At 72.1% G+C, this 57,671-nt stretch carries 46 protein-coding genes (1 of these 46 only partly in view); 23 read left to right on the top strand and 23 right to left on the bottom strand.

Annotation, left to right across the window (positions count from 1 at the left end):
• The first annotated feature begins 6 nt into the window (after positions 1-6).
• Together AMYTH_RS50925 and AMYTH_RS48970 are read left to right on the top strand one after the other, a co-directional pair.
• Positions 7-10,137: a LamG-like jellyroll fold domain-containing protein gene (locus tag AMYTH_RS50925; RefSeq protein WP_267283897.1), complete on the top strand. Its 10,131-nt coding sequence runs from the start codon at positions 7-9 to the stop codon at positions 10,135-10,137.
• Positions 10,127-10,636 carry a hypothetical protein gene (locus tag AMYTH_RS48970; protein ID WP_157360638.1) on the top strand — a complete coding sequence of 170 codons (510 nt, stop codon included), beginning with the start codon at positions 10,127-10,129 and terminating at the stop codon, positions 10,634-10,636. Before AMYTH_RS50925 ends, AMYTH_RS48970 begins: the two co-directional genes overlap by 11 nt.
• 924 nt (positions 10,637-11,560) lie before the next feature.
• Here AMYTH_RS48970 and AMYTH_RS0122180 read toward each other — a convergent pair.
• Positions 11,561-12,151, bottom strand: a complete 591-nt coding sequence (locus tag AMYTH_RS0122180) for a TetR family transcriptional regulator (protein WP_027932169.1) — start codon at positions 12,149-12,151, stop codon at positions 11,561-11,563.
• 48 nt (positions 12,152-12,199) lie between these two features.
• Here AMYTH_RS0122180 and AMYTH_RS45420 point away from each other — a divergent pair, with 48 nt between their 5' ends.
• Together AMYTH_RS45420 and AMYTH_RS0122170 are read left to right on the top strand one after the other, a co-directional pair.
• Positions 12,200-13,240, top strand: coding sequence for an SDR family oxidoreductase (locus tag AMYTH_RS45420; RefSeq protein ID WP_410468319.1), 1,041 nt, complete (start codon positions 12,200-12,202; stop codon positions 13,238-13,240).
• 53 nt (positions 13,241-13,293) lie between these two features.
• Positions 13,294-14,370, top strand: coding sequence for a winged helix DNA-binding domain-containing protein (locus tag AMYTH_RS0122170; RefSeq protein WP_027932168.1), 1,077 nt, complete (start codon positions 13,294-13,296; stop codon positions 14,368-14,370).
• A gap of 140 nt (positions 14,371-14,510) precedes the next feature.
• Here the strand turns inward: AMYTH_RS0122170 and AMYTH_RS0122165 are convergent, their stop codons facing one another.
• Positions 14,511-16,097 carry a LuxR C-terminal-related transcriptional regulator gene (locus AMYTH_RS0122165; protein WP_051362775.1) on the bottom strand — a complete coding sequence of 529 codons (1,587 nt, stop codon included), beginning with the start codon at positions 16,095-16,097 and terminating at the stop codon, positions 14,511-14,513.
• A gap of 143 nt (positions 16,098-16,240) precedes the next feature.
• On the opposite strand from AMYTH_RS0122165, the gene AMYTH_RS0122160 reads away from it, so the two are divergent.
• Genes AMYTH_RS0122160 through AMYTH_RS45410 form a run of 3 tightly spaced genes read left to right on the top strand, consistent with a single transcriptional unit; the run spans position 16,241 to position 18,564 of the window.
• Positions 16,241-16,819 carry a response regulator transcription factor gene (locus AMYTH_RS0122160; RefSeq protein WP_027932166.1) on the top strand — a complete coding sequence of 193 codons (579 nt, stop codon included), beginning with the start codon at positions 16,241-16,243 and terminating at the stop codon, positions 16,817-16,819.
• A 56-nt stretch (positions 16,820-16,875) separates the two neighbouring features.
• Positions 16,876-17,826 carry a C40 family peptidase gene (locus AMYTH_RS47120; RefSeq protein ID WP_051362774.1) on the top strand — a complete coding sequence of 317 codons (951 nt, stop codon included), beginning with the start codon at positions 16,876-16,878 and terminating at the stop codon, positions 17,824-17,826.
• 27 nt (positions 17,827-17,853) lie between these two features.
• Complete coding sequence (locus AMYTH_RS45410; protein ID WP_051362773.1) at positions 17,854-18,564, top strand: response regulator transcription factor; 711 nt, start codon at positions 17,854-17,856, stop codon at positions 18,562-18,564.
• 5 nt (positions 18,565-18,569) lie between these two features.
• On the opposite strand, the gene AMYTH_RS0122145 is transcribed toward AMYTH_RS45410, so the two are convergent.
• The 3 genes from AMYTH_RS0122145 to AMYTH_RS0122135 form a co-directional block, all read right to left on the bottom strand.
• Positions 18,570-19,220: an NADPH-dependent F420 reductase gene (locus AMYTH_RS0122145; RefSeq protein WP_027932165.1), complete on the bottom strand. Its 651-nt coding sequence runs from the start codon at positions 19,218-19,220 to the stop codon at positions 18,570-18,572.
• Between the two features lie 114 nt (positions 19,221-19,334).
• Positions 19,335-19,907: an RNA polymerase sigma factor gene (locus tag AMYTH_RS45405; protein ID WP_051362772.1), complete on the bottom strand. Its 573-nt coding sequence runs from the start codon at positions 19,905-19,907 to the stop codon at positions 19,335-19,337.
• 239 nt (positions 19,908-20,146) lie between these two features.
• A complete protein-coding gene (locus AMYTH_RS0122135; RefSeq protein WP_027932164.1) occupies positions 20,147-20,872 on the bottom strand; it encodes a hypothetical protein in 726 nt (241 codons plus the stop codon).
• Between the two features lie 373 nt (positions 20,873-21,245).
• Here AMYTH_RS0122135 and AMYTH_RS48965 point away from each other — a divergent pair, with 373 nt between their 5' ends.
• Both AMYTH_RS48965 and AMYTH_RS0122115 read left to right on the top strand, forming a co-directional pair.
• Positions 21,246-21,422: a hypothetical protein gene (locus tag AMYTH_RS48965; RefSeq protein ID WP_157360637.1), complete on the top strand. Its 177-nt coding sequence runs from the start codon at positions 21,246-21,248 to the stop codon at positions 21,420-21,422.
• Between the two features lie 454 nt (positions 21,423-21,876).
• On the top strand, positions 21,877-22,266 hold the full coding sequence (locus AMYTH_RS0122115) for a hypothetical protein (RefSeq protein WP_027932162.1): 390 nt from the start codon (positions 21,877-21,879) through the stop codon (positions 22,264-22,266).
• Here AMYTH_RS0122115 and AMYTH_RS0122110 read toward each other — a convergent pair.
• On the bottom strand, positions 22,263-23,099 hold the full coding sequence (locus tag AMYTH_RS0122110; RefSeq protein ID WP_027932161.1) for a helix-turn-helix transcriptional regulator: 837 nt from the start codon (positions 23,097-23,099) through the stop codon (positions 22,263-22,265). The two genes, AMYTH_RS0122115 and AMYTH_RS0122110, sit on opposite strands and share 4 nt — an antisense overlap.
• An 86-nt stretch (positions 23,100-23,185) precedes the next feature.
• On the opposite strand from AMYTH_RS0122110, the gene AMYTH_RS0122105 reads away from it, so the two are divergent.
• Both AMYTH_RS0122105 and AMYTH_RS0122100 read left to right on the top strand, forming a co-directional pair.
• Positions 23,186-24,067, top strand: a complete 882-nt coding sequence (locus AMYTH_RS0122105; RefSeq protein WP_027932160.1) for an SDR family NAD(P)-dependent oxidoreductase — start codon at positions 23,186-23,188, stop codon at positions 24,065-24,067.
• 48 nt (positions 24,068-24,115) lie between these two features.
• A complete protein-coding gene (locus tag AMYTH_RS0122100; protein WP_027932159.1) occupies positions 24,116-24,628 on the top strand; it encodes a hypothetical protein in 513 nt (170 codons plus the stop codon).
• On the opposite strand, the gene AMYTH_RS0122095 is transcribed toward AMYTH_RS0122100, so the two are convergent.
• A complete protein-coding gene (locus tag AMYTH_RS0122095) occupies positions 24,621-25,379 on the bottom strand; it encodes a class I SAM-dependent methyltransferase (RefSeq protein WP_027932158.1) in 759 nt (252 codons plus the stop codon). The genes AMYTH_RS0122100 and AMYTH_RS0122095 overlap by 8 nt on opposite strands.
• Before the next feature lie 65 nt (positions 25,380-25,444).
• Here AMYTH_RS0122095 and AMYTH_RS0122090 point away from each other — a divergent pair, with 65 nt between their 5' ends.
• Positions 25,445-25,801 carry a peptidase inhibitor family I36 protein gene (locus AMYTH_RS0122090; protein WP_027932157.1) on the top strand — a complete coding sequence of 119 codons (357 nt, stop codon included), beginning with the start codon at positions 25,445-25,447 and terminating at the stop codon, positions 25,799-25,801.
• A 104-nt stretch (positions 25,802-25,905) separates the two neighbouring features.
• Positions 25,906-27,450, top strand: a complete 1,545-nt coding sequence (locus AMYTH_RS0122085) for a substrate-binding domain-containing protein (protein ID WP_027932156.1) — start codon at positions 25,906-25,908, stop codon at positions 27,448-27,450.
• 33 nt (positions 27,451-27,483) lie between these two features.
• Here AMYTH_RS0122085 and AMYTH_RS0122080 read toward each other — a convergent pair whose 3' ends face one another.
• Together AMYTH_RS0122080 and AMYTH_RS0122075 are read right to left on the bottom strand one after the other, a co-directional pair.
• On the bottom strand, positions 27,484-27,831 hold the full coding sequence (locus AMYTH_RS0122080) for a DUF1801 domain-containing protein (RefSeq protein WP_027932155.1): 348 nt from the start codon (positions 27,829-27,831) through the stop codon (positions 27,484-27,486).
• An 11-nt stretch (positions 27,832-27,842) separates the two neighbouring features.
• Positions 27,843-28,397, bottom strand: a complete 555-nt coding sequence (locus tag AMYTH_RS0122075) for a DUF998 domain-containing protein (RefSeq protein WP_027932154.1) — start codon at positions 28,395-28,397, stop codon at positions 27,843-27,845.
• A gap of 77 nt (positions 28,398-28,474) precedes the next feature.
• On the opposite strand from AMYTH_RS0122075, the gene AMYTH_RS0122070 reads away from it, so the two are divergent.
• Positions 28,475-28,795: a YciI family protein gene (locus AMYTH_RS0122070; RefSeq protein WP_027932153.1), complete on the top strand. Its 321-nt coding sequence runs from the start codon at positions 28,475-28,477 to the stop codon at positions 28,793-28,795.
• Positions 28,792-30,738 (top strand): sigma-70 family RNA polymerase sigma factor, encoded by a 1,947-nt coding sequence (locus AMYTH_RS0122065; protein WP_027932152.1) that lies wholly within the window; start codon positions 28,792-28,794, stop codon positions 30,736-30,738. Before AMYTH_RS0122070 ends, AMYTH_RS0122065 begins: the two co-directional genes overlap by 4 nt.
• Before the next feature lie 115 nt (positions 30,739-30,853).
• On the opposite strand, the gene AMYTH_RS50920 is transcribed toward AMYTH_RS0122065, so the two are convergent.
• The 6 genes from AMYTH_RS50920 to AMYTH_RS0122035 all read right to left on the bottom strand — a co-directional run bounded on the left by AMYTH_RS50920 (position 30,854) and on the right by AMYTH_RS0122035 (position 38,361).
• Positions 30,854-31,864 (bottom strand): lanthionine synthetase LanC family protein, encoded by a 1,011-nt coding sequence (locus AMYTH_RS50920; protein WP_027932151.1) that lies wholly within the window; start codon positions 31,862-31,864, stop codon positions 30,854-30,856.
• 10 nt (positions 31,865-31,874) lie between these two features.
• Positions 31,875-32,033: a hypothetical protein gene (locus AMYTH_RS49580; protein WP_167344602.1), complete on the bottom strand. Its 159-nt coding sequence runs from the start codon at positions 32,031-32,033 to the stop codon at positions 31,875-31,877.
• A 26-nt stretch (positions 32,034-32,059) separates the two neighbouring features.
• A complete protein-coding gene (locus AMYTH_RS0122050; protein ID WP_027932150.1) occupies positions 32,060-34,390 on the bottom strand; it encodes a hypothetical protein in 2,331 nt (776 codons plus the stop codon).
• 22 nt (positions 34,391-34,412) lie between these two features.
• Positions 34,413-35,336 carry a thiopeptide-type bacteriocin biosynthesis protein gene (locus AMYTH_RS0122045; protein ID WP_027932149.1) on the bottom strand — a complete coding sequence of 308 codons (924 nt, stop codon included), beginning with the start codon at positions 35,334-35,336 and terminating at the stop codon, positions 34,413-34,415.
• A gap of 220 nt (positions 35,337-35,556) precedes the next feature.
• Positions 35,557-37,905: an acetyl-CoA acetyltransferase gene (locus AMYTH_RS0122040; RefSeq protein WP_027932148.1), complete on the bottom strand. Its 2,349-nt coding sequence runs from the start codon at positions 37,903-37,905 to the stop codon at positions 35,557-35,559.
• A gap of 45 nt (positions 37,906-37,950) precedes the next feature.
• On the bottom strand, positions 37,951-38,361 hold the full coding sequence (locus tag AMYTH_RS0122035) for a VOC family protein (RefSeq protein ID WP_027932147.1): 411 nt from the start codon (positions 38,359-38,361) through the stop codon (positions 37,951-37,953).
• Between the two features lie 100 nt (positions 38,362-38,461).
• Between AMYTH_RS0122035 and AMYTH_RS0122030 the strand changes: the two genes are divergently transcribed.
• A complete protein-coding gene (locus AMYTH_RS0122030) occupies positions 38,462-39,079 on the top strand; it encodes a hypothetical protein (RefSeq protein WP_027932146.1) in 618 nt (205 codons plus the stop codon).
• Here AMYTH_RS0122030 and AMYTH_RS0122025 read toward each other — a convergent pair.
• Both AMYTH_RS0122025 and AMYTH_RS0122020 read right to left on the bottom strand, forming a co-directional pair.
• On the bottom strand, positions 39,073-39,945 hold the full coding sequence (locus AMYTH_RS0122025; protein WP_027932145.1) for a sigma-70 family RNA polymerase sigma factor: 873 nt from the start codon (positions 39,943-39,945) through the stop codon (positions 39,073-39,075). The two genes, AMYTH_RS0122030 and AMYTH_RS0122025, sit on opposite strands and share 7 nt — an antisense overlap.
• Before the next feature lie 19 nt (positions 39,946-39,964).
• Positions 39,965-42,232, bottom strand: coding sequence for a SpoIIE family protein phosphatase (locus AMYTH_RS0122020; RefSeq protein WP_027932144.1), 2,268 nt, complete (start codon positions 42,230-42,232; stop codon positions 39,965-39,967).
• A gap of 144 nt (positions 42,233-42,376) precedes the next feature.
• On the opposite strand from AMYTH_RS0122020, the gene AMYTH_RS0122015 reads away from it, so the two are divergent.
• Positions 42,377-46,897 carry a HAMP domain-containing protein gene (locus AMYTH_RS0122015; protein WP_027932143.1) on the top strand — a complete coding sequence of 1,507 codons (4,521 nt, stop codon included), beginning with the start codon at positions 42,377-42,379 and terminating at the stop codon, positions 46,895-46,897.
• A gap of 64 nt (positions 46,898-46,961) precedes the next feature.
• On the top strand, positions 46,962-47,345 hold the full coding sequence (locus AMYTH_RS0122010; protein ID WP_027932142.1) for an STAS domain-containing protein: 384 nt from the start codon (positions 46,962-46,964) through the stop codon (positions 47,343-47,345).
• A 61-nt stretch (positions 47,346-47,406) separates the two neighbouring features.
• On the opposite strand, the gene AMYTH_RS0122005 is transcribed toward AMYTH_RS0122010, so the two are convergent.
• Entirely contained in the window at positions 47,407-48,327 is a 921-nt protein-coding gene (locus tag AMYTH_RS0122005) for a LysR family transcriptional regulator (RefSeq protein ID WP_027932141.1), read from the bottom strand.
• A 223-nt stretch (positions 48,328-48,550) separates the two neighbouring features.
• On the opposite strand from AMYTH_RS0122005, the gene AMYTH_RS0122000 reads away from it, so the two are divergent.
• Positions 48,551-49,768 carry a Glu/Leu/Phe/Val dehydrogenase dimerization domain-containing protein gene (locus AMYTH_RS0122000; RefSeq protein WP_051362771.1) on the top strand — a complete coding sequence of 406 codons (1,218 nt, stop codon included), beginning with the start codon at positions 48,551-48,553 and terminating at the stop codon, positions 49,766-49,768.
• Positions 49,769-50,096: 328 nt separating this feature from the next.
• On the top strand, positions 50,097-50,600 hold the full coding sequence (locus AMYTH_RS0121995; protein WP_037323984.1) for a nitroreductase family protein: 504 nt from the start codon (positions 50,097-50,099) through the stop codon (positions 50,598-50,600).
• Between the two features lie 5 nt (positions 50,601-50,605).
• Here the strand turns inward: AMYTH_RS0121995 and AMYTH_RS0121990 are convergent, their stop codons facing one another.
• Positions 50,606-51,394, bottom strand: coding sequence for an ABC transporter ATP-binding protein (locus AMYTH_RS0121990; RefSeq protein ID WP_027932138.1), 789 nt, complete (start codon positions 51,392-51,394; stop codon positions 50,606-50,608).
• A gap of 61 nt (positions 51,395-51,455) precedes the next feature.
• On the opposite strand from AMYTH_RS0121990, the gene AMYTH_RS0121985 reads away from it, so the two are divergent.
• Positions 51,456-52,349: a LysR family transcriptional regulator gene (locus AMYTH_RS0121985; protein ID WP_027932137.1), complete on the top strand. Its 894-nt coding sequence runs from the start codon at positions 51,456-51,458 to the stop codon at positions 52,347-52,349.
• A 629-nt stretch (positions 52,350-52,978) separates the two neighbouring features.
• Here AMYTH_RS0121985 and AMYTH_RS45400 read toward each other — a convergent pair.
• Positions 52,979-53,773: an SAM-dependent methyltransferase gene (locus tag AMYTH_RS45400; protein ID WP_051362770.1), complete on the bottom strand. Its 795-nt coding sequence runs from the start codon at positions 53,771-53,773 to the stop codon at positions 52,979-52,981.
• A 54-nt stretch (positions 53,774-53,827) separates the two neighbouring features.
• Complete coding sequence (locus AMYTH_RS0121975) at positions 53,828-54,955, bottom strand: FAD-dependent monooxygenase (RefSeq protein WP_027932136.1); 1,128 nt, start codon at positions 54,953-54,955, stop codon at positions 53,828-53,830.
• A gap of 32 nt (positions 54,956-54,987) precedes the next feature.
• Here AMYTH_RS0121975 and AMYTH_RS0121970 point away from each other — a divergent pair, with 32 nt between their 5' ends.
• Positions 54,988-55,551, top strand: a complete 564-nt coding sequence (locus AMYTH_RS0121970; RefSeq protein WP_027932135.1) for a TetR/AcrR family transcriptional regulator — start codon at positions 54,988-54,990, stop codon at positions 55,549-55,551.
• 405 nt (positions 55,552-55,956) lie between these two features.
• On the opposite strand, the gene AMYTH_RS0121965 is transcribed toward AMYTH_RS0121970, so the two are convergent.
• Together AMYTH_RS0121965 and trxA are read right to left on the bottom strand one after the other, a co-directional pair.
• The gene (locus AMYTH_RS0121965) at positions 55,957-56,811 is read right to left on the bottom strand and encodes a hypothetical protein (protein WP_027932134.1); all 855 of its coding nucleotides are present in this window, start codon (positions 56,809-56,811) and stop codon (positions 55,957-55,959) included.
• A gap of 39 nt (positions 56,812-56,850) precedes the next feature.
• Entirely contained in the window at positions 56,851-57,219 is a 369-nt protein-coding gene (trxA, locus tag AMYTH_RS0121960) for a thioredoxin (protein ID WP_017987207.1), read from the bottom strand.
• 123 nt (positions 57,220-57,342) lie between these two features.
• Between trxA and AMYTH_RS0121955 the strand changes: the two genes are divergently transcribed.
• Positions 57,343-57,671: the 5' end (the start) of a 3-hydroxybutyrate dehydrogenase gene (locus AMYTH_RS0121955; RefSeq protein WP_027932133.1), read on the top strand. It continues 421 nt past the right edge of the window; only the first 329 of its 750 coding nucleotides appear in the window; its start codon is at positions 57,343-57,345; its stop codon lies off the right edge, out of view.

The following is a 57,671-nucleotide window of genomic DNA, read 5'->3' as shown; positions in this document are numbered from 1 at the left end:
TGGGAAATGATGCTCGGTTCGGTGACTCGGGTGTCCCGTTGGCTGGCCATTGTGGTGGCGCTGGTGGTCGCCGCCGGCTTGCTGGTGGTGTTGCCTTCCTCCTCGATCGCGGTGGCGGCCGCCAGTGGAGATATTCCCGCGCAGGAGTGGGGGTCGGCCGCGGGGCGTTCGCATGAGGCGCCGGCTGATGCGACGCGGGAGCCGGGTTCGGGCGGTCACAACGCCGAACCCGCCCCGGGGTTGCCGGCGGATGAGCGGTTTCGGTCACCGGGGTTGATCGAGGGATCGGTGGGGCGCACGACGGCGCAGGTCGGCGTGGCGCCGGCCGAGCCGCCGGTGCGTGGCTTCGATCCCGCGACGAGCCAGGAAGACGTGAGCAAGCGGTCGGGCGACCGGCAGGTGTTCCGCAACGCGGACGGCACGATGACGATGCGGAAGTACCAGAACCGCACGTTTTTCCAGAAGCCGGATGGTTCGTGGGACAAGATCGACACGACGCTGGTGCCGGACGGCGCGGACCTGCGTACCCGGGCGGATTCGAACGCGAAGCGGTTCGCGACCAGGGCGAACGATCCCGAGTTGGTGTCGGTCGATCTGGGTGCCGGGCGGAGCGTTGCCTACGGGCTGGCGCTGGCGACCTCGGCGGGTGCGCAGGTTGAGGGTGAGTCGGCGACCTATCCCAATGTCCGGCCGAACTCCGACCTGCTGCTGGAGGCGATCCCTTCCGGTGCGAAGGAGACGATCGTCCTCAAGTCCAAGGACGCCCCCACCACCTGGGACTTCCCGCTGCAGCTGTCCGGTCTGACCGCCAGCTTGGACGCCAACGGCGCGGTGCTGCTCACCGACGCGGCCGGTGTGGTGGAGGCGATCATCCCGCCCGGGTTCATGGAGGACTCGGCGATCAACCCGTTGTCCGGGGAAGGGGCCCGCTCCACCGGTGTCACCTACGCCCTGATCGGTGACCCGGCGCAGCCGGTGCTGCGGGTGAGCGTGGATGCGGCGTGGCTGAACGATCCGGCCCGGGTGTTCCCGGTGAAGGTCGACCCGACGGTGGTGAAGAACAGCAACGGCACGACCTACGTGCAGTCGCCCTACAACGCCGACTATTCGGGTGACCCGAACCTCAGCGTGGGCACCTACAACGGTGGGGCGAACAAGGCCGCGGCGTACCTGAAGTTCGATTCGGTGTCCTCGGAGTTGGCGGGCAACTACGTTCTGGGCGCGAAGCTGTGGATGTTTGAGACCTACGCCTACTCCTGCCAGGCCCGGCCGGTCACGATCCATCCGGTCACCGCGGGCTGGTCGGTCGGCGGCGCCAAGACCTACCCGGGGCCGGCGTTCGGCGCGGAGATCGCCAACGCCTCCTTCGCGCACGGCTACGACCCGGGCACTTGCGGCTCGTCGTGGGTCGGTATCGATTTGGGTAACGCCGGGCGGGATCTGGTGCACGGCTGGACGCACGGCGCGCCGAACAACGGTCTGACCGTGCGTGCGTCGGAGACCGACACCTTCGGCTGGAAGAAGTTCGCCTCCGCGGCCACGGTGAACGCGCCCTATCTCGAGGTCACGTTTACCGCCTACTGGGCTACCTACAACGTCGGTGCGATGGACCCGGTGGTCACGTCCTCGACCGACGGTGCGATGTCGGTGACGGTGACAAACGGGGGCCGGGATGTGTGGAGCCCGAACAACAACTACGCGCTCGGGTACCGGTTGTGGGACGCCAATGGCAACGAGTTGCCCGCGGAGCAGACCGCGTGGACGAAGATGCCGCACGATGTGGCGCCGGGGCAGTCGGTCACGCTGAACGCGAAGATCAAGTCGCTGCCGCCGGGCGCGTACACGTTGCGGTGGGACATGGACAACGTCGGTTTCGGGCGGTTCTCGTGGGAGAACGTGCCGATGTCGGCGCCGGTGAACTTCCAGATCGTGAACCAGACGCCGGTGATCGACTCGATGTCGCCGCCGAGTAACTACAACTCCACCACCCTCAACCCGACGCTGGCGATGACCGGGCACGACCGGGACGTCTACCCGGGCCAGGGCATCAACTACCACTTCAAGATCTGCGAGGTCGGCAACGACACCAACTGCAAGGACAGCGGGTGGATCGACTCCCCGGTGTGGTCGGTGCCGGCGAACTGGATGACGTGGTCGAAGAACTACGTCTGGCAGGGCCAGATCGGTGACCACCAGACGGAAAGCCCGTGGAGCGCCGGATCCTATCTGTCGACGCGGGTGCCGCAGCCGGCGATCACCAGCCACCTGTCCTCGGTCAACGGTGGGGGAGTGGACCCCGGGGTCGCGAACTTCACCACCCCGGTCACCGACGCCGCCGTGGCCGCGGTGGGGCCGGAGTTGTCGGTGGTGCGCACCTACAACAGCCTCGACCCGCGCAAGTCCGGCGCGTTCGGCGAGGGCTGGGCGACCCGCTGGGACACCCGCCTGGTGCCCGACACCGACGGCAGCGGCAACGTCGTGCTCACCTGGACCGACGGCCGCCAGTCCCGGTTCGGCAAGAACCCCGACGGCAGCTACGCCGCACCGTCCGGGCAGTTCGCCACCCTGCTCGCCGTGACCGGTGGCGGTTGGACGCTGCGCACCAAGGACGGCACGCGCTACGCCTTCGACGCCGGCGGGAAGCTGACCACGATCACCGACGCCGCCGGCCGCACCCAGGCCCTGGCCTACGACGGCGCGGGGAAGCTCGCGTCGGCGACCGACACCACGTCGGGCCGGTCACTGTCGTTCACCTGGACCGGCAACCACGTCACCACGGTCACCACACACCCGGACCCGCAGCTGAGCTGGACCTACAGCTACGACGGCGACCGGCTCACCCGGGTCTGTGACCCGACGCAGGCGTGCACCAGCTACGCCTCCACCACCGGCTCGCACTACCGCACGGTCACCATGGACGCCAACCCCCGCGGCTACTGGCGCCTGGCCGAAACCACCGGCACCACCGCGGTCAGCGACCAGCCCGGGTTCTCCGGCACCGCCGACGCCACCGCCACCAACGTGACCTGGGGCCAGGCCGGGCCGCTGGCCGGCAGCCCCACCACCGCCGCCGGGTTCAACGGCACGTCGAGTGTCGTGCGGCTGCCGGACAATCTGGTGCGCAACTCGCACTACATCGGCATCGAGCTGTGGTTCAAGACCACCAGCCCCGGGGTGCTGTTCTCCACCAGCAACGACCAGCCCGGCACCGCCAACCCCGGCGGGGCCATGCCGGTGCTGTACGTGGGCACCGACGGCAAGCTCTACGGGCATCTGTGGAACGGCAGCGTCAACGGCATCGTCACCCCGGCCGCGGTGAACAACGGCGCGTGGCACCACGTGGTGCTCTCCGGCGCCTACAACACCCAGACCCTCTACCTCGACGGTGCCGCGGTCGGCACGATGGCCGGGCAGCTGGCCAACATCGACCCCTACAACTTCGTCGGCGTGGGCGCGGTGTCCACCCGCGCGTGGCCGGCGAAACCGGCCGGGACGTGGAACTACTTCACCGGCACCATCGCCGAGGTCGCGCTCTACCACCAGCCCCTCGGTGCCACGACGGTGGCCGAGCACTACGCGGCGCGCGCGGCGAGCAACCAGCTGACCACGATCACCCGCCCCGGCGGCAGCGTCGCGGCCAACCTGGTCTACAACGCCGCCGCCGACCGGGTCGCCCAGTACACCGACACCAACGGCGGCACCACCAGCTACACCCTGCCCGCGGTGGAGGGTGACGGGTTCCGCTACGCCACCAGCGTCGTGGACTCGGACCCGCACGCCAACTGGCGGCTGGGTGAGACCAGCGGCACCACCGTGGGCGGTGACCCGACGCTGTCGCAGGCGACCTATGTCCGCGGTAGCGGGGGCGGCACCACCCCGGGGCCGTTCACCGGCAGCCAGAGCCAGTGGCTGGACGGCACCAGCAGCTACATCCGGCTGCCGGACCAGTCGGTGACCGGGACCAACCAGATCTCGGTCGAGCTGCTGTTCCGCACCACCACCACGGCCGGCGGCGTGCTGTTCTCCACCGGCAACGACGCACCGGGGGCGGCGAACCCGGGCGGAGCCATGCCCGTGCTCTACGTCGGCACCGACGGCAAGCTCTACGGCCACTTCTGGAACAGCTCCACCACCGGCATCGTCACCCCCGGCAAGGTCAACACCGGGGCCTGGCAGCACGTGGTGCTCACCGGCGACCACAACACCCAGACCCTCTACCTCAACGGCAACCCGGTCGGCACCCTGTCCGGCGAGATCAAGAACATCGACCCCTACGCCTTCGTCGGCGCCGGCGCGGTCAACACCATGACCTGGCCCGCCCGCCCCACGAACAACTGGGGCTACCTGCCCGGCGCGGTCAGCAACGTCGCCCTGTACTCGCGCAGCCTGCCCGCTAGCGAGGTCAGCGCCCACTACAGCGCCACGACCTCCAAGACCAGCTACCTCAACGCCGTGCGCGCCACCGGCCCCACCACCCTGTGGGGCCTGGAGGACGCCAACAACAGCCCGATCGCGGTCAACGACCCCGCCACCGTCACCGGCTCGGCCACCGCCACCACCCCGACCTCAAGCCCCGTGATGCGCGGCTCGACCGGGTTCGCGTTCAACGGCACCAGCTCCTACGTCCGCCTGCCCGACCGGCAGGCCCGCGGCCGCACCCGCCTCGCGATCGAGATGTGGTTCCAGACCACCAGCCCGGGCGTGCTGTACTCCACCAGCGCTAACGCTCTACCGGGTGTGGCGAACCCCTCGGGCACCATGCCGGTGCTCTACGTCGGGACCGACGGCAAGCTCTACGGGCACTTCTGGAACGGCAACGTCAACGGCATCACCACTTCGGCCGCGGTGAATGACGGTAAGTGGCACCACGTCGTGCTCTCCGGCGACGTCGACACCCAGCGCCTGTATCTGGACGGCAACCTCGCCGGCACCACCACCGGCGCGATCGACAACCTCGACCGCTACGAGCTGATCGGCGCCGGCGCGGTCAACGGCCAGAACTGGCCCGCCAAGCCCGCCGGCACGTGGAGCTACTTCACCGGCTCCATCGGCGAGGTCGCCTTCTACCACCGGCCGCTGGACTCGGCCAGCGTCAGCACCCACTACTCGGCGAAGGTCGCGGCCTACCAGATCCAGGCCACCGACCCCGCGGCCAAGGTCACCACCTACACCTACGACCCCACCCGCGGCGGCCGCCTGGTCACCACCACGACCCCCACCGGCGGCACCAAGGTGTGGGGCTACGACACCGGCGGATTCGTCAACCGCACCATCGACGAGAACGGGCACACCACCCGCTTCGCCAACGACGCCCGCGGCAACACGCTCTCCCGCACCGTCTGCCGGGCTGCGGGGCCGAGCGACTGCTACAGCTCCTACCGCTCCTACTACCTCAACACCGCCGATCCGCTGGATCCGCGCAACGACAGGGTCACCGAGGATCGGGACGCCCGCTCCGACTCCGCGACCGACAACCGCTACCTGACCAGCTACACCTACACGCCGACCGGGGCGGTCGCGACGGTCACCCAGCCGCCCACCAACGACGGCGCCACCCGCATCACCAGCACCGTCTACACCGACGGCACCGAAGCCGCCGTCGGCGGCGGCACCCAGCCACCCGGACTGGTCGAGAAGGTGACCAACCCCAAGGGCGGCACCAGCACCTACAGCTACCGCGCCAACGGTGACCTCGCCCAGGTCGCCGACTCGACCGGCCTGGTCACCAGCTACGGCTACGACGGCATCGGCCGCAAAACACTGCAGCAGATCGGCGCGACCGGCCAGACCGGCACCGACGACACCACCTACACCTACGACGGCAACTCCCGCCTCACCGTCCAAACCGAACCGGTCACCACCAACGCCGTCACCGGCGTCACGCACCAGCGGCGCACCACCTCGGTCTACAACCCCAACGGCACCCTCGCCTCGGTCACCGTGGACGACGTCACCGGCCACGACCCGGCCCGCACCACCAGCTACACCTACGACAACCACGCCCGCGTCGAAACCGTCACCGACCCCGCCGGCGGGGTCACCACCACCAACTACGACGCCTTCGGCGCCGTGATCCGAGCGGTAGACCCGGTGGGGGTGGAGTTCACCGCGACCTACACCGACGCCCGCCACCAGCTCGCCACCCGCACGGTGAAGGGCTTCACCGGCGACGGCGGCGCCGCCCGCGACGTGGTGCTCGAGTCCCGCGCCTACGACCCCGCCGGCCGCCTCGCCAGTACCACGGACGCGATGGGCCGCACCCGCGCCTACACCTACTACGACGACGACCTGCAGGCCACCGAGACCTTGCTCGGTTACACCGACCCCGCCACCAACCAAACCCGCGACGTCCAGCTCGCCCGCTACACCTACACCGGAGCCGGACAGGTCGCGGTGGCCACGAAGGCCGAGGGCCGCTACTCCACCACCACCGATTACGACCGCGCCGGTCTGGTGGTGGGCACCACCGACCGCGACGGCACCACCGTGCTGCGCTCCAGTGCGCTCGCACTGGACGCGCTGGGCAACCCGACGCGGGAGATCCACCGCAACGCCGACGGCAGCACCGTCGCCGACATCACCCACGGCTACGACACCTTCGGCCGCGAAACCGGCCGCGCCGTGGCCACCAGCCCCACCCAGGCGCTGACCACGTGGATCACCCTCGACCCGCGTGGCAACATCACCTCCACCGTCGACCCCCGCGGCACCGTCTCCGGCGGCAACCCGGCCGCCTACACCACCAGCACCACCTACGACGCCTACAACCGGCCCGTCACCACCACCACTCCGGCCGTGCCGGTCGAAACCAACGGGCAGCCGGCCTCCACCGTCGCCCCGGTTTCCACCACCGGCTACAACGCCTTCGGCGAAGTCGTCGACGTCCGTGATCCCAACGGCAACGTCACGCACACCGATTACGACTTGGCGGGGCGGGCCACGGCCACGACCCTGCCGCCGTACACGCCGCCGGGGGCGACCGAGCCGATCATCGCGACTCAGTCGATCGGTTACGACCTGGCCGGCCGGGTCACCTCGACCACCGATGGTCGCGGCAATACCACCACCTACGGCTACGACGAGCTGGGCAACCAGCGCCGCAAAACCGACCCGCCCGCTCTGTATGGGCAGGCCGGTGGCACCTGGATCGCTACGTTCGACCCGCTCGGCGAACAACTCATGGTCAGCGACCCCACCGGGGCGCAAACCTTCGCCACCTACGACAAGCTGGGCAACCAAATCACCAGCACCGTGGTCGAGCGCCAGCCGTCTCCCACGCGGAACCTGACTACGCGCTTCACCTACGACACCCTCGGCAGCCCGACATCGGTCACCACGCCCAGTGGTGTGACCACCAAGGCCACCTGGGACGACCTGGGTAACCAGCTCACCGCCGTGTCCGGTGCCGGGAAGACCACCACCAGCACCTACAACGGCGCCGGGCGCATCACCTCGGTCACCAACCCGCTGGGGGAGAAGACCACCACCAGCTACGACTGGGCCGGCCGCCTCACCAGCACCGCCGACCTCGACAGCGCGGGGACGGTGCTGCGCACCCACGGCTTCGGCTACGACAACGCCGGTAACCAGACCAGCTCCACCGACGCCCTGGGCAAAACCACCACCCAGACCTTCGACGCGGGCAACCGGCTCACCTCGGTCACCCGCCCGGTCTCGGCCACCGAGTCGATCACCGCCAGCTACGGCTACGACGCCGCCGGCAACATCACCCGCGCCACCGACGGCAACAACCACACCACGGTCTTCACCGTCACGCCGTGGAATCTGGCCGAATCCACCATCGAACCCGCCACCGCCCAGCAACCCAACGTCGCTGACCGCACCTACACCGCCAGCTACGACCGCAACGGGCAGATCGCCAGCCTGGCCAAGCCCGGCGGCGTGGTGATCACCAACAGCTACGACGCGCTCGGCAACATCACCAAGCAGACCGGCACCGGCGCCACCGTCGCGACCCCGGACCGCACCTTCACCTACACCGCCCGCGGTGACCTGCGCACGGTCTCCGCGCCGGGCGGCACCAACACCTACACCTACGACGACCGCGGCAACCTCATCTCCGCCACCGGCCCCTCCGGCGACTCCAGCGCCACCTACAACGACGACAACCGGCTCGCCACCGCCACCAGCACCGCCGGCCTCACCAGCTACGGCTACGACACCGCCGGACGCCTGGCCACCGCCGCCGACCCGCTCACCGGCGCGATCGCCAGCTACGGCTACGACAACGACGACCAGCTCACCAGCATCGGCTACGGCACCGGCAACGCCACCCGCGGCTTCACCTACGACCCGCTCGGTCGGCTCACCAGCGACACGGTGAAGGCACCTGGTGGCGCCGTGACCGCGTCGGTGAGCTACGGCTACGACCTCGAAGATCACCTCACCTCCAAGACCACCACCGGCACCGCCGGCGCGGCCGCAAACACCTACGGCTACGACGACGCCGGCCGCCTCACCTCCTGGACCACCGGTGGCACCACCACCGACTACGGCTGGGACGGCGCCGGCAACCTCACCCGCGACGGCCCCGACACCGCCACCTACAACGAACGCAACCAACTCCAAACCAAGGGCAACACCAGCTACACCTACACCGCCCGCGGCACCCTCAACACCCGCACCAACGGCGGCGTCACCACCGAGCTGACCTTCAACGCCTACGACGAACTCACCACCGACGGCACCACCACCAACACCTACGACGCCCTCAACCGACTCACCACCACCGGCACCACCACCCTCAGCTACGCCGGCACCGGCCAGAGCATCACCAACGACGGCACCACCAGCTACACCTACACCCCCAGCGGCGACCTCCTCGGCACCAAGCAAGGCGCCGCAGCGTCCCTGGCGCTGACCGACCTGCACACCGACCTGACCGCACTGATCAACCCAGCCACAGGCGCGGTCAGCGGATCACGCGCCTACAGCCCCTTCGGGAAGGTCACCAACACCGGCGGCACCCAAACCGCCCTCGGGTACCAGCACCAATACACCGACCCCACCAGCGGCAACACCAACATGGGCGCCCGTTGGTACGACCCCACCACGGGCGGCTTCACTTCCCGAGACACCGCAGGCCTCGACCCGCGCGACCAAAACAACGCCAACCGCTACACCTACGCCGCCAACAACCCCCTCACCAACACCGACCCCACCGGCCACGGTGTCTGCGATCTTCCGTGGGGTTGGACAGGCTGGGCCGAAGCGGGCCAATTCATCATTTGCAACATGATCCTCGCCCCGCGCGACATCATCGCTGGGGAATGCGAGTCCACGCTCAAGCGGTCGGACGGCTCGTGGTGCCCGGGCCGCGGGCCCAGGAACGGGGCGTACTTCTCCTATACCTCGACTTCGAGGCCGCAGCCCATCTACTCACCGAGCAATCGAGGCAAGAAGAACACCCCGTACAGCAAGACGACGTCCAAGGGTGGGAAGAAGAAACCAATCGGCGGAACCCCCGGTAAGCCCGGGCTCAGCCGGGACCAGGTCCGCCAGAAGCGAGTCGACGACGACGCCCGCCGACCGCACCCCCGCCCCCCGACGTCGCCCACCATCTCCGACTACATCCAAGACCTCATCGACGACGCCCTCAACGACCCCGGCATCGACCTCGGCCCACTCGACCCCAACTCCGTCAACGGCGGCGACGATCCCTATCAGCCAGATGCCATCGCGCCGGAGATCAACGCACCCCAGGGCGGGATGCGCATCGTCAACGGCGACGAAGACGACCTGACGACGGTGTATCGAGTCGAGGGGCCAGGCAACGCTAGACTCGACATCGGTCCCGACGGGAGCGTGGAAATCAAGGGGAATCAGATGTTGTTCCTCAATTTCGGAGATGAACGCCGAGCGCGAGAGTTCTTGAGGAAGCGGCAGCGGCAAGGGTTTATGGACACTGAAATCAAGACCTTCAAGGTCCCAACGAGTTATGTCGACCGGCTTCGATCTGAGGCTGTCCCTGAAGGCATGAGGCGCCAATTTCCGCTTAATCCTCTTGTGGTGGACATAAACCAGGGGTTCGACCAGTTCGGGCTCCGCCCACGTCATTTTGATGACCTGCGTGCGAATATTGTCCCGGGTAGTGGCGGTTACTACGATGTTAATTGACGACGAGATTCGACACCTTGAGGGCAAGCTCAGAGAGGGTGAACAACCTGGTCCTGGCGGGCTCGAAGAAGTTACCGCGGTGGGTTCCGGTGATGCCAGGGCTGTACTGAGCCGCGCCCGAGATGTCCTGAAAGTTGTCCTGGAGGTGATACGGACCGACCGTGTTGTCGAACTCGAGGAATGGCGCGAATTGCTCCCAAATTGGTTCGTCGAAAAATGTGCGAATGAACGGACGCTTGAAGAGGAGCAACAATGGCTTGTTTGGTGGCGGGGACTGCCCAGGGAGCAGCAAGCTCGCGCTGTGAATGAGCGCGAGTGGACGCTCGCTGATTGGCTGGAATGGTTCGAACCTGCCGAACGCCAATGGTTTTGGTGGGATGCCACGCTCACGTCTGAGGACGAGGTGAGCATTCACGTGGAGGTTGAAGGAGCCCCTGCGCCGCTGGGAGCTTTGGAGTGGTTGCTTCGATGTTCCGGAGCGAAAGTCATTCGCCGCTAAGCCTGTAATTCGTCTCTGATCGATGGTTGTTTGAAGGTTGAGTTCGGCCGCCTCCCTTCCCGTCGCCGGCAGCTTGCGAGTCGTGGCTGGTCGTGGTACACGATGAGTAAGGAGGAAGCCGGGAACGCGTCCTGTGCGCTTTACTGTGCCGGAACGGGGCCTAGCGGATCTGAACGGTCCGCGCTGACATGCAGGAGTTATGTTTTCGCAGGTCAGCGCGGTAGTGCAGAGTGATCAGTTGCCGGAGACGCTAAACGGCCCTCGAGCTCCCTGACCGCGTGGTCAAGGTGGCTGGCTTGGACTGCTCGCACCTCAGGTGGTGACTCAGCAGCATGCTGCCAGGGGCGCATTTCAGGTCCATGTAACCCGCCCAGGCGCTTTCCCCGCGCTGAGCGGAAATGGTCCCGATGGTCATGCTGGTAAGACGAGACTCGCGTGCGCCTTCCCGCGCGAGTGAGGACCGGCCCGGACGATGTGGTCCGAGCGCGACCGAAATCAGTCCGTACGGTCGGCCCAGCTTCACCAGGTTTCCCTGGGGCAAAACTGGGGCACTGGGACAGTCGTAAGGACGATCAACAGCATCGAACGGCTCTGAACTGGCCCAAACTGCCTCAGCTGACCAGCGGATTCTCTAAAGATGCAGGTCAGAAGGGGTAGCGCACCACACTGGCAGTGTGGGGGTCAGGGGTTCGAGTCCCCTTAGCTCCACTCGATCGAAGGCGCATTCCGTTCGACGGAATGCGCCTTCGCTGTGTTCAATCCTCGTAATTCCTTCTGGGGCGCAGCCCTCAGACCCCGCTCGGGGCGGTTCCCGGACCCCCATCGGTGTTTTTCCGTGTTCGAGCAAGGTTCCTTGAGATCGCCCGATCTGCTCACGGTGGCAGGCCGGGCGATTGTTGTTTGGTGACCCGTTGTGGATCAGGGTCAGCTCTCGGTCCGAGCCAGTCCCGATGGGACGGCCGTGATGAGAGCGCGCAGATCTTCGAACGCGCGCTGCAGGCACACGGCCAGACGCTGGGCGGGGTCGTCGATCCAGGCTTGGACCGCGTGCTGGTAGGCGGCCCAGCCGGTGCGGGCGGTCAGGTCGGCCAGCCCGTTGCCGAGACCGCGCTGCCGCAACGCCTCCGCCACTGCGTCCGTCAGCCACGCGTGCTTGGCCAGCTCACGTTCGCGCAGGGCCGGCGTCACCGCGATGATCTTCCACCGCGGCTCGGCGAACGCGCGGTTGTTCTCCAGGTTCCGCGCGGATTCGCGGAAGGCGTGCAGCAGTACCTCGAACGGCTCCAGCCCCTCAGGCGCCTCGGCCACTGCTCGCTGCAGCGTGGCTCGCAGGTCTGCTTCGCCGTCGAAGAGCACCTCGCGCTTGTCCGGGAAGTGCCGGAAGAAGGTGCGCTCGTTGACCCCGGCCCGGGCGGCGATCTGTGCCGCCGTGGTCTGGTCGAACCCGCGTTCCCGGTACAGCTCCAAGGCGGCCTGTCGCAGGCGGCGACGGGCTTCTGCTCCACTCCGTGGCACCTTGCGAGGCTACCCCATTACGTCAGTGACTGGCGTCACGTTGCGTCAGTGACTGGCGCTACGCGTAACGTAGTGCCAGTCACTGACGTTACCTGGGGAGTTTTGATGCATGTCTTCGTCACCGGTGGCACCGGGCAGACCGGTCCCGCCGTCGTCGCCGAGCTCGTCGCGGCCGGCCACACCGTCACCGGCTTGGCGCGCTCGGCCGCCGCCGCTGCCCGGTTGGAGTCGCTGGGCGCCGCACCATATCGCGGCAGCCTGGACGACTTGGACAGCCTGCGAAGCGGCGCGGAAGCTGCCGACGGCGTCCTGCACATGGCCTATGGCGGGGACTACGCCGATCCGGACGGCCTGATCCGCCGCGACTGCGCGGCGATCGAAGCGCTCGGTCAGGCACTGGCCGGGTCCGGCAAACCGTTCGTCAGCACGTCGGGCACGTTGGTGACCAAGGCCGGCCGGGTCAGCACCGAGCAGGACGCGCCGGATCCCGATTCCGTTGCCGCCTTTCGCATTCCGGGTGAGCAGGCCTGTCTGCGTTTCGCCGATCGCGGGGTCCGAGCCAGCGTCGTGCGACTCGCGCCGACCGTCCACGGACCAGGTGACTACGGGTTCATCCCGGCGCTCATCGCGGCCGCCCGCAGGTCTGGCGCCTCCGCCTACATCGGCGACGGCGCCAACCGCTGGCCGGCCATCCACCGCGCCGACGCCGCCCGCCTCTTCCGGTTGGCGCTGGAGAAGGCTCCCGCCGGCAGCGTGCTGCACGGCGCCGGCGAAGGCGCCGTCACGATCAAGAGCATCGCGGAGGAGATCGCGCAGGTCCTCGGCATCCCCACCGCCTCACTGACCCTCGACCAGGCCGCCGAGCATCTCGGGAACCCGTTCCTGGCCACGTTCTTTTCCCTCGACGTGCCGGTCTCCAGCCGGCACACCCAGGCGATGCTGGGCTGGGCGCCGACGCACGCGACCTTGCTGGAGGACCTCAAGACCGGCGACTACTTCGATCCCGAAGCCAGCAAGCGCGCGGAGGAGATCTGGTTGCCCCACTCGCGACACGCCCGCGAGGTGCGGCCGGTCGACTGGCCGAGGTGAGTGGTCGCTGAAAAAGGACACAACCTGACCGCTTCCCCTGGGATCATGCCGCGGTGACCACTTTGGACAGCAGAGCCCTCAACCGGGCGACGTTGGCTCGTCAGTTGCTCCTCGAGCGGGCCGACCTGCCCGTCGTGGACGCGGTGTCGCACTTGTGCGGCTTGCAGGCCCAGGAGCCGCAGGAACCGTTCGTCGGGTTGTGGTCGCGGCTTCGCGGCTTCCGGCCGGTCGCCCTCGACGAGCTGCTGACCGGCAGGCGCGTCGTGCGCACGCACCTCATGCGCCGCACCATTCACCTCGTCACGGCGGCCGACGTCCGGGCCTGGCGGAGCCGCCACGACGCGATGCTGCGCCAGCGGGTGTTCGGCGTCTACCGCCGCGAGTTGGACGGCGTGGACCCCGGCGAAGTGGCCGCGGCCGCACAGGCGGAGCTGGCCCGTGACGAGCCGCGCACGATGGCCGAGATCGGGCGGGCGCTCGCCGGGCGCTGGCCGTCCGCGGGGCCACGGCCGCTGGGTGAACTCGCGATCGCCGCCCTCGTGCCGACGGTGCAGATACCACCCCGGGGGTTGTGGCGCGTCAAGGCCGGCGTCCGCAACGTCCGGCTGTCCTCCTGGCTGGGACGCGACGTCGACCCGCTTCCCGAGGACGGCGCGGACCCCGTCGGACAGGCGCTCGCGCGCCGCTACCTGGCCGCCTTCGGCCCGGCCACCGTGGCCGACCTGCGGGCGTGGAGCGGCCTCGCCGGCCTGCCCACCGCGGTGGCCGCCATCCGCGACGAACTGGTCGCCTTCCGCGACGAACACGGCCGCGAACTCCTCGACCTGCCCGGCGCGCCGCGCCCCGACCCCGGCACGCCCGCCCCGGTCCGGTTCCTGCCCGCGTTCGACAACGCGATCCTCGGCTACCAGGACCGCAGCCGGATCATCGACGACGTCCACCGCAACCTGTCGGTGGCCGGCGAGCGCGTCGTACTGGTCGACGGCCGGGTCGCCGCCACCTGGACCGTCGAAGCGGACACCGTGACCGTCACGCCGCTGCGCCGTTTCACCCGCGCCGAGCGGACCGGGGTCGACGAGGAGGCCCGGCACCTCACCGCGTTCCTCACCGACGCAGTCCGAACTCGCTGACCGGCCCGCGTCATGTCGGCGACCCTTGCCCGGTCTGAGTGGTGCGGGGGGCCGCGAAGCTCGCCGGCGGACGCCGTCCGGCTCTGGGGTCGAAGGGGGTGGGACGGGTGGTGTTCCCGGCGAGCGTGCGCGGTTCCGGCTCAGAGCAGGCCGAGCTCGTAGGTGCGCATGATCGCCTCGTCGCGGTTGGAGGCCCCCAGCTTCCGGTAGACGCTCTGCAACTGGGAGCGGACCGTCGCCACGGAGACGACGAGGCTGCGGGCGATCTCCTGCGGCGAGTGGCCCTGCGTCAGCTCGGTCAGGACCTTGTGCTCGCGGTTGGTCAGCGCCACCAGGTCGATCCGCTCCGGGAAGAGCGGCCGCGCACGGGCCAGGCGGGCGGCCGCGGACTCCGTCAATTCGACCTCGCCGAGGAGTTCCGCGCGTTCGGCCGCGGGCAGCGTCGCCAGGGACGCCACCTCGTCCGGCTCGCGGACCGCGGACAGGATCCGGACGGCGCCGCGGGCGGCTTCCCGGTCACCCATCCGGAGCGCGGCCACTGCGTGCACGAGCAGCAGCTGGGCCTTGTCGCGGCGCGGTGTGCCCGCGTCCCACACGCTGTGCGCGGCGATCGCCCTGGCCTGCCGGTGGTCGCCCGCCAGCAGGTGCAGCCGGGCCGACGGGATCGCCAGCCAGGCAGGCACCGCGGCCGTTTCGCGGCGGAGCATCCGCAGCGCGCGGTTGCCCTGTCCGGCGGCGATCAACAGGTCGGCCCTGGCGCGGTCCAGCACCTGCTGCGCGATGCCCGGCCCGGCGGTGGCGTGCCTGCTGATCCGGATCCGGTCGAGCTGGTCCAGCCCGTCCGCCGCATCACCGAAGTGCAGCGCCGCGGCGCCGGCCAAGGCCGCCACGAACGGCCACACCTCGATCGGCTTGGTGCCGTCGCCGGTCACCGCCAGTGCGGCCGCCACGCCGTCCCGGTCGTGCCGGTCGAGTGCGAGCCAGCCTTCGGCGATCGTCGCCCCGACGGTGCCGAGGAAGGCGACCGACGGCATCGGCGGCGGGTACGACCGCATCGTCCTGATCCACCGGGCGGCCGCCTCCTGCTGGCCCCGGTGCACGAACACCATGGCCAGGTTCGCCGCGGCGTTGATCCCGGCGAAGTGCGTGAGCGGCTCGGCCCGCGCCTGCTCGTGCGCCAGCTGGTAGAGGGCGGTGGCGCCGTCGAGGTCGCCGGCCAGCGATCGGGTCAGACCCCGTTGCAGCGCAAACCATCCCGGCCGCAGGGTGGACCGTTCCCGCGGCAGCGGGCGGAGTTCGTCCACCCGCCGCGCGAGCTCGTCGCCGAGCTCGTCCGCCTGGTCCAGGCTGCCCTGCGCCCGCAACTGGATGAGCTTCGCGGTGCCCAGCGCAATCAGCGTGGCAGGCGGGACGTCCGCGGTCAGGTTGAACTCGGCGGCCATCCGCGCACCCACTTCCATGTAGCGCCGGAGGAACGCGCGCAGTTCCGGGTCCGCGGGGCCGGCCAGCGCGTCGCCGTTGGTGAGCCAAGCGATGACCAGCCGTGGCCTGCCGTGCAGGACTTCGGGCGGGACCGACCCGAGCGCGGCGACGAGCATCGCGGCCAGATCAGCAGGCAACGCCAGCCAGTGCCGGTCACAGAGGTCCTCCAGCTCGTCCCAGTCCTGCGCGCCGACGATCCGGCGCAGTTCGGCGGGGAACTCGTCGAGCGAGCTGCGGTCGTGCACTTTCTGGATAGTAATCACCGCGGGAATCGACATTGCTGGAAGCGCTTACTGCTACTGACAGTGTCCCAGTGGTTCACCCGCCCGGAACACTCAAGATCAACTAATCTGGTGTCACCCGTCGGAATACACACAGGAGTTGGTGGATGCCCACGGCCGCCCTCGTCGCGATGTACGTCGGGGAGGATCCGGCTCGCGTGCGCGCGCTGCGGTCGGCCCAGCCGGGAGGTCCGGCGCCCCGGTGGGAGATCGCGGGCCCGGGCGTCGCGGGTCTCCGCGCGGTGCGTCAGTCCGATCCGGACATCGTGATCGTCGACGGCGACGTGGCCGACCACCCCTTGTTGTGCCGCGACGTCCGCGCGGCGGCGCCGTCCGCGGTCGTGCTGCTGCTGGCCGAGGACACCCCGCCGCCGCCCGGCGTGGACGGTGTCATCAGCTGGACGTTGCTCCGCAACGGCCTGCCGGGCAACGTCTTCGGCGCGCTCGCCGAGGTTGCTGCGGTAACCAGGGCGCCCGGAGACCGGGTGACCGGCCTGACGGCGCAGGAGATCGCGGTCCTGGAATGCGCGGCGCACGGGATGACGGCGGACGAGACCGCGCCCGAACTCGGTCTCACTCCGGGCGCCGTCCGCTCCGCCCTGCGCACGGCGAAGACGAAGTTGCGCGCGTCGTCGCGGGCGCACGCGGTGGCGGTCGCGATCCGGGCCGGTCTCTTCCCGGCCTGATCCGCAGCCCCGCGTCAGGTTCGGCCGGGCCGGCCGGTCTGTTCGGTGTGGTCAGGATGACGCTGCTGGTCGTGGTGTGGCTGACGGCCGCCCTCGGGGCCGCGCCGGCACTGGCCGCACCGCACCGCGACACGGACGACGCGTACCAGGAACTCCGGCGGGCCCAGGACGAACTCGCCGCCGTGCAGGTCGAAGTGAGCGGCAAGGAAGCCGAACTCGCGGCGGCTGAGCGGAACCTGTCGGCCGCGTGGGCCGGCAGCGGGTCCACCGGCGAGGCCTTGCGCGCGGCGCGGTCCGCTGCGGCGGAGGCCCGGTCGCGCGTGTCCGGTTTCTACTCCGGGGTCTCCGCGGAGTTCCGCCGTGGCCGGGAGTTCGCGGTGCTGGACAACCGCGCCCCGCTGGACTACCGGGCCGCCCTGCCCCTGCTGGATTTCGTCGCCGCCGACCAGTTCGCCGCGGTGCGGGCGGCCGACGAATCCCTTCGCCAGGCCGAATCCGCGGTCATCGCGTCCGCGGATGCCCTGGCACAGGCCGAGGTCGCCCGCACCGCGGCGGCCGATGCGCTCGCCGCCGCCGGAGCACGGCGGGATGCCGCCCTTCGTGGCGTCCAGGACGCACAGCGCCGGATGGACGCGCTGCCGCCGGTCGCCGAGGGCGATGCCGGGAACGTGGTGCGGTTCGCGTTGGCACAGCTCGGCAAACCGTACGTGTGGGGCGCCCAGGGACCCGGCAGTTACGACTGTTCGGGTCTCGTGGTGGCCGCGTTCCGGTCCGCCGGCCTGACCGTGCCGCGCACGAGCGCGGCGCAGGCGGGGGTGGGTGTTCCCGTGCCTCGGGACCAGGTGCGCCCCGGCGATCTCGTCTTCTACTACCAGCCCGTCAGCCACGTCGCCGTCGCGATCGACGGATCGCGTGCGGTGCACGCGTCCCGTCCCGGTGAGCCGGTCCGGATCGCGGAGATCGACGCGATCGGCCCGGTCACCGGGATCCACCGGCTGCTGCGCTGACAACCGCAACCAAGAGGAGGAACAACCTTGTCCACGACTTCCGCCGTCCACGGCAGAGCCGGCATCCGCGTCGCGGTGGCCGACTCGCTCCCGCTGTTCCGCGAGGGGCTCTTCGCGCTGGTCCGGCGCAGCACCACGATGCGGTGGGCCGGGCACGCGGGCACCGCGCCGGACCTGCTCCGCCTGGTCGAGCACGCGCACCCCGACGTCGTCCTCCTCGGGGCGGGCGTGAACCGCCAGCCGCAGCTCATCCCGTTGCTGACCAGGGTGCGGAACGCGGTCGCGGTGGTGGTGCTGCTGGAGCCCGGCCAGCTGAACCGCGCCCACCTCGGCGAGTTGCTGCGCGCCGGGGCGCGCGGGGTGGTCGCGCGCGCCGCCGACCCGTTGCGCATCACCGAGGCGATCACCGCCGCGACCCGGCAGATCCACGTCGACGGGCAACTGCGGGGACTGTTACTGCCGCGGGAGGTCGCGGGCGAGGAACCCCTCCCGGTCACGCCGCGGCCCGCCCTGAGCGGGCGCGAGTACCAGGTGCTGCAGCTCATCGCCGAAGGGCTCAGCACCACCCAGATCGCGGCGAGCCTGCTGCTTTCGGTGGAGACGATCCGGACCCACGTCCGCGGCGTGCTGCGCAAGCTCGCCGCGCGGGACCGCACCCACGCCGTCGCCCTCGCGTTCCGGGCGGGGTTGCTGGTCGTGCCCGGGCAGCCCGACGCCGAGCGGCGGCAGGCGTCCTGACGCCCTCAGGCGTGCAGGACCCCGAGGTTGAAGTTGGTGTGCCCGAGGGACCTGCTCAGCCGCTGCCGCAGCGGGAACAGCATCTCCATCGACCGCGCCCCGGTGATGTCGCCGAGGTCGACGATCGCGTCCGCGGGCCAGCCGAACTCGCGCAGCAAGCCGGTCACCATCGTCTTGGCCTGCCTGCTGTCGCCGGCGAGGAACGCGACGTGCCCGCCGGGCACGCGCTTGGGGTTCACCATCACCGACGGGCTCACCGTGTTCAGCGCCTTGACCACCCTGGTGTGCGGGAACAACGCCTGGATCTCCTCGCCGAGGCTGCGCTCGCCGGTGCGCAGCAATGGCGGGTCCGCCGCCGGGTCGCTGACCGGGTTCGCGACGTCGACCAGCACCTTGCCGGCGAGTTCGGCCTCGCCGGCCGCGCGCAGGGCGTCCACAGTGGCCGTTCCGGCGGTGGCGTTGACCACGATCGACGCTGACCGTGCCGCTGCCGCGTAGGTGCCGGCGCGTGCCAGCTCGCCGGCCGCGCGGACCCACCGGCTGATGTGCGGCTGCCCGGGGTCGCGGCTCCCGATCATGACGCGGTGCCGGAGTTCCACCAGCCGCGCGGCCAGGGTGCGACCGACGATCCCGCTGCCCAGCACCGAAATCCGCACCGGGTTGGTCCTCCGTGGCCGTCGACGGGAATGCGCTTTCTCTTCCGGTATACCCCCGGCCCAGGAGTCCGGACAATGCGGAGGGTTGATGAAACGCGTGATGAAATCCGGCGGTCACGAATCGCGGGACGCGAGGAGTTCGTATTGCCGCCGCAGCGCCGTCCGCGCCCGCCACAGTAGCGAGCACGCGGCGGCGGGCGCGATGCCGAGGTCGGCGGCCACGTCCTGCGGGCGGTGTCCGAGCACCTCCACCATCCGGAGGACCCGGCGCCAGCGGGCGGGCAGGGCCGCGAACGCCTCCGCCAGGTTCCGGTCGCCCTCCAGTTGCTCGTCCAGGGACGGAGTCCTCGGCTCGACGATGACCGGGGAGAGGCCGGCCGCGACGGCGCGCCCGTTCCGCGCGCCGAGGTCGATGGCCAGGCGGCGGACCGTGGTCCGCAGGTAGGCGGGGAAGTTGGTGGCCGGGCCGCCGCCGCCCTCCAGCGCCAGCATCGTCCGCACCAGCGCGTCGGCGGTCAGGTCCTGCGCGTCCGCCGGGCAGCGGGCTACCGAGGACGCGTATCTCAGCGCCGCGGCCTGGTGTCTGCGAACCAGGACCGCGAACGCTTCGCGATCACCCCCACGAGCCTCCCCGAGCAGATCGTCGTCCGACATGCCGGCCAGCTCCCGCGTCGCGGTGTCACCCATCAGCCCCTCCTCCATGCACTTCCAGGTGAAGAATGCAACTACAGGTTTGGCGAACCGATTGGGTGAACTCGGACTACTGAGAGCGGATCATTTCGCGTTCTGTGCGCTCAACGGGTGATTGACGGGTTTTACGGATAACAGCTGTGCTGGGCGGGCCGATACGGCACGACCGCATCCGGAGCCTTATCACGAAACGGTAACGCTACTCCATTTTTGCGCGCGGAACCGCGGTTCGTTGCTCAGATGAGCGGTTCGTCCACGAAGGACGGGAAGAGGTCGAGCAGCCATTCGGCCTGTCGAGCGGGATCAGCGCCCCGCGGCCACCCGGCGATCGACACCGTGAGGCTCGGCGCCCCCGGCAGGTCGCGCAGGAGTTCGCCGAGCTGCTCGGCCCGCTCCGGGCTCGTCACCAGCACCGCGATCTCGCACGGGCCGACCGATCCGGCGGATTCGCGCGGGCCCAGGTGCGGCCGGAGGTGGTCGGCGATCGTCGTCCGCGCCGACATCGTGGACCAGGGCGCCGCCGCCGGTTCCCACCGCGCCACCACGACGTGCGGGTCCACGTCGGCGTAGCCGGGGGAGGTCAGGTCGTGCACGAAGGCGGAGCGGGTTCGCAGCCCCGTCACGGGATCGGTGGCGTGCGCGAGGAGGGCGTCGCGGGCGACGATCTCCCGTAACGCGCGGGCGGCGGCGGCCACCAGGTCCGCGGGGGCGGGCCCCAGGGCGGCCCCGGGCAGGCACGAGGCGAGTGCGTCCACGTCGCGTTCGAAGTCGCCGTCCGTGGCGGCCGAGCCGAGGCGCTGGTCGGCCAGGTCGCGGAGCGCGGGGAGCAGGCCGCTGCCGGTCAGGCACGCCTCGACGACGGCGGGCGCCGCGTCGGTTTCCCAGGTGAGGTCTGCGGGCCAGCCGAGTTCGTATGAGCGCGCCCGCCAAGTGGTCAGCAGCGTCGTCACCGCCGCGGACACCGCGTCTCCCGCTGGTCGTGAGGTCCGTTCACGTTCGTTGTCGTCGTGACGGTGCGCCGGCGGGCTCTCCACTACCGAACCACCCCTCGCGCGATCCACCTCGAATCGCCCGTGATGCTACTCACGGTGTGCGTGGACTGTCGAGGTCAGGCCGGGACCGTGGTCAACGCTGGTTCCACGGGGAGCAGGCCGAGCGCGAGCGCCTCCTCCCGGCTGCCCGCCTGGAGCTTGCGGTACAGATCGGGCACCTCGGGCAGGCGGCAAGGTCACTGACCGAGTAGGTGACCGTCGTCGTGCCGGCGTGATTTCTGGCTTTCCCGACACGATCAGTTGATCAAGGTTTCGGGACGGCGCTGCGGACGATCATCATCGGGTGGGTGGGAACGACGCGTTGCGCGCCTTCTTCGCGCGGTGTCGTGAGTACGGCATCGACGTGCAGGAAGCCCGGCGTGCACTGGCCCGTGCCCGGACCGACGTGCGAGCCGGGCGGGTTCTCGAGGTCGACCCCTACAAGCTGGCGTGGCGGCGGCTGCGGCGCCGCAACACCTGACGGCCTCCGGTTGTGACCCGGGTCGCATCCGAACGTGTCGGTCCGTTCCGCGACATGGCGGCCGGGGCTGCGCCGTCTCCACACCGGAGGAACGAACCCGAGGGGGCACGGATGATCTGGCGCGGCAGGGTGCGGGTGACGAACGGGTCCGCTGTGCTGCGGTGCTACCGCCGCACCGTATGCGGGTGCGGGCGCAAGCAGCGCAGGCTGCAGGTGTTCGGCACGTCCCTGCACGACGAGACCGGTGCTGTCCGTTCGCCGCGCAGCCTTCGGCGCGCCCTGCGTGCCGCGGCACGGGCGTGGCAACCGGACCGGACCTGCGACGCGTGCGCCCGCCGGTCACGAGCCGGCGTTCCGGACCGGAGCAACGTGACCGTGCGCTGACTCGCCCGGCGGAACCGGGCGCGATGCCGGCGCGTCCAGGTGAGGACAGCCCACCCGCGGAAGGATTTCCATGGCTCAGCCGTATCCCGCCCCACCGCAGCGTCGCCGATGGCCGCTCGTCGTGACCGCCCTCGTGGTGGGGCTCGTGGTCGGCGCGGGAATCGTCGGGCTGGTCTGGATCGGGTCCGGGCCGGGCGCCGCCGCGGCCGACGCCGACGCTGCCTGCGCGGCAGTGGCGCGCACCACGTCGCTCGAGCCCGACACCCAGTACGCCGGCTTCCAGCGCTGGGGCGCGGCGTCGCAGCTCGCGGCCGCGGCGGCCGAGCAGGAGCCGCGCTACCAGGCCCTCGCCGACGCGTTGAAGGCGCCGCTCGAGATCGTCATGCGGACCTTCGAGGCGTCCGGACCGCAGTTCGACGCGGCGATGAACCGCGCCAGGTCGGCCTGCGACGACCTCTAGGACGTGGTCAGCGGGCGCCCGCCGGTGACCCGCAGCAGGTCCAGCTTGCCGTCGTCCGCGCTGCCCGCCGCCGTCGTGTAGGTGACCACCCGCAGGTCCGCGCCCGGCACCAGCAGCACGTCGCAGTCGAACAGGATGTCGCCGACCTCGGGGTGCGTGACCGTCTTGCGTTCGGACTCGTGCACGGCCGCCGTGGTCTGCCTGTCCCAGTACCGGGCGAAGAGGCGTGAGGTCCGGCGCAGCTCCCGCACCAGGCGGTCGAGCTGGGCGTCGGCCGGGTAGCGGGACACGGCGTCCTTCAGGTCGGCCACGAGCGACATCGCGAACGCCTCCGCGCCGCGCTCCGGCCGCACCGGCGGGGCGGCGCCGGTGAAGACCGCCCGCACCAGGTTACGGTCGGGCCCCGGATCGCCGAACAGGGCGGACCACGTCGCGTTCCACCAGACCAGCGTCCAGTCCGCGGCGAACACTCCGATCGGCACGTCGCCCAGGCGCGCGACGAGCCGCTGGACGCCCGGGGGCACGTGCGTGTTCACCGTCCCGTCCTGCGGCGGCAGGAGGCCGGCCGCGCGGTAGAGCTGGTCCCGTTCGGGCCGGGACAACTGCAGTGCCCGCGCCAGCGCGCCGACCACCTGCGCCGACGGGTTCTTCGCGCGGCCCTGCTCCAGGCGCAGCACGTAGTCCACCGACAGCCCGGCCAGCTGGGCGAGCTCCTCGCGGCGCAGGCCGGGAGCGCGGCGGCCGGTCGTGACGGGCAGGCCGGCGTCGGCCGGGGACAGGCGGTCGCGCCAGGCGCGCACCAGCCTGCCGAAACCGGAGTGGGGGACAGCCACGGGTCCATTCTGTCCGCTCCCAGCCGGATCAGCCTGGGTACTGCTGGTCCCTGGCTGATGTCCGCGCCGGGCGGGACGGTGGTCGCGTGAGCCACACGATCGTCATGACCGGCGCCAGCCGCGGCATCGGGCGCGTCGCCCTGGACGAGATCCGCCGGCGGGACCCCGATGCGCACGTGGTCGTCGTCGCGCGGACGGACCTCGGCGACGGCACGGTGACCGCGGACCTGAGTTCGCTGCGCAGCGTCCGGGACGCCGCCACCGCGATCCGCGACCGGCTGGACCGCGGCGACCTGCCGCCGCTGCGCGTGTTCGTGGGGAACGCGGGCATGCAGCACACGAACGCGCTCACGACGGGGCCGGACGGGTTCGAGTCGACCTTCACGGTCAACGTGCTCGCCAACCACGTGTTCGTCCGCGTGCTGCAGGACCGCTTCGCCACGTCGGGGCGGGTCGTGATCACCACGAGCGACACCCACTTCGGCGACTTCCGGCACAACCTGGGTCTCGTGCCCGGCCCGGTGTGGCGGTCCCCGGACGTGCTCGCGCGGCCCGGCGCCTTCCCGGATCCGTCGAGCGCGGCCGCCGGGCGCACCGCGTACTCGACGAGCAAACTGGCCACCATCCACCTGGTGCACGAGTACGCGCGCCGGCTGCCGCCCGGGGTCGCCGCCGTGGCGTACAACCCCGCGTTCGTGCCCGGCACCGGACTCACCCGCGACGCCGGTCCGGTCGTCCGGTTCGCGGTGCGCCGGATCCTGCCCGCGATGACCTGGACGCCGTGGGCGACCAGTCCCGCCGCCGCCGGCCGCTACCTCGCCGACGTCGTCCTCGGGACGATCGACGCACCGAGCGGGTCCTATGTGGACCGTGGTGCGGTGGTCCCGTCGTCCCCGGAGTCCTACGACCCGCGGCGCGAGCGGGAGCTCTGGGATGCGGCCGAGCGGCTCACCGCGGTCGGGGTGTAACCTATTTGACTGCTCGGAAAGCCTTGCGCCGCAAGCTAAACTGCGCGCATGGGAGTGAAGGCGAAGATCGGGACCGCCGGGGCGGCGCTGGTGGTCGCGGCGGGTGTGGCGTGGTCGCTGGGCCCCGGGCTGGACGGGCTGAGCGACGACGCGCCGGCGATCGCGCTCGGGATCGGCGCCCGGCCGCCCGCGGTCGCGCCGCCTGCCGAGACGCCCGCGGTCCCGTCCGCGCCGGAGGTCCCCCGGCCCGTGCCGGACCAGGTCGGTGGAGTCCTGCCGGTGAACCGGCCGGGCACGGCGGCTCCGCTGGTTCCGCTGCCGCCGATGCCGGGGCCCGCGGTGCCGGGCACGCCGGTGCCCGGGATGCCAGCGCCCGAAGTGCCGCCGGGTGCGCCGCAGCAGCCGGGGGAGCCGTCCGCGCCCGCGGAACCCACCTCCCCGACGCCCACCCCGTCCCCGGCGCCCCCACCCGACGCGACGCCGGCCCAGCCGGCGGGCGGCTGCGTGTCGGATACTCGGCTGGGTTCGCTGATCTGCGGGATCGCGGGCGCGCTCAGCTGATCGCTGTCCCGATCACCAGGCGGTAGCCGACGTCCAGCGAATCCCGGTCCAGGAGGTCGCGGTGCCGGCGCTGCCACGCGCCGGAGCCGAGGTCCTCGGCCAGTCTGCCCACCGCGGGGCGAACCACGTCCGCCGGCAGCGCCGCGACGCCGGACATGCCCGCCCGCACGTCGTCGTCCAGGTAACTGTGCGGGCGGCGCCAGTAGGCGGCCAGGAAACCGTCGGTGCAGTCCCACGGGACGGGGACCGGCTGGACCACCACCCGCCGGTCGGGGCCGCTCAGCCCGCGGACCACCGCGTCCAGGTTCGCCAGGCCCCGTTCCCGCTCGGCGATCTCCGGCAGGTACTCGCGGACGAGCCAGTACCGCGCCATCACCTCGACGTCCCACGTGAACACCACCTGCCGCCGGGACACGCGGCGCAGTTCGGCCAGCCCGGCCGCCGGGTCGCGCCAGTGGTGCACGGTCAGCACGGCGAGCGCGGCGTCGAACCGGTCGTCGACGCAGGGCAGATGCTCGGCGACCGCGCACACGGCCGGGGCCGAGCCGGGCGGTCGCTGGCGCAGCATCGTCGCCGACGGCTCGACCGCCAGCACGCCCCGGCCGTCCGGTTCGTACGATCCGGCGCCCGCGCCGACGTTCAGCACCGTCGCGGCCGCGCCGAGCGCGGCATGCACCTGGCGGGCGATCCGCGGATCCGGCTGCCGCACCGCGGAGTAGCCGCGGCCGAACGAGCGGTAGGGGTCGGCCATCCCGGCACCCTAGCTCGATGCGGTGATGAGCGCGTCGATCCGGGGGACGCGGGTATCGCCGAGCCATGCGTGCATCGGTGTTCCTCGCCGTACTGGCGATCGCGTTCGTGCCGGCCACCGCTGCGGCACAAGAGGTTTCCACGTTCGACGGCCGCGACTGCCCGCGGGACAGTCTGTGCCTGTACCGGGACCACGGCTTCACCGGCGGCGGTCTGGCCCTGCGACCGGGCGACCGGATCGGCGACCTGGCGACCTACGACCTCGCCGACCGGATCTCGTCCTGGACCAACGACACCGGCGTCACCTGCACCTGGTACGAGAGCCCCGACTTCTACGGCAGGGCGCACGAAATGCTCGACGGCTACCGCGTCGACCTGCCCGGCCCGGAGGACGACACCCCCTCGTCGGTCGCCTGCGGCTGACGCCCGGGTGAACAACTGTCGAACAGCTCGGGGAGAAGTGATCTTCCGGCTCGCGCTCGCACAAGATGGGTGTCTCGTCCTGTGTCCCCCGCGCGGAGGCCCGGTTGTCCAACTTTCCCTGGGAAATCGTCCTGGCCGTGCTGGCCCTCGTGGTGCCGGTGTTCGCGTTTCTGTGGGAGTTCGTGTTCGTCGGGCGCAAACGGCTCGGCTACCGCGTGCAGGTCGACACCACCGCGCGGCAGGAGGTCGCGGCCGAGAACGCGGGCGCGCTGCAACGCCTCGACGACAAGGACGGCAAGGCGCTGACCGACCCGTCGTTCGTGCTGGTGCGCATCGAGAACACCGGCACGACGAACATCGACAGCCAGGACTACGCCGTCCTCGGCAACGTCCAGGCCGGCGTGAAGATCAACTTCCCGGACCGCCGCGTCGCCGGCATGGTCGTGACCGAGCTGAGCGACGACTTCCTGCGTGAGAACTTCGGCGAGAACTCCGGTCTCGGCGTGGACAACATCGTCGACAGCGACGGCCGCAACGTCGGCGTCATCCAGCTGCCGAAGGTGCCGCTGAACCAGGGCCAGCACTACAAGGTGCTCGCGGTGCTCGACCGCGCCGGGCCGAAGGTGAAGAAGTGCCCGGACCCCGAAGTGATCGCCGGCATCAAGGGCGGTGTGCGCAACGGCGCGATCCAGGAGACCAAGAGCCGCACCGGAATCCCGCGCTGGCTGACCGTCCTGGTGTACCTGCTGGTGTCGGTCGCGCTCGCCGAACCGTTCGTGATCGGGCTGGCCACGCAGGACCCGCCGCCGCTGGACTGCGCCTCCGGATCGCTCACCGTCACCGGCTCCACCGCGTTCGCCCCCGTCGTGCGAGAAGCCGCGGACTCCTACGGCCGCACCTGCCCCGGTGCGCAGTTCACCATCGAGATGAGCGGCAGCACCGACGGACTGGAACGGCTCAACGAGGCCAAGAGCGGGGACGTGCTGGCGTTCTCCCACGGGGTGAAGGGCGACCGGTCGCCGCAGTTGCTGCCGCGGCCGATCGCGTTCCTGCTGTTCACGATCGTCATCCACCCGGACGCCGGGGTGCGGGACCTGACCGCGGCGCAGGTGCGCGACGTGTTCGCCGGGCGCGTCCGGAACTGGAAGGAACTGGGCGGCGCGGACCAGGAGGTGCGGATCGTCGACCGGGAAGCGCTTTCCGGCACGCGGACGACGTTCGAGCAGCAGGTGCTCGACGCGATCGAGCCGGGGGAGAACTCCAACGACTGCGTCGAGCGGCGGCGCCCGGGCACCGGCGCCGACGTGATCCGCTGCCGCCGCAACGACACCGAGTCGCTGCTCGACGCCGTGGCCGCGACGCCGGGCGCGATCGGCTACAGCGAACTCGGCGCCGCGGCGAAGCGGGCGGACGTGCGCACCGTCTGGATCGACGGCCAGCAGGCGAGTGTGCAGGGCGCCGACCACGGCGTGTATCCGTTCTGGCAGACCGAGTACGCCTACACCTACGGCGAGCCGAAGGCCGACTCGCTCGCGGCGAGCTTCCTGCGGTACCTGACGAACCAGGTGGGCGCCGACATCGTCCGCTCGCACGGCGACCGGCCCTGCGCCGAGCTGGCGAACCCGGTGCTGTGCCGTCCGCAGACGTGACGGAGCGCCGGGCGGGGTCGCCCGGCGCTCCGCTCAGGATTCGAGTCCGGCAGCCTGCTCGAGCCAGTTCGCGAACAGTTCGTCGTCGATCTCGGCGGGTTCCCGCAGCTTCACGCTCGCCATGCCGCGCGCTCCCGGCTGCAGGCGCCCGGACGGGTCCGTGATCTCCTGTCCGCGCCAGAAGCCGAACGTGACGTGCTTGGCGTAGGCCTTGACCAGGCACACCGCCTGCTTGCCGGGCGCGGGGCCGAGGCTCCACACCGGGTGGCCGTGCCACACGGCGCCCGTTCCGGGCAGCGCGGTCTCGATCAGGCCGAGCAGGCGCTCGGCGATCTCGCGCTGGGTGGCGGGCAGCTTCTCGACGTATTCGGTGACAGTCATGGCAAGACCTTTCAGCGGAGACGGGCGGCGACGACGGAGATCCACAGCATGGCGGCGATGGCGCCGACGGCGAGGGTGAGCGAACCGGCGGGGCCACCGGCCATCGCCCAGCCGTCGCCGACGAGCAGCGCGGTGCCGGCGAGGTGCGACAACACCGCGTCGCGACCCGAGAACCGGCGTCCCAGCACGTAGCAGGCCGCGATCAGCGACGCGAAGGTCACGGTGCCGGCGATCATGTGCCCGACGCCGTGCCAGGACAACCCGACCGCGTCCATCGGGAGGACCCCGGCGGCGACCAGGCCGACGCCGGCCGCCAGCACGAGCCGTGGCGCCCACCGGCCGGGCAGCCCCTTCGCGCCGGCCACGGTGAGGACGCCGGCGACCACGAAGTTGGCGATCTGCAGCCAGCCGAGCGAGCCGGTGCTCAGCAAGCTGAGCGGGTGCCGGGTGAGGTCGAAGCCGTCGCGCGTGGCGGCCTGGGCCAGGGAGACGGTGGCCCACAGCGGGCCGGCGACGGCCAGCGCGGTCGGACGGGACGCGGTGGGCCGGAGGGCGGTGGTGGTCATCTCGGGTTCCTTTCTCGGATGCTCACCCACACGTCGTTCGGGCGATGTGACAGGGAATGCGCCGCTAAGCTGCGCCGATGCGATACCTGATGATGCAGATGGCGACCGGTCAGGCGCCCGACGAGAAGCTGTTCGCCGAGATGGGCAAGTTCATCGAGGAGATGACCGCCGCCGGTGTGCTGCTGGCGACCGGCGGGCTCGACCCGGCAGGCACGCGGGTGACCTCCGAGGGCGACGAGATCACCGTGACCGACGGCCCGTTCACCGAGGCCAAGGAGTCGGTCGGCGGCTTCGCGCTGGTCGAGGTGCAATCCAAGGAGGAGGCCGTCGAGCTGGCCCGCCGGTTCCGCCGGATTGTGGGGGACGGTGAGAGCCGGATCCACCAGGTGTTCGGGTGACCGACGTCCGCCGCACGGTCGACGCGGTGTGGAAGCTGGAGTCGGCGAACCTCGTCGGCGGGCTGACCCGCCTGGTGCGCGACGTCGGTCTCGCCGAGGAGCTGGCCCAGGACGCGCTGGTCGCGGCGCTGGAGCAGTGGCCGTCGTCGGGCGTGCCGGACAACCCGGCCGCCTGGCTGATGACCACCGCCAAGCGTCGCGCGATCGACCACCTCCGGCGGACCGAGCGGCTGGAACGCAGGCACGAGCAGCTCGCGCGGGAGCTGGCGCAGCCGCGGGACGTCGAGCACGACGACGTGCTGCGGCTGATGTTCCTGTCCTGCCACCCGGTGCTGGCGACCGAGCAACGGGTCGCGCTGACCCTGCGCCTGGTCGGGGGACTGTCGGCGGCGGAGATTGCGCGAGCGTTCCTGACCACCGAGCAGCAGGTCGCGCAGCGCATCGCGGCGGCGAAGCAAACGCTTGCCGGAGTGCCGATCGAGCTGCCCGAAGGCGCCGCTGTGGCCGAGCGGCTGTCGTCGGTGCTCGGGGTTGTGTACCTGATCTTCAACGAGGGCTACTCCGCCACCGCCGGGGACGACCTGATGCGGCCCGGCCTGTGCCAGGAGGCGCTGCGGCTGGGCCGCCTGCTGGCCGAGCTCGCGCCCGACGAGGCCGAGGTGCACGGGCTGGTCGCGTTGATGGAGATCCAGGCCTCCCGGGCGGCCGCGCGCACCGGGCCGCGCGGGGAACCGGTGCAGCTGCACGAGCAGGACCGCGGGCGCTGGGATCCCTTGCTGATCCGGCGCGGGTTCACCGCGATGCTGCGGGCGCGCGACCTCGGCGGGCCGCCGGGGCCGTACGTGCTGCAGGCGGCGATCGCGGTGTGCCACGCGCAGGCCCGCACCGCGGCGGACACCGACTGGCGGCGGATCGCGGTGCTCTACGACGCGCTGGTCCGGTTGCTGCCCACGCCGATCGTGCGGCTGAACCGGGCGGTCGCGGTCGGCCGCGCGCACGGCCCTGCGGCCGGGCTCGCGCTGGCCGACGAACTGCTCGCCGACCGCGCGCTGCGGGACTACCACCTGCTGCCCAGCGTGCGTGGCGACCTGCTGGCCGAGCTGGGCCGGAACGCCGAGGCGCGGGTGGAGTTCGCGCGAGCCGCGACGCTGGCGAAGAACGCGGCCGAGCGCGACTTCCTGCTGCGGCGCGCGGACGAGCTGGGTCCCGTGGCGCCGGTGGCGACGCTGGGGCGGGCGGCGGCGGACTTCCTGGCGCGGGACGACCTGGACGCCTCGACGCTGCGGTCTTACGGCCAGACCCTTCGCCGGCTGTGCCTGGCGCTGGGCGACCGGCGGCCGCTGGAGTCGCTGACCGGGGACGACGTCACGGGCGTCTTCGAGGTGGCGTGGGGCGATGCGGCGGCGAAGACGTGGAACCGGCACCGGTCGGCGGTCCGGTCGTTCGGGGCGTGGGCCGGGCGGCCGGAACTGGGTGACGGCTTGGAGCGGCGCGCGGAGAGCCGGTCGCGCGTGCCGGGCCTCGCCGACGACCAGCTGAGTCGCTTGTGGACGGTGGAGGCGCCGGTGCGGGAGCGGACGTTGTGGCGGTTGCTGCACGAGTCGGCCGCCGGGGTGCGGCCGGTGCTGTCGCTGAACGTGGAGGACCTGGACCTGGCGGAACGCCGGGCGCGGGCGGGTGCGCGCTGGGTGACCTGGCGCTCCGGCACGGCGCGCCTGTTGCCCGAACTGCTCGGCGGGCGCACCCGCGGCCCCCTGTTCCTGGCGGACCGCCGCCCCGGCCCGGCACGCATGCGGCCCGCGGCGGACCTCTGCCCGGACACCGGCCGCGGACGGCTGTCCTACGAGCGCGCGGAGTACCTGTTCAAACAGGCGACGCGCGCGCTGGACCCCGCCGGGCGCGGCTTCACGCTGCGGCAACTGTGGTCTGCGCGGGGCGCGTAGTGGTGGGCCTGCACGGCTGGGGCGGGTGATGTTCGTTGGTCGGGCGCGGCTGCACGTCTTCCGGTCACCGGCGCCGCTCATGAGCGGTGGTTGAGGTCGGGCCTGCGATGGAAGTTCAGGCCAAGGCCAGCAACGGCAGCCACTCCCGATCCACGCCCTCCGCCGTGAGCAGCGCGGCCAGCACTCCGATGGCTCCGGTGAGTAGGCTGAGGTCCGTCATCGCGAGCACGTCGGGCAGCCGCGCGTGCAGGAACCGGAGCAGGCGGTCCCGCAGGACGCCGCCGACGGGGGAGCGTCTCGCGAAGGCGTCGGCGATCAGCAGGACCCCCGCCGCGCCGTGGCAGAGGCTCAGCGGGTTGTCGCTCAGGTGCACCTCCTCGTCGTACGCCGCGCACAACGTGTCCATCGCCCGCAGGCCGGCTTCCGCGAACGAGCCGCCCGCCGTCCACAGTGCCCACGAGATCCCGGGCGTGCCGTAGCACCACGCCTGCCGCCTTACGACCGCACGCCGTGCGCCGTCCGGGCGGGACCGCCACGACACGACGCCCAGCTGGTCCGTCTCCTGGTGCTCGACCAGCCACGACGCCAGATCCGGCGCCCCGCCCGGCCCCAGCACGGCCAGCGGGCCCGCCACCCCGTGCGCCAGCCCGGTGACGACCGCACCCCGCGCCCACGCCGGCGCGGCCCCGCCGATGCGGAAACCCTCGGGCACAGCCAGTGCGAGCAGGTGTTCCCGCGCCGCCTGCGCGCCGGGCAGCACCGCCAGCAGCCCGGCCGGTCCGGAAACCAGGTCGTAGTCGGCGAACCCGACCTCGCGCGACCGCCAGCGGCCGCGCGCCGCCAGCCGCGCCGCGGTCCGGTCAGCGAGCGGCCCCAGCGCGGGATCGACCCGCGCGGCCAGGCGCAGTCCGGCCAGGACCCCGGCGAACCCGCCGTGCAGGCCGGCACCCGAGCAGCGCGGGATCGCCCGCAACCAGGCCCGCAGCGCGGCCCGGCTCGCCGGGTGGTCGCCGAGCAGCGCGGCGAGCACGGCCGCCCCGGCATCGGGTGCGGCCGTGCTCGCTTCCTGCTGCTCGGTCCAGGTCGTGAGGACCGTGGCGGCGGCGCCGGTCAGCTCCCGCGCCATCCCGTACCGGTCAGCACACGAACCAGCTCGACTCTTCGTCACCGCAATACCCGCTGCACAGCAGCAGGGAGGGCGGCTTACCGGTTTCCGGGTCCCCGGAACTGCTGATCCGCGCGTCCAGCCGCTCGACCAGACCGTCCAGTTCGGACAGCTCCAGCGTGGACTCCATGATGAACTCCTTCCGTTGGGTTTCCTCTACCCACCGACTGCGGTGGTCTCGGGGGCGCGCCGCGCGCGCCGGGTGGTGATCCGCTGCCAGGCGGCGGTCACGTCGTCGGCCAGCCGGCCCGGCGAGGCGCCCAGCGGCAGCCGCACCACGACCTGCGCCGCTCGCCGGGATCCGTCCACATCGGACACTGTCAGGTCGTCGGGAGCGGGCAGCATCTCCTCCAGCACCAGGCCGCCGACCGCGGGGTCGGCCAGCATCCGGTCGAACACCCGCAGCGTGGCGACGCTGTCCAGGTCGACCGGCTGGGACCGGCGGCCGTCGCGGGCGAACACCCACCGCGGCGCGCCGGTCGCCAGCCGCAGGTCCGCCAGCGCCCGCATCCGCGCGAACCGGTCGCCGCCCGGCTCCGGCAGCAGGTCCCGGCCCGCGAACACGGTCGCCGGGGCGATCACCAGGTCCGGGTCGGCCAGCAGGCGCGGCGTGCGGGCGCGGCCGGGGAACGCGGCGCGCGGATCGCCGAACCCGTGCGACACCGCGAGCCGCCGGGCCGGGGACGCGGCGGTGAGCAGCGAAACCACCAGGTCCCACGGCGGTGGTGGCCGCCGGGTCGCGTGGTAGACCGGCCACAGCACCTGGCCCGCGCGGTCCTCGGCGATCACCCCGCGCGCGTCGCGGCGCAACGTGATCTCGTCCAGCGGCAGGTAACGGCGCATCCCGGCCGGATCGTCCACATAGGTCGCCGGGTCGGCGTCGCCGGTCCAGGTCCGCGTGTAGCGCGGGCGGCGGACGGTGTTGGCGCCCTGGCTGCCCTGCGGCGGCACGAGGACCTCGACGAGCTCCGCGCCGCACCGGGCCGCGGTCTCGGTCAGGAACGCGCGGTGCGCACTGACCTGCGGGACCTCGCCGTGCAGGCTCTGCAGCGCGGCGGCGAACCGCGCGTCCGTCACGCCCGCCGGGGTGACGGCCTCCAGCACGGCCCGGCCTCCCGGCAGCGGGCGGAGCAGGCAGTCGACCGGCCACGGCGACGGCCGCGCGGGCGGTGCGCCGAGGTAGTCCAGCACGGCCGGGCCCAGCTCGATCTCGCTTTCGCCGGCGTGCCTGGCCATCCACTCGCACAACCGCTGGTAAGTGGTCCGCGGCCGCGGTTCCGGCCACGCCGAGCCGGGCAGGGCGGGCCGGGACGGTTCGCCGGAGTCCAGGGCCTCCGCGACGATCTCCGACAGCGGCCGCGGCTCGGGGCCGACGAGGTCGAGCGCCGGGTGCGACCGGCGGTCGGCGATCACCGCGGCGAGCCGTCCCGCGTGGGCGACCAGCTCGGGCAGCCGCGACGGCACCGCGACGCCGCCGTGTGCGCGCCGGTAGACGTCGGTGAACCCGGAGCCGGGCCCGGCGGCGACCCGCCAGCGGTGCAGCCGCCCGGTCGGCGCCGACGACACCTGCACGAGCCCCAGCTGCGCCAGGTGCCGCAGGAACTCGCGCAGCACCGGCTTGCGCCGCGCGTCCGGCGCGAGCAGCGTGACGACGTCCCGGGTGCGCATCGCCCGCGCGCCGAGCACCCGGCACAGCGCGTCCACCACCGGCGTGCGCCGGATGTCGCCGCGGCGCACCGCGTCCGGCCCGTCGTGGTCGGCGACGTGCCAGCACAGCCGGTCGCCCTCCGTCCACCGCAGTGCCGTCAGGCTCAGCCACGCGTCCGGCAGGATCGGGGCCGCGGTCAACCTGCGGCGGTCCTCCTGGATGTTGCTGAGCCGGTGCACCGCGTGGTCGCCGACTGTCAGCGGCCCCGGCCCGGTCCCGGCGAGGGCGACGTGCGCGAGCCAGCCGCGCGGGGTGGTCTTGAACGCGGCCCGGAACAGCAGCCGCAGCAGGTGGTCGGCGCGTTTGCGCAGTGCTTTGCCGGTCCACGGCTCACCGGCGGCGAGCCGGGCGCGGATGTCCTCGACGACCCCGGGCGCGGTGGCGGCGACCATGCGCGCCGCCTCGGGGTCGCCGCTGATCAAATCCCACACCAGGCCGTGGTGCATCCGCGCGGTCTGCTCGACCGCGTCGTGCAGCGCGGCGGTCTCGGCGGCCAGCGCGTCGCCCCACTCGGCGATCCGCGCCAGCGGCCGGAAGGCCAGGTCCCCGGGCTGGACGAACTCGCCGCGATGCAGGCGGCGCCGGACGTCGAGCGCCTGCCGCCGCGCCTCGCGCGGCAGGGCCGGGACCAGCTCCACGCCGATGCGCTCGGCCACGTCCGCGGCGCACGCGCGGTAGGCGGTCTCGGCGCGGATCAGGTGACGCATCCGTTCGGTCAGGTCGGGCGTGCCGAGCGCGGCGGGCAGCGCCGCGGGCAGGCCCGCGACCCTCACAAGCACGGGATCACCGACCAGGGCGGGATCAGTCATCGCCTGCCGCCAGTGACTCGGCGATCAGGACCTGCCTGCCGAAGCTCAGCTTCCCGCGGTTCCAGTGGAACACCACGTAGTAGCAGGCCGCCTCGCGTGGGCCGACGCGTGCGCCGTCCGCGGTGAAGTAGTGGGCCCACCACCCGTCGAGCAGCGGCCGGACCTCCTCGGCGTGCCGCTCGGCCAGCCGCCGGGCCGGCCCCGGCACGGTGGCGGCCAGCTCGTCCGGGTGGTTCCACCACCGGCGCAGGCCGGCCGCGGCGACGGCGGTGTCGACCGGCTCGGGGTGCCGCCGCCCGGTCTCGCGGACCCGCGCCCACACGTCCCGGTCCTCCCAGCCGGCGATCCGCAGCCCGTCGAACACGCCGCGCAGCATCAGCATCGACAGCGCCCACGGCGGGCAGCCGGACGGGCGGGTGTGGTGGTCGAGCCAGGTCAGCGAATCCACGGTGAACAGCCGGTGCGCCCACGCCATCGACGCGGGACCGCCGAACAGGTGCGCCTCCGGCTCGTACACCGACGGCACCGCCCTGGTCACCAGGCCGATGTCCTGCCACAGCCGGATCCGCTTGCGCAGCAACGCTTCCACATGCTCGGCCTGTCCGGGCGCGGGAGCCAGGCGCAGGCGCAGCCCCGGCGGCTTGTGCATCACGAAGAAGTCGTCGATCGTCTGCTGCCACAACCAGTCCCGGGCCAGTGCGGCGATCGCGCCGTGCAGTTCCGGCAGATCCGGCGTTTCCAGGCCCCACTGCACCCACCGGTCCTCCTCGGCGGCGAGCGCGGCCGCGCCCGCGGTGAGGAACGTGGTGAGCTCGCGGCTGGTCCGCCCCTCGGACAGCGCGCTGACGCAGTCGGCGAGGAAATCCCGCATGGGCACGGACTTCTCCCGCAGGCGCACGGTCGCAGGCACCGTCATCTCGCCTCCCGAAAGGAATTCTCGAAACGGTTTCCGGAAATGCGGAAATCCATATTCAGTCTGTGCCGGGAGGTGGACGGCGGAAAGTGCGGGAACGGCTTTTCGCCGGGTCGAACGACCCCTGAACGTGGTGACCTGGCAAGCCGCGTCCGGCGCCGGGACACAGGGTCACGGCAACCGGACGCGGTTACTCACACCGGTCAGCGCGGAACCGCTCGGGTCAGCGGTTTCGCCACACCGGCTTCCTTTTCTGCGCGAACGCCGCCGGTCCTTCGAACGCGTCCTGGCTGACGAGGAGTTCGTCGAGCGCGGGCGAGGGGTGCCGGACGGCTTCCACGGTGTCCGCGAACCCGTCCGCCTCCGCCATGATCCGCAGCGAGGTGCGCACCGACGTCGGTGAGCCCTCCAGGATCGCGGCGGCCACCTCGCGCGCGACCGCCAGCGCCTGCCCGGCCGGCGCGACCCGGCTGACCAGGCCGTAGGACTCGGCCTCCGCGGCGGACAAGCGCCTCCCGGTGAGGATCACGTCGCCTGCGACCTTCGCCGGGATCGCGCGCGGCAGCCGGACCAGCCCGCCCGCGGCGGCGACCAGGCCGACCCGGACCTCGGGCAGGCCGAACTGCGCGGTCTCGTCGGCGACCACGAGGTGGCAGGCGAGGGCGATTTCGCAGCCGCCGCCCAGCGCGAACCCGTTGACCGCGGCGATCACCGGCTTCGGCAGGGACTCGCGGCTGGTGAGCCCGGCGAACCCGTTCTTGGGCACCCACATCGGTTTGCCGCTGGCGGAGTAGACGAGGTCGTTGCCGGCGGAGAACGCCTTGTCGCCGGCGCCGGTGATGATCGCGACCCACAGGTCCGGGTCGGCGAAGTAGGCGTCGAACACCTCGTCCAGCTCGGCGTTGGCGGGCGGGTGCAGGCTGTTGCGCGAGTCCGGGCGGTTGATGGTGACTTCGAGCAGGTGCCCGTCGCGGCGCACCAGGATGTGCTCGTAGTCGTCGCGGAAGCCCGGCGAGCGCGGCGGGAACAGTTCGTCCATCCGCTCCGCCGTCATCGTGACCCGGTTGCCGAACCCGAACGAGCGCACGTGGATCTTGCTGCCGATCGGCTCGCCGTCCAGCAGGCGGCCGATCGTCTCCTCGTCCTTGGTGGAGGCGAGGAAGCGGCGGCCGTCGTCGAGCCGTCCGATGACCACGGCGCTGCCCGCGGCGTGCTGGACGGTGTAGGTCTCCAGCGTGGCCCAGCCGTCCGGGTGCACCGCGGTCGGCACCGCGGGGCGGGCGTCCAGCTCGGCCTGCAGTTCGGCGCTGCGGCCGGGGCGCCACGGCGCCGGGGTCGTGGAGTACACGCCGGCGGAGTACTTGGACAGCATGCCGCCGTTGGCGCCGACCAGGCCGATCGCCCCCGGCTGCGCGCGCAGCCGCACGACGGTCTCGGCGATCGCGTGGGTCGAGTAGTTGTTCCCGGGGCCGCCGAAGAACGGCAGGCCGCCCGTGACGGTGAGGCCGCGCGGGTCGTCCGGGGCCAGGCCGAGCCCGTCGCAGACGGCGAACACGGCGACCGGGAAGCAGCTGTACAGGTCGATGGTGGCCAGGTCGCCGACCCCGATGCCGGCGAGGTCCAGCGCGTGCCGCACCGCCAGCACCGCGGCGGGCGAGCCGCTCAGGTCCTCGCGCTCCAGGAGCGGCTGTTCCTCCAGGTCGGCGTGACCGTGCAGGAACACCCACTTCTCCTCGGGCACGCCGAGCCGTCGCGCGGCGCCCACTGACATCAGCAGCACCGCGGCGCCCTGGTTGACCTGCTCGCGGGCGATCAGGAACCGCGTGTACGGGTCGGCGATCGGGCGGTTGCGCTCGGTCGGCGTCGCCAGCTCGCGGGCGTCGCGCCGCACCGGCGCGGCGGCGTGCGGGTTGGCCGCGGCGACCGCGGTGAACGGCGCGAACAGCTCGCCCATCGCCAGCGCGTAGTCCTCGCGGGACAGGCCGAGCCGGGCGCGGCGGGCGTTTTCGAACAACGCGTACTGGCTGGTGGGTTCGAGCAGGCCGTGCGCCAGCATCTGGCGGTTGGCCAGGCCCTTCAGCCCGAACCCGCGGTCCTCCAGGTCGCCGTCGACGTGCTCGGTGAAGTCCGGCTTGTCGTCGGCCTGCTGCAGGTGCCGGACGGTGGAGATGGCCTCCGCGCCCGCGATCAACGCGACCTCGGCCCCGCCCGCGGCGATCGTCCCGGCCAGTTCGGTGACCAGGTGCTGGGGCGACTGGCCGCCGGTGACCTCCAGGATCGCGCGGGCGGGCGCCGCGCCGATGCGGTTCGCGACCGAGCGCGGGAAGTTGTCCGACCGGCCCAGCGGCGAGTGCGAGATCGGCGTGGAGATCTCGAACTGGCGGATGCCGGCGACGGTGTCGACGGCGGACGCGATGTCGCCGGGGTCGGCGCCCGTGTCGGCGAGGGCGTCCCGGGCCGCGGCGGCCGCGAGCTCGACCGCGGACAGCCCGCGGTAGCCGGGGTCGTCGATGCGCTCGGACGCCTGGCCGACGCCGACGAGGACCGGCGTCCGGTGATCGAGAGAGGTCATACCGAACGGTAACCCGGCGGCGCGGTCTCGATCACCGGTCCCGGATCACGAACTTTGCGCGATGTTGACCATCCACGAGACGCCGAACCGGTCCAGGCACGCGCCGAACTCGTCGCCCCACATCTGCTTCTCCAGCGGGACGGTGACCGTGCCGCCGTCGGACAGCTTTTCCCAGTAGCCGCGCAGCTCGCCGGCGTCGTCGCCGCTGAGGCTGATCGACATGTTGTTGCCGGGCTGGTGCTCCATGCCGGGCGGGGTGTCCGAGGCCATCAGCGTGAAACCGCGCTCGGTTTCGAGCTGGGCGTGCATGACCTTGTCCGCGTCGGCGCCCTCCATGCCGCCGAAGTCGCCGAAGGTGTTGAGGTTCAGCTCGCCGCCGAAGACCTGCCGGTAGAACTCCATCGCCTGCCGCGCGTCGCCGGCGAAACTGATGTACGGGTTGAGCCGCGAAGCCATTTCCGGGTCTCCCTCCATCGCGAAGGGGGCCAATCCTCGCAGACCGCCCTGCCTGCGACAACACCCTGCGGGGTAGGAAAACCTCCGCCACAATCGGCCCGTGACCGGGTCGGTTTGGTACGTGGGTTACGGGTCCAACCTGCACGCCGCGCGGCTGCGGTACTACCTGGAGGGCGGCACGCCGCCGGGCGGGCGGCGGTCGTGCCCCGGGTGCCGTGACCCGCGTCCGCCGGAGCGGATCGTCCCGCACTCGATGCCCGGCGGGGTGTACTTCGCGACCGAGTCCGCGACGTGGGGCGGTGGCCGCGCGTTCTACGACCCGTCGTTGCCGGGGACGGCGGCCTGCCGGGCGTACCTGCTGACCGTCGGGCAGTTTTCGGACCTGGCGGCGCAGGAGATGTACCGCGCACCGGACGGCGACCTGGACCTGACGACCGTGCTGTCGGCTGGCCGCGACGTGCTGGGGCCGGGACGGTACGAGACGTTGCTGCACGTGGGCGACCTGGAGGGGTTCCCGGTGCTGACGTTCACCGCTCCGTGGGCCGCCGACGAGGTGCCGTGGAACCCGCCGTCCGCGGTGTACCTGCGGATGCTCGGCGACGGGTTGCGGGAGTCGCACGGCTGGCCGCGGCCCCGCGTGGCGGAATACCTGTGCGGCCTGCGCGGGGCGGCGGGCTTCTGGTCGGTGGACGAGGTGGCAGACCTGCTGGCTCAGTAGGCCAGCTCGGCGAGGCGCTCCGGGTCGGAGATGATGTCGATCGCCGCGATGAGGTCGTTCACCACGGTGAACGCGAAGAGCGTCTGCGGGCGGCCGTCGCGCAGGATGAGGCGCCCCGCGACGCCGTTGACCAGCACCGGGACCGGCTGCCCGCCCTGGCCGGACTGCCGGAAGGTGAGCGCCTGCCCCGCCACCGCCTCGGCCCCGCGCACCAGCCGGGACGCGCTCGCCGGCAGGGCGGCGGCCTCGACCCGCAGCACCACATCCGGGTCCAGCACGTTGACCAGCGCAGCGAAGTTCCCGTCCCGCGCGGCGGCGAAGAACGCGTCCACCACCTCCCGCTGCCGGGCCACGTCCCCGTCCGGCACCGTCGGGCTGCCCTGGATCCGCCGCCGCGCGCGGCTCGCCAGCTGGCGGGCCGCGGCCGGTGTCCGGTCCACGATCGGGGCGATCTCGTCGAACGGCAGCGCGAACATGTCGTGCAGCACGAACGCCAGCCGCTCCGCCGGGTCGAGCGTGTCGAGCACGACGAGCAGCGCCAGCCCGACCGAGTCGGCGATCAGCGCCTGCTGCTCGGGGTGCGAGCCGTCCTCGGGGACGATGACCGGGTCCGGCAGGCGTTCCGGGTACTCCTCGCGGCGCGCCGACCGCGACCGCAGCATGTCCAGGCACACCCGGCCGACCACGGTCGTCAGCCAGCCGCCGAGGTTGCGCACCTCGCCTGCGTCGCTGCGGCTGAGCTTCAGCCACGCCTCCTGCACCGCGTCGTCGGCCTCGGTCAGCGAACCCAGCATCCGGTACGCCACCGCCCGCAGGTGCGCCCGGTGCGACTCGAACCGCTCGGCCAGCCACTCGTTCTCGGTCATACCGCTCTGACGGATCCCGTCACGCCGGTGTGACCGGCTCGGACACCCGGATCACGATCAGGCACGAGTCGTCCTCGGTGTCGGACGTCGCCTCGGCCAGCAGCTGGTCGCTGATCCGCTCCACGTCCGTGCCCGCGTGGCAGGCCGCGGCGGCCAGCCGGTCCAGGCTGTCGTCGAGCAGCACGCCGCGCCGTTCGATCAGCCCGTCGGTGAACAGGACCAGCGTGTCCGCCGGCCGCAGCTCCAGCACGGACTCCTCGAACCGCGCGGTCGGCCGCGCGCCGAGCAGGATGCCGCGCGGCAGGGGCAGCTGCTCGGTCACCCCGCCGCGCACCAGCATCGGCGGCAGGTGGCCGGCGCGGGCCCAGGTCAGCGTCCGGCTCTCCGGGTCGTACAGCCCGCACAACGCGGTGCCGGTGACACCGCGGTTCACCGTGAACGTCGTCGTGTTCAGCCATTCCAGCAGTTTTCCCGGGCTCGCCCCGGTCACCGCCAGCCCGCGCAGCGCGTTGCGCAACGCGATCATGCCGGTGGCCGCGCCGATCCCGTGCCCGGCGACGTCGCCGATCACGAGCAGGATCCGCCCGCTGGGCAGCACCGTCGCGTCGTACCAGTCGCCGCCGACCTTGTGCTCCTGCGCCGCGGGCCGGTACCGGACCGCGACGTCGAGCCCGTCCATCTCCACCGGGCGCGCCGCGGACGGCAGGATCGCCTGCTGCAGCTCCCGGGCGATCCGGTTCTGCTGCTGGGCCTCGTGTTCGGTGTCGGCGAGCCGGTCGCGCGTCGCGGTCAGCGCGACCTGGCTCTGGTACTGCGCGGACAGGTCCTGGTAGATCCCGCGCACCGCGACCAGTTGCCCGCTCTCCGACAACACCGGCTCGCCGTGCGCGCGGATCTGCCGGTGCGTGCCGTCCGGCCGGATCAGCCGGAACACCGTCGCGGCCTCCTGACGCGCCAGCAGCGTGGTCTGGAACGCCTCGGCGATCGGCAGGTCCTCGGGGTGGACGTAGGTGCACAGCTCGTCCCACGCGACCGGGCCCGCCGACGTCGGCAGCCCGAACAGCTCGAAGGTCTGCTCGGTCCACGTCATCTCGCCGGTGAGCACGCTGTGCTCCCAGCTGCCCAGCCGGGCGATGTGCTGCAGGTTGTGCAGCAGTTGCGCCAGCCGGTGGTCGTCGTGGCCGACGGTCAGCCCGATGCGCACCCCGTCCAGGAACCGGGTGATCCGCACGTCCACCGTCGCCGGGGTGGCCGCGCCGCCGGTCCGCGCGACCAGCGGGACCGGCCCGAGCCGCGCGGTCGCGCCGGTGGTGAGCACCTGCACCGCGCGGTCGGCGAGCCCGTACGCGCACAGCAGCGGGTACGCCCTGGTCAGCCCGCGGCCGATCAGTTCCGCGGGCTGCCGCCCGTGGGGGTCCGCGAAGTCCTCGCCGACCTGCGCGATCTCGAAGTCGGTCACCTGGCCGGACTCGTCCGAGCGCGGCCGGGCGAACAGGCCGGAGTCCAGCAGGCCCACCGTCGACGGCAGCGCTCCCGCCGGTTGCGTGCTGAGCACGATTTCCCGGCCACACAACGCGGCGAGCGCGGTGAGCCGTCGCTTCTGCTCCGGCGGGAACAGCGGCAGCGGCGCGGCCCAGACGAACTCCACGACACCGGCGATGCTGCGCGCGGTGGTCACCGGGACCACCGCCCGCGCCCCGCGCCGCTCGTCCGCCAGCAGTGGCACGGCGGGGGCGAATTCCACCTCGGGGATCCAGTGCGGACGCCGTTCCCGCGCCGCGCGTTGCGGCAGGCAGTCCATCAGCACCGGGAGGTGCCGCCAGCGGCTGGCCTCCAGCAGGTCGAGTCCGCTGTGGCCGGCGAGGCCCAGCGCGCCGTCCGGCCGCACCTGCCACACGGCGACCGCGGCCGCGCCCGCGGTGCGCCGGACTTCCTCCAGCAGAGCGGAATTCTCCGCGGAGGCGTCGGGCAGCCGGGCGAAGTCGGGAGCGTTTCCGGGCTCGGCGAGCGTCCGCGGCGGCCGGACCGCGCCCGCGACCAGGTCCGCGGCCAGCTCCGCCACGGTGATCCCGGTGCGCGTGGCGAGCTCGGCGAGGTGCGTGGCGGCCTCGGCGGGGGAGTAGCCGAGCCGTTCGACGAGGATGCCTTCGGCGACCGGGACGAGCAGCCCGCCGTCGCGGTCGGCGCGCAGCCGTTCGATTTCCTGCTGCTGGCATTCAACGACGGCGGCGAGCCCGGCGACTCGCGGATCGAGGTCGCTGGTCTGCGGCGGGTACTGGGCCGTCACTCGAGCCCCTCGGTCGCGGTGGGCGGACGAAACAAGTCTAGTGAAGTGGCGCTGGGATACGTGTCGCGCTACCAGTAGATTCCTCTTCTGCGGGGATTGTTCGCAAGAGCGGTTCCCAGAGCCTCACGGAATCGGAGTGCGCTGATGGCTGAGAGCCGGACCGCCCAGGCCAAGCGGGACCCGGGCCGAGGCGGTGAACGGGAGCTGGCCGATCCCCGGTTGCAGCAGCTGCTGGCCGGGCTGACCGCGGTGCGCGACGGCGATTTCGGCACGCGGCTGCCGCAGGTCGGCGACGAGCTGATGGACGAGATCGCGGCCGTCTTCAACGGCATGGTCGACCAGCTGTCGGTGTTCACGTCCGAGGTGACGCGGGTGGCGACCGAGGTGGGCACGGAGGGCAAGCTCGGGGGCCAGGCGCGGGTGCCCGGCGTGTCCGGGACCTGGGCGGACCTCACCGATTCGGTGAACGCGATGGCAGGCAACCTGACCGCTCAGGTGCGCGACATCGCGCAGGTCGCGACCGCGGTGGCGAAGGGCGACCTGTCGCAGAAGATCACGGTGGACGTCCAGGGCGAAATGCGGGAGCTGAAGGAAACCATCAACACGATGGTGGACCAGCTTTCGTCGTTCGCCGACGAAGTCACGAGAGTGGCGCGCGAAGTCGGCACCGAAGGAATTCTGGGCGGCCAGGCGGAAGTGCCCGGCGTTTCCGGAACCTGGAAGAACCTCACCACTTCGGTGAATTTCATGGCGGGAAATCTCACCGATCAGGTGCGCAACATCGCGCAGGTGACCACCGCCGTGGCGCGCGGCGATCTGTCGCAGAAGATCATGGTCGACGCGCGCGGGGAAATCCTGGAGCTGAAGAACACCATCAACACGATGGTGGACCAGCTTTCGTCGTTCGCCGACGAGGTCACCAGAGTGGCCCGCGAGGTCGGCACGGACGGCAGGCTGGGCGGTCAGGCGCAGGTGCCCGGCGTCGGCGGCACGTGGCGGGCGCTCACCGATTCGGTGAACTTCATGGCGGGCAACCTCACCGACCAGGTGCGGTCGATCGCCTCCGTGGCCACGGCGGTCGCCGACGGCGACCTGTCGCAGAAGATCACCGTCGACGCGCGCGGCGAGATCCTGGAGCTGAAGAACACCATCAACACGATGGTCGACCAGCTGTCGGCGTTCGCGGACGAGGTCACGCGCGTGGCCCGCGAGGTCGGCACCGAGGGCCGCCTCGGCGGTCAGGCGGACGTGAAGGGCGTGTCGGGCACCTGGAAGGCGCTCACCGAATCGGTGAACGTCATGGCCGCCAACCTGACCGACCAGGTGCGGTCGATCGCCGACGTGACCACCTCCGTCGCCAAGGGCGACCTGACGCAGAAGATCCGCGTCGACGCGCGCGGCGAGATCCTCGAGCTCAAGGAGACCATCAACACGATGGTCGACCAGCTGTCCGCGTTCGCCGACGAGGTCACGAAGGTGGCCCGCGAAGTGGGCACGCACGGCAACCTGGGCGGGCAGGCCAACGTCCGCGGCGTGTCGGGCACCTGGAAGGACCTGACCGACAACGTCAACGGGATGGCGTCCAACCTGACGAGCCAGGTGCGCTCGATCGCGCAGGTGGCCAGCTCGGTGGCGCAGGGCGACCTGTCGAAGAAGATCACCGTCGAGGCCAAGGGCGAGGTCGCCGCGCTGGCCGACACGATCAACACGATGGTCGACACGCTCGGCGCGTTCGCCGACGAGGTCACCAGAGTGGCCCGCGAGGTCGGCACCGAAGGGATCCTCGGCGGCCAGGCCCGCGTGCCCAACGTCGCGGGCACCTGGAAGGACCTCACCGACAACGTCAACTCGATGGCGAACAACCTGACCAACCAGGTGCGCAACATCGCCCAGGTGACGACCGCCGTCGCGGACGGCGACCTGACCAAGAAGATCGACGTCGACGCCCGCGGCGAGATCCTCGAGCTGAAGACGACGATCAACACCATGGTCGACACCCTCGGCTCGTTCGCCGCCGAGGTGACCCGCGTGGCCCGCGAGGTGGGCAGCGAGGGACGGCTGGGCGGCCAGGCCGAGGTCGAGGGCGTGTCCGGCACCTGGAAGCGGCTCACCGAGAACGTCAACGAGCTGGCGGGCAACCTGACCCGCCAGGTGCGCGCGATCGCCGAGGTGGCCAGCGCCGTCGCCACCGGCGACCTGACCCGCTCGATCTCGGTCGAGGCGCAGGGCGAGGTCGCCGAGCTCAAGGACAACATCAACTCGATGGTGCGGTCGCTGCGCGAGACCACGCACGCCAACCAGGAACAGGACTGGCTCAAGACCAACCTGGCGCGCATCGCCGGGCTGATGCAGGGCCACCGCGACCTGGCCACCGTCGCCGAGCTGGTGCTGGACGAGCTGGTGCCGCTGGTGAACGCGCAGCAGGGCACGTTCTTCCTGAGCAGCGGGCAGAACGGCAGCGGGCGGCTGCGGCTGATCGCCACCTACGGCGCGCACTCCACCGAGGAGCTGGTGCGGGAGGTGGAGGTCGGTCAGACGCTCATCGGCCAGGCGGCCCGCACCCGGCGGCCGATCATCGTCGACAAGACCCCGCCCGGGTACGTGCGGATCTCCTCCAGCCTCGGCGAGGCGCCGCCGGTGAACCTCGTCGTGCTGCCGGTGACGTTCGAGGACCGCACCCTCGGCGTGATCGAGCTGGCGTCGTTCGAGCGGTTCACCCAGGCGCAGCGCGACCTGCTGGACCAGCTGGGCGAGACGATCGGCGTCAACGTCAACACGATCGTGGCGAGTTCGCGCACGGACTCCCTGCTCGAGGAGTCGCAGCGGCTCGCCGCCGAGCTACGGGTCCAGCAGGAGGAACTGCAGCGCTCGAACGCCGAGCTGGCCGAGAAGGCGACGCTGCTGGCCCGCCAGAACCGCGACATCGAGGTCAAGAACACCGAGATCGAGCAGGCCAGGCGGGAGATCGAGGAGCGCGCCGAACAGCTCGCGCTCGCCTCGAAGTACAAGTCCGAGTTCCTCGCGAACATGTCGCACGAGCTGCGCACGCCGCTCAACAGCCTGTTGATCCTGGCGAAGCTGCTCGCTCAGAACCCCAGCCGCAACCTCACCGCCAAGCAGGTGGAGTACGCCGAGGTGATCCACTCGGCCGGTTCGGACCTGTTGCAGATGATCAACGACATCCTCGACCTGTCCAAGGTGGAGGCCGGGCGGATGGACATCCACCCGGAGCCGTTCGCGCTGAACCAGCTGCTGGACTACGTCGAGGCCACGTTCCAGCCGCTGACCGCGGAGAAGGGGCTGACCTTCGCGGTCACCGCCGACCAGGACGTGCCGCACGAGCTGGTGACCGACCAGCAGCGGTTGCGGCAGGTGCTGCGGAACCTGCTGTCCAACGCGGTCAAATTCACCGACCACGGCCGGGTCGAACTGCGCGTGCGGATGGCCCGCGACGAGGAGCTGCCCGCAGGCACCAGCGGCCCGGTGGTGGCGTTCGCGGTCACCGACACCGGCATCGGCATCGCGAAGGAGAACCTGAGCGCCATCTTCGCCGCGTTCCAACAGGCCGACGGCACCACCAGCCGCCGCTACGGCGGCACCGGACTCGGGTTGTCCATCAGCAACGAGGTGGTCTACCGGCTCGGCGGCGAGATCCGCGCGGAGAGCGAGCTCGGCGAGGGCAGCACGTTCACGCTGTTCCTGCCGCTGGGCAAGCCCCCCGGCGACGGCCTGCCCGCGCCGGTGGCCGCCGAGGTCGAGGTGCCCGAGCCGGCGGCGGAGGTCTCACGCGAGACGCCCGGCAAGCGGCAGGTGCTCGTCGTCGAGTCGGCGGGCACCGGGCTGCTGTCGCTGCTGGCGAGCAGCGCCGCCGCCGACCTCGCCGACACCCACGGCACGGTCACGGTCGCCACGGTGAGCACGGCGGAGCAGGCGACGAACGTCCTGCTCAGCCGCCCGCACCACTGCGTCGTGCTGGACGTCAGCCTGCCCGAGGGCGGCGCGTTCGCCGTGCTGGACGCGCTGGCCGACCACCCCGACCTGCGTTCGGTCCCGGTGCTCGCGCACCCGTCCCGCAAGCTGACGCCGGACCAGGAGAGCCTGGTCCAGACCCGCGCGGCGATGCAGCCGCTGGAGCTGCTGCCCTCGCTGGACGAGCTGCGCGAACGGATCGCGCTGCACCTGTCCGCCGACCAGCCGGACGACGTCATCCCGCTGACCCAGCCGCGCTCGCCGCTGTCGTCGCTGACCCGGCCGGTCGACGACCGGCCGGTGGACGAGCCGTTGCGCGGGCACAAGGTGCTGATCGTGGAGGACGACCCGCGCAACGTGTTCGCGCTGCGCGGCGCGCTGGAGAGCTACGGGCTGGACGTGCGGCACGCGGTGAACGGGCGCAAGGGCATCGACGTGCTGCTCGCCGAGGACGGCATCGAGCTGGTCCTGATGGACGTGATGATGCCGGAGATGGACGGCTACGCGGCCACGGCGGCGATCCGGGAGATCCCGCGGTTCGCCGACATGCCGATCATCGCCGTCACCGCGAAGGCGATGCAGGGCGACCGGGAGAAGGCGCTCGCGTCCGGGGCCAGCGACTACCTGACGAAACCGGTCGACGCGGAGGAGCTGCTCCAATGCCTGCGGCGGTGGCTGCCGGAGGTGCGGGCCTGACCCGGGCGGCGGATCCGGCGAAGGAGGTGTTCCGCCGGGGCGTGCGGGAGTGGAGGATGGGTGCGTGCAGGCACCCGATCCACTGAACCCGCGCGATCCGGCCGGCGACCCCGTCGACGGCGTCGCGGTCGCCGTCGAACGGCACGGCAAGGCCGTCGTGGTCCAGGTCAGCGGCGAACTCGACCTCCTGACGACGCCGCGGCTGGACGACGCGGCGAGCCAGGCGCTGCGCGAGCAGCCGTCGCTGCTGGTGCTCGACCTGACGGGGGTCACGTTCCTGGGTTCGGCCGGCATGGCCTCGCTCGTCGCCGTGCGGCAGGCCGCGGGGGACGACCTGCCGATCCGCCTCGCCGCCGCGGACCCGGTCGTGGTGCGCGCGATGGAGGTCGTCGGCCTCGACGAGGAGTTCCCCCTGTACCCGACGTGCGAGGACGCGCTGGCCGGCTGACCGGCGGGCAGCCCGCGCCGTCCCGGCCCGCGGCACTGCGCTCGAGGCCGGGAAAGCCCTTTCACGGCAGCGGCGCCGCCGCGCCCAGGCCCTGCTCCGCGGCCGCCGCGCGGACCGCGTCGATCACCAGCTGCAGGGACGGCCGTGCGGACGCCGTGCGGTGCGCGATCGACACCGTGCGCATCGGCGGTTCGGTCAGCGCCAGGATGTCCACCCCGGGCGGCCGCAGCGACAGGCCCAGGTCCGACACCAGCGTGACCCCGAGCCCGGCGGCCACCATCGCCAGCGCGGTCGCTTGCTCGCCGACCTCGTGGTTGATCTTCGGCTCGAACCCGTGCCGCTGGCACGCCAGCCGCACCGCCCGGCCGAAGTGCGAGCGTGGCCCGGCCAGTATCCACGGGTGCTCGGCCAGCTCGGTCAGGCTCACCGTGCTGGCAGGCACCGTGCCGCCCGGAACTGCCGCGTGCAGCCGTTCGACCGCGATCACCACCCGCGTCAGCGCCGGGTCCCACGGCATCGGGTAGTCGGAGTAGTCGATGACGAACGAGAAGTCGAGCGCGCCGTCCCGCACCGCGCCCGCGGTTTCCTCCGGCGCCAGCTCCTTCGTGCGCACCTCGATCCCCGGGTGTTCCCGCGCCAGCGCGGACAACGCGAACGGCAGCAACCCGGACGCCACCGACGCCCACACCCCCGCGGTCAACCGCGCGGTGACGCCCTCCTGAGCCTCCTCCAGAGCCATGGTGGCCCGTTCGACGGACTTGAGGATCTCCTCGGCGTGCTCGGTCAGCACCACGCCCAGCTCGGTCAGCTGGACCCGCCTGCCGAGCCGCTCGAACAGCTTGGCCCCGACGTCCCGTTCCAGTTGCGCGAGCTGCTGCGAGACGGCCGATGCGGTGTAGTGCAGGGCGGCCGCGGCCGCGGTGACCGTCCCGCGGCGGTGCAGCTCCCGAAGCATCCGCAACCGGTGCAGCGACAGCTCCATGCCGCCCAGGGTAGGTAAGGATCACCTGCTGTGCAGGGAACGTGAACGGAACCGTGCATGATCCCTAACTGGACGTCTCCGGGAAGCCTGCCGCACCCTGGTGTCAGCGGGAATGGATCTCCCGATTCCACCCAGACCGGCGACCGAAGCCACCGCGCGTGGCGGAGGCGGGCTGTGCTGCGCCCGGAATCGGCGACAGGCTTGGAGGGGACAGTTGACCACGATGCAGGATCCGCGGGGGCTCGCCGGCGAGCGGACCAGCCCGCGCACGCAAGAGCCGATGCTGCGGCTGACCTGGACCGACCCGGTCACCGGCACCCACGGCTACCTCGTGGTGCACACGCTGGTTTCCGGCCTGGCCACGGGCGGCACCCGGATGCGCGCCGGCTGCACGCTGTCCGAGGTCGAGGACCTGGCGCGCGGCATGGCGGCCAAGACCGCGACGTTCGACCTGCCGGTGGGCGGGGCGAAGGGCGGGATCGACTTCGACCCGAAGGACCCGGGGGCCGTCGGGGTGCTGGAGCGGTTCTGCCAGGCGATGCGCCCGTGGCTGGACGCGCACTGGGTGACCGCCGAGGACCTCGGGGTGCCGCAGCACCTCATCGACGACGTCTTCGAGCGGCTCGGGCTGGAGCAGTCGTACCACGCCGCCATCCGCCGTTCGCCCGATCCGGCGCGGACGCTGCGGCGCGTGCACGCGGGGTTGAACGCGCCGGTGCCGGGCGGGCTGCTGCTCGGTGACGTGGTCGGCGGTTACGGCGTCGCGCAGGCCTGTCTCGGCGCGGCGAGCGCGTGGGGCTGGGAGCCGGCCGCCACGACCGTGGCGATCCAGGGCATCGGCACGATGGGCGGTGGCGCGGCCTGGTACCTGCACGAGGCGGGCATGCGGGTGGTCGCCGTCGCCGACGCGGCCGGGACGCTGTACGACCCGGCGGGGCTGGACGTGCCCGCGCTGCTGGAGCTGCGGGACGCCTACGGCGAGGTGGACCGCTCGCGGCTGCCCGGCTCGGTCCGGCAGCTGGCGCGCGACGCGGTGGTCGGGGTGTCGGCGGACATCCTGGTGCCGGCGGCGATTTCCTACGCGCTGACGCCGGACAACGTCGCGGACGTCGCGGCGAAGGTCGTGGTGGAAGCGGCCAACGCGGCGACCACGCCCGAGGCCGAGGCGATGCTCGCCGCGCGCGGTGTCCCGGTGGTCCCGGACTTCGTGGCGAACGCGGGCGCCGCGGCGTGGGCGTGGTGGCTGCTGCTGGGGCAGGTGGGCGCCGACCCGGTCGACTCGTTCCACCGGCTGCAGACGGAAATGCGGTCGAAGGTGGCGCTGCTGCTGGCCGCCTGGTTCGCCGACGGGGTCCCGCCGCGCGCGACGGCGGAAGAACTGGCCGCCGCGAACCGCGCCGCCCGCCTCGCCGCTGGCGATGCTGGGGTCACGATCCCCTGAACGCGCTGAAGGGCCGCGGCGAACCGCGCTGAACTGGCGACGTCGGGCCGCGATTCCCGGAACACGCTGAAGGGCCCTTCGCGACGGTGCGAAGGGCCCTTCACTGCGTGTCGACACGTTAATTCCGGCCTGGTTCGCCGACGGGGAGGTGAACCAGGTCCGGTATCCAATCGGCGATTGCGGCCTTCGGAGCCGCCGTCGGCGGGACCGTAGGGCCTGGACCTCGTAGTGCCCGGGCACCTCGGGGTCTGCCCCATACAGTGCCCGATGGCTCAGGCCGGATCCAGGGCCTAAGGTCCCTTTTCACTCGTCCGGCATGCTCTCGGCCATGGACCACCCGCTGCGCGACATCCGCGCCACCCGAGTGTTCGCCGACCGGCCGGTGCCCAGGGACCTCGTCGTGGACCTGGTCGAGACGGCGCGCTGGACCGGTTCCGCGCGGAACCGCCAGCCGTGGCGGCTCGTCTCGGTGACCGACCCCGCGGTGCGGCACGCGCTGGCCCGCCTCGGGCAGTACGCGCTGCCGCTGTCGGCGGCCCCGGTCGCGCTCGTGTTGCTGTCCGATTCGGAAGCCGGTGCGGACACCGAGTTCGACCTGGGGCGGCTGTGCCAGACACTCGTCGTGGCGGCGCACTTCGCCGGACTGGGCAGCTGTCCGGTCTCGTTGTACCCCAAGGCCAACGCGGTGGAGGCGGCCGCGCTCACCGGCCACGGGCACCCGTGGCGCGCGCACCACGCGCTCGCGCTGGGCTGGCCGGGGGAGCGCCTGCGAGGCCGGTCCGCCGTGCCGGTCGGGCGCAAGGCGCTGGCGGACGTGTTCTCGGAGCTGTAGCGCGCTCAGGCCAGCGGCTCGGCCCGAGCGGTCCAGCGGCCTTCGGTGCGGGTGATGCGCACGGGGTGGTCGAAGCACTTGCTGATGTGGTCGGTGGTCACCACCTCGTCGGCCGTCCCGGACGCCAGGCACTGGCCTTCGCGCAGCAGGAGCGCGTGCGTGGTGCTCGCGGGCAGCTCCTCCAGGTGGTGGGTGACCAGCACGGTCGCCAGCTCCGGGTGGTCCCGCCGCAGAGCGTCCACACTGGACAGCAGTTGCTCGCGCGCTGCGACGTCCAGGCCCGTCGCCGGTTCGTCGAGCAGCAGCAGGCGCGGCGACGGCATCAGGGCGCGGGCGATCAGCGCCCGGCCGCGCTCGCCCTGGGACAGGGTCGGCCAGCGGGCATCGCGTTGTCCGGCGAGGCCCAGCATCCGGATCAGGCGCTCGGCGCGTTCCCGCTCCGCCGCGGCCGGCTGCCAGCGCGGCACCAGTTCGGTCGTGTTCGTGAGCCCGGTCAGGACCACCTCGAACACCGACAGCGGCGAGGTCAGCGGGTGCCGCGGGTTGATGTGCCCGAGGAACGACCGCAGCTTGCGCATGTCGACCCGGCCCAGCCGGTGCCCGAGCACGTCGACCGTCCCGCGTGTCGGGTGGGTGAGCGCCCCCAGCAGCCCGAGCAGCGTGCTCTTGCCCGCGCCGTTCGCGCCGAGCAGCGCCCAGTGCTCGCCCTCGCGCACGGTCAGCGAGATCGACCGGAGCAGGTACCGGCCGTCGCGGACGAGATCGACATCGCTCACCTGCAGCACGGGCGTCATGTCCGCACGGTACCAAGTCCTCAGACGTCTGATGAAAACGGACATCCGATAACCTCCCGGAATGGATCGGGTGGAGACGCGAGAACTCGCCTACTTCGTCGCCGTGGCGGAGACCCTGCACTTCGGTCGCGCGGCGGAAGGGCTGGGACTGGCCCAGCCTGCTCTGTCGAAGGCCGTGCGGTCGCTGGAGCGACGGCTGGAGGTCACGTTGTTCGACCGCACGAGCAGGCGGGTCGAACTCACCCCGGCCGGCGAGGTCCTGCTCGACGAGGCGCGGAAGGCGCTGGCGGCCGTCGCGGCGGCGGCCCGGCGCACGCAGCGGGCCGGGCGTGGCGTGCCCTACCTCGCCCTGGCCGCCAAACCCGGCGGCGACGCGGGGCTGCTGCCGCCGATCCTGCGCCGCTACGAGAGCGACCCCGCCGCGGTGCCGGTCGAACTCGTCACCGCGCACGAGGACAGGGTGTCCCTGCTGCGCGACGGGCGCGCGGACGTCGCCCTGCTGCACACCCCCTTCGACGACGCGGGTGGGTTGGAGACGGAGGAGCTGCGCGCCGAGCCGAGGTCGGCGCTGCTGCCGCCGGAACACCGCCTGGCGCGCCGGTCGATCCTGCAGCTGAGCGACCTGCGCGGCGAGCCGGTCGGGCGATGGGCCGGTTACCCGGACGACGGTGGTGTCGAGGTGACGGACCTGGCGAAGCTGCTGCGCGTGACCTCGCGCGGGCGGGCCGTCGCGCTGCTGCCGCAGTCGGTGCTGGACGCGCTGGACCACAACCTGGTGACGGTGCCGGTGGTGGATGCCGCCCCCGCGCGGCTGCTGCTCGCCTGGCCGCAGGGCACCCGGTCACCCGCGATCTCGGCCCTGGCCAGGGCGGCGCGCGAGGTGGCGGCGGAACACCGCACCGCGGCCAAGCCGGTGCGCGCGGCAGGCATGGCGGCGCGGGTGGGCGGACGCTGACGCGGCTCGCCGGGCCGGAGCTCCGGACGGCAGGCCCGGCGGGAATGGCCGAGTCGGCGGCCGCTGTTTCGGCTTGCCGCGCAGGTCCTACGTAGGCACCCGCTCGAGCAGCAGGGTGCTCGCCTGCCGCACCCATCGGCCGGGGCGGCGCGGGAGGTGGCCGCGGAACGCGCCCAGGCCAGTGCGGGCCCCACGCCCGGTGAGAATGGCTGAGTGGGTGGGCGCTGGTTCGGTTCGTTGGCCGGGCCCTGCCTTTGGTCTGCGCTGAAGCTGAGCAGCAGCGTGCTCGCCTGCCGTAGGGCGTCGGCCATGGGCGGTGCGGGAGGCGGCGGACTGCCGAACCCGCGGCCAGGCCGTAGCGCCCCGGCAGGCATGGCCGAGCGGGTGGGCGCTGGTTCGGTTCGTCGGCCAAGCCCTGCCTTTGGCCGTGGGCCGAAGCCGAGCAGCAGCGTGCTCACCTGCCGCAGGGAGTCGGCCGGGGTGGCGGCGGAACTCCGCCCAGGCCGGGCGCGCCGCGCGCCCGCCGGGCATTCAGCATGCGCGATCAGCGTTGGCCGAGGCGGCACGCCGCACGAAGACCAGGCGCGTGCGACTCTCGCGCCGTTCCGGCGATGCGTCGCGGCCCAGGGCTAAGCCCCGCTGAGCACCCGCCCGACGGCGCCGAGCAGCACGGCGCTCGCCTGGTCGCCCGGGTCCGGGAGGTAGCCCCGCGGCGGGTTCCAGTGCGTGGCGAGCACCAGCCCGGGCGGGACGAGCTCGGTGCCGTCGAACAGCGCCGCCACCTCGGCCCGCCCGCGCACCTGCGCGGACTGCCGCACCTTGGCGTTGTAGGTGTCGCGCAGCTCTTCCTGCCTGCGCTGCAGCCCTTCGTCCTCCGGGGTCGTGATGTGCGTGAGCGCCAGGTAGCTGCCCGGCGCGAGCCGGTCGACGTAGCGCCGCACCAGGGGGCGCACGTCGCCCGGCACGAAGGGCAGCACGGACACCATCAGCAGCCCCACGGGCTGGCCGAAGTCCAGGAGCCCGGCCCGCTCGAAGATCGCCTCCGGCTCGCGCGCGTCGGCCAGCAGGCAGGCCGCGTCCGGCTCCCCGGCGAGCAGGTCGTTGCTCACCTCGACCGTGCGCGGATCCAGGTCGACGTAGACCACCCGCGAACCCGGCGCGTACCGCTGGGCGATCTCGTGCACGTTGCCCGCCACCGGGTAGCCGGAGCCGATGTCCAGGAACTGCCGGATCCCGTGCCCGGTCATCCAGCGGACCACACGCTGCAGGAAGTCCCGGTTGTAGCGCGCGACGCGCCCGGCGAGCGGGAAGACCTTCTGGGCCGCGATCGCCACCTCGGCGTCGCACGGCAGGTGGTGGTGCCCGTTCAGGTACCAGTCGTACACGCCCGCGGCCGTCGCCGTGGTGCGTTCCTGCTGGGTCATCGGCGATCACCACCAGTCCGGCGTGCTGCGAATCCGCTCAGTCTGGCACGGCGGTCAACGGTCGGGAGGGCTCCAGCGAGCGGCGGCGGTGGCCGCGCGGACCGACAGCCCGGCCGGCATGAGCCGGAGCACCGCGTTGCGTGCCGCGACGGCAAGCGGGTTCTTCAGCTGGGCGCCCAGCCGCCCGGCCTGGTCGGACCGGCGCGCGATCGCCTGGCTGCGCGGGCGGCGTTCGCGGTCGTACGCCCTCAGCGCGTCGTCGACCGACGCGTGCCGGACGGTCGCGGCGGCGAGCACGACCGCGTCTTCGATGGCCTGGCAGCCGCCCTGGCCCAGGTACGGCGACATGGCGTGGGCGGCGTCGCCGAGCAACGCGACCCGCCCGCGGACGTACGTCGGCAGGGGAGTGCGCAGCGCGAGCAGATCGTGCTGGAGGAACCGCTCGCCCGGCGTCGCCTCGATCAGGCTCGGCAGCGGTTCGGGCCAGTCGCCGAAGTGGCGCCGCAGGAAGGCTTTCGGGTCCGCGGGCCGGACGCCGCGGGGCGACTCGCACGCCAGGTACCAGTACAGCCGGCCGCCGGTCAGCGGCACCATCCCGACCTCGGTGCCCGGCCCGAGCAGACCGGACAGCTCGAGCGGCCCCGGATCGTCGAGGATCGCCCGGAATGCGGTGTGCCCGGTGTGGACCGGGCCGGGGTGGCCTGGCCAGAGCGCGGAGCGGACGGCGCTGTGCACGCCGTCGGCCGCCACGACCAGATCGGCGCTGAGCTCGCCGCCGTCCCAGCGCACCCGGCCGTCGCCGGTCACCGCGGTGACGGTGGTGCCCGCCCGCAGGTCCGCGGCCGGGATGGCCTCGCGCAGCAGGTCGAGGAGCTGGGCGCGGGCGATGCCGAGGAGCGGTTTGCCCAGCGCGCGTTCGAACCGGGCGCCGTCGACCTCGGTCAGCAGGCGCCCGTGGTGGTCCCGCAGCCGTCCGCTGACCTGCGGCACGGCGAGCGGCGCCAGGTCGAGGCCGAGCGACTCCAGGGCGCGCAAAGCGTTGGGCCACAACGTGATGCCCGCGCCGACCTCGGCGAACCGCGGCGCTCGTTCGAAGACGGCGACCTCCCAGCCCGCCCGGCGCAACCCGATCGCAGCGCTCAACCCGCCGATGCCGCCGCCGATCACCGCTGCTGTTCGCACGCCGGTGACTCTACGCCTGTAGAGTCACCGGCGTGCGCGTGACGTCGATCGCCGACGCGGCCATCGAGGTGGTCGCCGCGGAGGGGATGCGCGGCCTGACCCACCGCGCCGTCGACCGGGCCGCGGGGTTGCCGCCCGGGTCGACCTCGTACTACGCCCGCACCAGGGCGGCGCTGCTGGAGCTGGCGGTGGGGCGGATCGCCGAACTCGACGACGCGTCGCTGACGGTGGCGGACGACGAGTTGGCGCCGGCGCTCGCGCGGTTCCTGCACGCCGCGATGACGACCGGCCGCACGCGGCTGGTGGCGCGCTACGAGTTCGCGCTGGAGGCCACGCGACGGCCCGAGCTGCGGGCGATCTACGACCGGGTGGGGCAGCGATTCCGCGACAGCTGCGCCGAACTGCTGGCGCGCGCGGGCTCCCCGGACCCGGCGCGGCACACGCGGATGCTGATCGCCTGGTGCGACGGGGTGCTGTTCGATTCGGTGGCCGGCGCCGGGGTGGCTCGCGCGCCGGAGTTGGCGGAGCTGGAGCTGAGCACGGCCGAGTTCGTGGCGCTACTGCTGGGGGTTGGTGCCTGGCCGGTGGGGCGGTGATCTCCGCCTGTTGATCGCTGGTGCGTGGGGCGGCTCGGGCGCTGGAGCTGGCGGAGTTGGGGTTGAGCGCGGCCCGAGTTCGTGGCGCTGCTGCCTGGGGTCGGTGCCTGGGGTCGGTGCCTGGCCTGTGGGGCGGTGATCTTCGCCTGTTGATCCCTGGTGGGTGGGCGGCCTGGGCGCTGGAGTTGGCGGAGCTGGGTTGAGCGCGGCTGAGTTCGTGGTGGCGCTGTTGCCGGGGGGCGCCTGGGCGCGGGCGGGGAGGTCATCCCCACCTGCTGATCCCTGGAGTTGGCGGAGTTGACGCGCGGCACGGCTGAGTTTGTGGCGCTGCTGCCGGGGGTCGTGCTCCGCGCCCGGCCGCTGCCGGGAACAGTTTCCGTCTGCTGATCGCTTGGCGCGTGCGCCTCAGCGCTTCCGTCGCTTGCCGAACGACTCCATCTCGGCGACCTGCCGTCGCGCCTCGTCGGCGGTCTTGTTCGCTGCGGTCGCGGTCTTGCGGGCGGCGGTGAGCTCCTTGCGCACTGCGCGTTCTTCGCGGCTCGCGTCGTCCAGTTGCGAGCGCAGCTCGGCCACCCGCGCCGCGGCCTTGTCGGCCCGGGCGCTCACCTCGTCGAGCGCCTGCTGAGCCTCGTCGCGGGCTGCCTCCGCCTCGTCGGCCTTCGCGCGGGCCTCTTCGCGTGCGGCCTGCCGACGCTCGGCTTCCGGGTCTCGTTTCGGCGGTTTCGGGGCCGGCGCAGGCGCGTCTTTGCGCTTGGGGGAAGCAGCCAGCGCGGCCGCCAGCCAATCCTCCGAAGAGGACGGTTCCAGCGCCGCGGAAAGCCGTCCCGCGGCCACTTCCGCCGCCGCGTCCGGATCGGACACCGCCGCCTCGAACGTGTCCTCCACCTGGCGCATCGCGACGTCGCTGTAGGGGACGCCCGCCTCGCCGGCGACGCCACCCGCCCGTCCGCTCAGCCGCCGGATCAGCTCGTTGCGCTGCCGCGACAACGTGCGCAGCTCGTCGCCCGCCAGCTTCTGGTGCGCCGTGCGCAACCGCGCGCCGAGGTCCGCGAGCTGCCCGATCTCGTCCGGATGCCGCCGGCTCACCTGGTTCACCAGCCACGCGGCGACGGTCGGTTTGCGCAGCTGGCTGATGCGCTTGGCGAGCTCGGGGTCGCGGCCCTTCGCCTCCTTGGCCCGCTCGGTGCGGGCCGGCGTGAACTCGTCCCGGGGCAGCGCGTACAGCTCGTCGGCGACCGCGTCGAACCCCCGGGACGTCATGCCTCCATCATCGGCTCGCCGGCGACCACCGGCAAACCGTCATTCGGCCTGCTGCTGCTTCGCGATCTCCGCGCGCACCTGGTCCATGTCGACCTCGCGCAGCTTGCCGATCAGCTCCTCGAGGCTCTGCTCGGGCAGCGCGCCCGGCTGGGCGTAGAGCACGACGCCGTCCCGCACCGCCATCAGCGTCGGGATCGACTGGATGCCGAAGGCCTGGGCCAGCTCGGTCTGGTCCTCGGTGTCGACCTTGCCGAACACGATGTCGTCGTGCCGGTCGGCCGCACCCTCGAACACGGGCGCGAACATCCGGCACGGCCCGCACCAGGCCGCCCAGAAGTCGACGAGCACCATGCCGTCGGAGTTGACGACCTCTTCGAAGTTGTCCTTGGTCAGCGTTACCGTCGCCATGAGCGGTGCAACACGCCCCGGCCGTCACCTATTCCGGGTAGCACCGGTCACCACAAGATCCTCGGAACTTATGTTCATCGAACACATAGGCAACCCGCTCCAGGCCGCTTACCGTCTGTCGCCATGAGTGGCTATTGGGACGGGCGCGTCGCGCTGGTGACCGGCGCCGGCAGCGGGATCGGGCGCGCCTGCGCGCACGCCCTGGCCGAGGCCGGGGCGAAGGTGCACGTGGTGGACATCAACGCGGACGCGGCGGCGCGCGTCGCCGACGAGACCGGCGGCTGGGCGCACACCGCGGACCTCGCCGACCTCGCGGCCGTCGACGCCCTGCCCGCCGACGCCGACATCCTCGTCAACAACGCCGGCTTCCAGCACGTCGCGCCGCTGACCGAGTTCCCGCCGGACGTGTTCACCCGCATGCACCAGGTCATGGTGACCGCGCCGTTCCTGCT

This window comes from Amycolatopsis thermoflava N1165 (genome assembly GCF_000473265.1).
GTDB lineage: Bacteria > Actinomycetota > Actinomycetes > Mycobacteriales > Pseudonocardiaceae > Amycolatopsis_E > Amycolatopsis_E thermoflava.
The sequence above is the reverse complement of the archived record's forward strand: the minus strand, read 5'-3'. Positions and strand labels throughout refer to the sequence as shown.

Excerpts from the sequence above, each read along its gene's own strand:
- AMYTH_RS50925 (WP_267283897.1), top strand. The coding sequence starts at position 7 with ATGATGCTCGGTTCGGTGACTCGGGTGTCCCGTTGGCTGGCCATTGTG.
- AMYTH_RS48970 (WP_157360638.1), top strand. The coding sequence starts at position 10,127 with ATGTTAATTGACGACGAGATTCGACACCTTGAGGGCAAGCTCAGAGAG.
- AMYTH_RS0122160 (WP_027932166.1), top strand. The coding sequence starts at position 16,241 with ATGCCCACGGCCGCCCTCGTCGCGATGTACGTCGGGGAGGATCCGGCT.
- AMYTH_RS47120 (WP_051362774.1), top strand. The coding sequence starts at position 16,876 with ATGACGCTGCTGGTCGTGGTGTGGCTGACGGCCGCCCTCGGGGCCGCG.
- AMYTH_RS45405 (WP_051362772.1), bottom strand. The coding sequence starts at position 19,907 with ATGGGTGACACCGCGACGCGGGAGCTGGCCGGCATGTCGGACGACGAT.
- AMYTH_RS0122115 (WP_027932162.1), top strand. The coding sequence starts at position 21,877 with ATGGCTCAGCCGTATCCCGCCCCACCGCAGCGTCGCCGATGGCCGCTC.
- AMYTH_RS0122100 (WP_027932159.1), top strand. The coding sequence starts at position 24,116 with ATGGGAGTGAAGGCGAAGATCGGGACCGCCGGGGCGGCGCTGGTGGTC.
- AMYTH_RS0122095 (WP_027932158.1), bottom strand. The coding sequence starts at position 25,379 with ATGGCCGACCCCTACCGCTCGTTCGGCCGCGGCTACTCCGCGGTGCGG.
- AMYTH_RS0122090 (WP_027932157.1), top strand. The coding sequence starts at position 25,445 with ATGCGTGCATCGGTGTTCCTCGCCGTACTGGCGATCGCGTTCGTGCCG.
- AMYTH_RS0122080 (WP_027932155.1), bottom strand. The coding sequence starts at position 27,831 with ATGACTGTCACCGAATACGTCGAGAAGCTGCCCGCCACCCAGCGCGAG.
- AMYTH_RS0122075 (WP_027932154.1), bottom strand. The coding sequence starts at position 28,397 with ATGACCACCACCGCCCTCCGGCCCACCGCGTCCCGTCCGACCGCGCTG.
- AMYTH_RS0122070 (WP_027932153.1), top strand. The coding sequence starts at position 28,475 with ATGCGATACCTGATGATGCAGATGGCGACCGGTCAGGCGCCCGACGAG.
- AMYTH_RS50920 (WP_027932151.1), bottom strand. The coding sequence starts at position 31,864 with ATGGCGCGGGAGCTGACCGGCGCCGCCGCCACGGTCCTCACGACCTGG.
- AMYTH_RS49580 (WP_167344602.1), bottom strand. The coding sequence starts at position 32,033 with ATGGAGTCCACGCTGGAGCTGTCCGAACTGGACGGTCTGGTCGAGCGG.
- AMYTH_RS0122045 (WP_027932149.1), bottom strand. The coding sequence starts at position 35,336 with ATGACGGTGCCTGCGACCGTGCGCCTGCGGGAGAAGTCCGTGCCCATG.
- AMYTH_RS0122040 (WP_027932148.1), bottom strand. The coding sequence starts at position 37,905 with ATGACCTCTCTCGATCACCGGACGCCGGTCCTCGTCGGCGTCGGCCAG.
- AMYTH_RS0122035 (WP_027932147.1), bottom strand. The coding sequence starts at position 38,361 with ATGGCTTCGCGGCTCAACCCGTACATCAGTTTCGCCGGCGACGCGCGG.
- AMYTH_RS0122025 (WP_027932145.1), bottom strand. The coding sequence starts at position 39,945 with ATGACCGAGAACGAGTGGCTGGCCGAGCGGTTCGAGTCGCACCGGGCG.
- AMYTH_RS0122015 (WP_027932143.1), top strand. The coding sequence starts at position 42,377 with ATGGCTGAGAGCCGGACCGCCCAGGCCAAGCGGGACCCGGGCCGAGGC.
- AMYTH_RS0122005 (WP_027932141.1), bottom strand. The coding sequence starts at position 48,327 with ATGGAGCTGTCGCTGCACCGGTTGCGGATGCTTCGGGAGCTGCACCGC.
- AMYTH_RS0122000 (WP_051362771.1), top strand. The coding sequence starts at position 48,551 with ATGCAGGATCCGCGGGGGCTCGCCGGCGAGCGGACCAGCCCGCGCACG.
- AMYTH_RS0121995 (WP_037323984.1), top strand. The coding sequence starts at position 50,097 with ATGGACCACCCGCTGCGCGACATCCGCGCCACCCGAGTGTTCGCCGAC.
- AMYTH_RS0121990 (WP_027932138.1), bottom strand. The coding sequence starts at position 51,394 with ATGACGCCCGTGCTGCAGGTGAGCGATGTCGATCTCGTCCGCGACGGC.
- AMYTH_RS0121985 (WP_027932137.1), top strand. The coding sequence starts at position 51,456 with ATGGATCGGGTGGAGACGCGAGAACTCGCCTACTTCGTCGCCGTGGCG.
- AMYTH_RS45400 (WP_051362770.1), bottom strand. The coding sequence starts at position 53,773 with ATGACCCAGCAGGAACGCACCACGGCGACGGCCGCGGGCGTGTACGAC.
- AMYTH_RS0121965 (WP_027932134.1), bottom strand. The coding sequence starts at position 56,811 with ATGACGTCCCGGGGGTTCGACGCGGTCGCCGACGAGCTGTACGCGCTG.
- trxA (WP_017987207.1), bottom strand. The coding sequence starts at position 57,219 with ATGGCGACGGTAACGCTGACCAAGGACAACTTCGAAGAGGTCGTCAAC.